This is a genomic window from Leifsonia sp. GW821-FHT13C09, assembly GCF_058806435.1.
This window is the reverse complement of the sequence record NZ_JBXAPS010000011.1, coordinates 1-45,000: the sequence shown is the minus strand read 5'-3', so window position 1 is coordinate 45,000 and position 45,000 is coordinate 1. Positions and strand designations below refer to the sequence as shown.

Annotated in this window: 35 protein-coding genes and 7 pseudogenes; 21 read left to right on the top strand and 21 right to left on the bottom strand. The window is 67.5% G+C overall.

What is annotated here, in order from left to right:
* The first annotated feature begins 236 nt into the window (after positions 1 to 236).
* The gene (locus AC1ROW_RS20560; protein WP_431348515.1) at positions 237 to 638 is read left to right on the top strand and encodes a hypothetical protein; all 402 of its coding nucleotides are present in this window, start codon (positions 237 to 239) and stop codon (positions 636 to 638) included.
* 13 nt (positions 639 to 651) lie between these two features.
* On the opposite strand, the gene AC1ROW_RS20555 is transcribed toward AC1ROW_RS20560, so the two are convergent.
* On the bottom strand, positions 652 to 3,336 hold the full coding sequence (locus tag AC1ROW_RS20555; RefSeq protein ID WP_493021343.1) for an AAA family ATPase: 2,685 nt from the start codon (positions 3,334 to 3,336) through the stop codon (positions 652 to 654).
* A gap of 212 nt (positions 3,337 to 3,548) precedes the next feature.
* Here AC1ROW_RS20555 and AC1ROW_RS20550 point away from each other — a divergent pair, with 212 nt between their 5' ends.
* The 4 genes and pseudogenes from AC1ROW_RS20550 to AC1ROW_RS20535 all read left to right on the top strand — a co-directional run bounded on the left by AC1ROW_RS20550 (position 3,549) and on the right by AC1ROW_RS20535 (position 6,491).
* The gene (locus tag AC1ROW_RS20550; RefSeq protein ID WP_369961272.1) at positions 3,549 to 3,869 is read left to right on the top strand and encodes a transposase; all 321 of its coding nucleotides are present in this window, start codon (positions 3,549 to 3,551) and stop codon (positions 3,867 to 3,869) included.
* Positions 3,866 to 4,444 (top strand): annotated as a pseudogene (locus AC1ROW_RS20545) (IS3 family transposase); the annotation flags it as partial. The gene AC1ROW_RS20550 and the pseudogene AC1ROW_RS20545, both read left to right, overlap by 4 nt.
* 59 nt (positions 4,445 to 4,503) lie before the next feature.
* Positions 4,504 to 5,902, top strand: a pseudogene (locus tag AC1ROW_RS20540) (IS30 family transposase).
* On the top strand, positions 5,886 to 6,491 hold the full coding sequence (locus AC1ROW_RS20535; RefSeq protein WP_493021341.1) for a helix-turn-helix domain-containing protein: 606 nt from the start codon (positions 5,886 to 5,888) through the stop codon (positions 6,489 to 6,491). Before AC1ROW_RS20540 ends, AC1ROW_RS20535 begins: the two are co-directional and overlap by 17 nt.
* A 687-nt stretch (positions 6,492 to 7,178) precedes the next feature.
* Here AC1ROW_RS20535 and AC1ROW_RS20530 read toward each other — a convergent pair.
* Positions 7,179 to 8,066 (bottom strand): LysR family transcriptional regulator, encoded by an 888-nt coding sequence (locus AC1ROW_RS20530; protein ID WP_493021339.1) that lies wholly within the window; start codon positions 8,064 to 8,066, stop codon positions 7,179 to 7,181.
* Positions 8,067 to 8,145: 79 nt separating this feature from the next.
* Between AC1ROW_RS20530 and AC1ROW_RS20525 the strand changes: the two genes are divergently transcribed.
* A complete protein-coding gene (locus tag AC1ROW_RS20525; RefSeq protein ID WP_493021337.1) occupies positions 8,146 to 9,612 on the top strand; it encodes an aminotransferase class I/II-fold pyridoxal phosphate-dependent enzyme in 1,467 nt (488 codons plus the stop codon).
* A gap of 32 nt (positions 9,613 to 9,644) precedes the next feature.
* Here the strand turns inward: AC1ROW_RS20525 and AC1ROW_RS20520 are convergent, their stop codons facing one another.
* Both AC1ROW_RS20520 and AC1ROW_RS20515 read right to left on the bottom strand, forming a co-directional pair.
* Positions 9,645 to 10,505, bottom strand: a complete 861-nt coding sequence (locus tag AC1ROW_RS20520) for a MurR/RpiR family transcriptional regulator (protein WP_493021335.1) — start codon at positions 10,503 to 10,505, stop codon at positions 9,645 to 9,647.
* Positions 10,506 to 10,538: 33 nt separating this feature from the next.
* Positions 10,539 to 11,378 carry a class II glutamine amidotransferase gene (locus AC1ROW_RS20515; RefSeq protein ID WP_493021333.1) on the bottom strand — a complete coding sequence of 280 codons (840 nt, stop codon included), beginning with the start codon at positions 11,376 to 11,378 and terminating at the stop codon, positions 10,539 to 10,541.
* A 43-nt stretch (positions 11,379 to 11,421) separates the two neighbouring features.
* Here AC1ROW_RS20515 and AC1ROW_RS20510 point away from each other — a divergent pair, with 43 nt between their 5' ends.
* The 5 genes from AC1ROW_RS20510 (at position 11,422) to AC1ROW_RS20490 (ending at position 17,878) form a co-directional block, all read left to right on the top strand.
* Positions 11,422 to 12,852, top strand: coding sequence for a type I glutamate--ammonia ligase (locus AC1ROW_RS20510; protein ID WP_493021331.1), 1,431 nt, complete (start codon positions 11,422 to 11,424; stop codon positions 12,850 to 12,852).
* Positions 12,853 to 12,947: 95 nt separating this feature from the next.
* The gene (locus tag AC1ROW_RS20505; RefSeq protein ID WP_493021329.1) at positions 12,948 to 14,477 is read left to right on the top strand and encodes an APC family permease; all 1,530 of its coding nucleotides are present in this window, start codon (positions 12,948 to 12,950) and stop codon (positions 14,475 to 14,477) included.
* On the top strand, positions 14,474 to 15,802 hold the full coding sequence (locus AC1ROW_RS20500) for an aspartate aminotransferase family protein (protein WP_493021327.1): 1,329 nt from the start codon (positions 14,474 to 14,476) through the stop codon (positions 15,800 to 15,802). The genes AC1ROW_RS20505 and AC1ROW_RS20500 overlap by 4 nt, the downstream gene beginning before the upstream one ends.
* Positions 15,789 to 16,961 (top strand): amidohydrolase family protein, encoded by a 1,173-nt coding sequence (locus tag AC1ROW_RS20495; RefSeq protein WP_493021325.1) that lies wholly within the window; start codon positions 15,789 to 15,791, stop codon positions 16,959 to 16,961. The genes AC1ROW_RS20500 and AC1ROW_RS20495 overlap by 14 nt, the downstream gene beginning before the upstream one ends.
* A 224-nt stretch (positions 16,962 to 17,185) precedes the next feature.
* Positions 17,186 to 17,878: a GntR family transcriptional regulator gene (locus tag AC1ROW_RS20490; RefSeq protein WP_493021323.1), complete on the top strand. Its 693-nt coding sequence runs from the start codon at positions 17,186 to 17,188 to the stop codon at positions 17,876 to 17,878.
* Positions 17,879 to 17,891: 13 nt separating this feature from the next.
* Here AC1ROW_RS20490 and AC1ROW_RS20485 read toward each other — a convergent pair.
* A pseudogene (locus tag AC1ROW_RS20485) lies at positions 17,892 to 18,726 on the bottom strand (PfkB family carbohydrate kinase).
* Positions 18,727 to 18,759: 33 nt separating this feature from the next.
* Positions 18,760 to 19,545 (bottom strand): GntR family transcriptional regulator, encoded by a 786-nt coding sequence (locus AC1ROW_RS20480; RefSeq protein WP_493021321.1) that lies wholly within the window; start codon positions 19,543 to 19,545, stop codon positions 18,760 to 18,762.
* Positions 19,546 to 19,691: 146 nt separating this feature from the next.
* On the opposite strand from AC1ROW_RS20480, the pseudogene AC1ROW_RS20475 reads away from it, so the two are divergent.
* From AC1ROW_RS20475 to AC1ROW_RS20465, 3 genes and pseudogenes are all read left to right on the top strand, one after another.
* Positions 19,692 to 21,091: pseudogene (locus AC1ROW_RS20475) on the top strand (MFS transporter).
* A gap of 37 nt (positions 21,092 to 21,128) precedes the next feature.
* Positions 21,129 to 22,091: a nucleoside hydrolase gene (locus AC1ROW_RS20470; RefSeq protein WP_493021319.1), complete on the top strand. Its 963-nt coding sequence runs from the start codon at positions 21,129 to 21,131 to the stop codon at positions 22,089 to 22,091.
* 338 nt (positions 22,092 to 22,429) lie between these two features.
* A complete protein-coding gene (locus tag AC1ROW_RS20465) occupies positions 22,430 to 22,942 on the top strand; it encodes a MarR family winged helix-turn-helix transcriptional regulator (RefSeq protein ID WP_493021317.1) in 513 nt (170 codons plus the stop codon).
* Positions 22,943 to 23,255: 313 nt separating this feature from the next.
* Here AC1ROW_RS20465 and AC1ROW_RS20460 read toward each other — a convergent pair whose 3' ends face one another.
* The 8 genes from AC1ROW_RS20460 to AC1ROW_RS20425 form a co-directional block, all read right to left on the bottom strand.
* Positions 23,256 to 23,621: a hypothetical protein gene (locus tag AC1ROW_RS20460; protein WP_493021315.1), complete on the bottom strand. Its 366-nt coding sequence runs from the start codon at positions 23,619 to 23,621 to the stop codon at positions 23,256 to 23,258.
* A 219-nt stretch (positions 23,622 to 23,840) separates the two neighbouring features.
* Positions 23,841 to 25,355, bottom strand: coding sequence for a PucR family transcriptional regulator (locus tag AC1ROW_RS20455; RefSeq protein ID WP_493021313.1), 1,515 nt, complete (start codon positions 25,353 to 25,355; stop codon positions 23,841 to 23,843).
* Entirely contained in the window at positions 25,352 to 26,380 is a 1,029-nt protein-coding gene (locus AC1ROW_RS20450) for an S-methyl thiohydantoin desulfurase domain-containing protein (protein WP_493021311.1), read from the bottom strand. The genes AC1ROW_RS20455 and AC1ROW_RS20450 overlap by 4 nt, the downstream gene beginning before the upstream one ends.
* A 30-nt stretch (positions 26,381 to 26,410) precedes the next feature.
* A complete protein-coding gene (locus AC1ROW_RS20445; protein WP_493021309.1) occupies positions 26,411 to 27,529 on the bottom strand; it encodes an S-methyl thiohydantoin desulfurase family protein in 1,119 nt (372 codons plus the stop codon).
* Entirely contained in the window at positions 27,526 to 28,626 is a 1,101-nt protein-coding gene (locus AC1ROW_RS20440; RefSeq protein WP_493021307.1) for an S-methyl thiohydantoin desulfurase family protein, read from the bottom strand. Before AC1ROW_RS20440 ends, AC1ROW_RS20445 begins: the two co-directional genes overlap by 4 nt.
* Positions 28,623 to 30,176 (bottom strand): hydantoinase/oxoprolinase N-terminal domain-containing protein, encoded by a 1,554-nt coding sequence (locus tag AC1ROW_RS20435; RefSeq protein WP_493021305.1) that lies wholly within the window; start codon positions 30,174 to 30,176, stop codon positions 28,623 to 28,625. Before AC1ROW_RS20435 ends, AC1ROW_RS20440 begins: the two co-directional genes overlap by 4 nt.
* An 83-nt stretch (positions 30,177 to 30,259) precedes the next feature.
* Complete coding sequence (locus tag AC1ROW_RS20430; RefSeq protein WP_493021303.1) at positions 30,260 to 31,627, bottom strand: purine-cytosine permease family protein; 1,368 nt, start codon at positions 31,625 to 31,627, stop codon at positions 30,260 to 30,262.
* Between the two features lie 526 nt (positions 31,628 to 32,153).
* Entirely contained in the window at positions 32,154 to 33,356 is a 1,203-nt protein-coding gene (locus AC1ROW_RS20425) for an IS110 family RNA-guided transposase (protein ID WP_493021301.1), read from the bottom strand.
* Between the two features lie 234 nt (positions 33,357 to 33,590).
* On the opposite strand from AC1ROW_RS20425, the pseudogene AC1ROW_RS20420 reads away from it, so the two are divergent.
* Positions 33,591 to 34,038 (top strand): annotated as a pseudogene (locus AC1ROW_RS20420) (IS30 family transposase); the annotation flags it as partial.
* Between the two features lie 63 nt (positions 34,039 to 34,101).
* On the opposite strand, the gene AC1ROW_RS20415 reads toward AC1ROW_RS20420, so the two are convergent.
* A complete protein-coding gene (locus AC1ROW_RS20415; RefSeq protein ID WP_493021345.1) occupies positions 34,102 to 34,968 on the bottom strand; it encodes an ArdC family protein in 867 nt (288 codons plus the stop codon).
* 398 nt (positions 34,969 to 35,366) lie between these two features.
* Between AC1ROW_RS20415 and AC1ROW_RS20410 the strand changes: the two genes are divergently transcribed.
* Positions 35,367 to 35,603: a hypothetical protein gene (locus AC1ROW_RS20410; protein WP_493021299.1), complete on the top strand. Its 237-nt coding sequence runs from the start codon at positions 35,367 to 35,369 to the stop codon at positions 35,601 to 35,603.
* A 321-nt stretch (positions 35,604 to 35,924) separates the two neighbouring features.
* The gene (locus tag AC1ROW_RS20405; protein WP_493021297.1) at positions 35,925 to 36,263 is read left to right on the top strand and encodes a carboxymuconolactone decarboxylase family protein; all 339 of its coding nucleotides are present in this window, start codon (positions 35,925 to 35,927) and stop codon (positions 36,261 to 36,263) included.
* Positions 36,264 to 36,440: 177 nt separating this feature from the next.
* Here the strand turns inward: AC1ROW_RS20405 and AC1ROW_RS20400 are convergent, their stop codons facing one another.
* From AC1ROW_RS20400 to folE, 4 genes and pseudogenes are all read right to left on the bottom strand, one after another.
* On the bottom strand, positions 36,441 to 36,749 hold the full coding sequence (locus AC1ROW_RS20400; protein ID WP_493021295.1) for a thioredoxin family protein: 309 nt from the start codon (positions 36,747 to 36,749) through the stop codon (positions 36,441 to 36,443).
* Positions 36,750 to 36,997: 248 nt separating this feature from the next.
* Positions 36,998 to 38,089: pseudogene (gene tal, locus AC1ROW_RS20395) on the bottom strand (transaldolase).
* The gene (locus AC1ROW_RS20390) at positions 38,083 to 39,369 is read right to left on the bottom strand and encodes an NAD(P)/FAD-dependent oxidoreductase (protein WP_493021293.1); all 1,287 of its coding nucleotides are present in this window, start codon (positions 39,367 to 39,369) and stop codon (positions 38,083 to 38,085) included. The pseudogene tal and the gene AC1ROW_RS20390 overlap by 7 nt, the downstream one beginning before the upstream one ends.
* Positions 39,366 to 40,028, bottom strand: coding sequence for a GTP cyclohydrolase I (gene folE / locus AC1ROW_RS20385; RefSeq protein ID WP_493021291.1), 663 nt, complete (start codon positions 40,026 to 40,028; stop codon positions 39,366 to 39,368). The genes AC1ROW_RS20390 and folE overlap by 4 nt, the downstream gene beginning before the upstream one ends.
* Before the next feature lie 88 nt (positions 40,029 to 40,116).
* Between folE and AC1ROW_RS20380 the strand changes: the two genes are divergently transcribed.
* Both AC1ROW_RS20380 and AC1ROW_RS20375 read left to right on the top strand, forming a co-directional pair.
* A complete protein-coding gene (locus tag AC1ROW_RS20380) occupies positions 40,117 to 40,797 on the top strand; it encodes a helix-turn-helix transcriptional regulator (RefSeq protein WP_493021289.1) in 681 nt (226 codons plus the stop codon).
* Between the two features lie 595 nt (positions 40,798 to 41,392).
* Positions 41,393 to 41,734, top strand: coding sequence for a DUF7882 family protein (locus AC1ROW_RS20375; protein WP_493021287.1), 342 nt, complete (start codon positions 41,393 to 41,395; stop codon positions 41,732 to 41,734).
* A 583-nt stretch (positions 41,735 to 42,317) separates the two neighbouring features.
* On the opposite strand, the gene AC1ROW_RS20370 is transcribed toward AC1ROW_RS20375, so the two are convergent.
* A complete protein-coding gene (locus AC1ROW_RS20370; protein ID WP_493021285.1) occupies positions 42,318 to 42,749 on the bottom strand; it encodes an SRPBCC family protein in 432 nt (143 codons plus the stop codon).
* Positions 42,750 to 43,166: 417 nt separating this feature from the next.
* On the opposite strand from AC1ROW_RS20370, the gene AC1ROW_RS20365 reads away from it, so the two are divergent.
* The gene (locus AC1ROW_RS20365; RefSeq protein WP_493021283.1) at positions 43,167 to 43,553 is read left to right on the top strand and encodes a hypothetical protein; all 387 of its coding nucleotides are present in this window, start codon (positions 43,167 to 43,169) and stop codon (positions 43,551 to 43,553) included.
* A gap of 36 nt (positions 43,554 to 43,589) precedes the next feature.
* Here AC1ROW_RS20365 and AC1ROW_RS20360 read toward each other — a convergent pair whose 3' ends face one another.
* On the bottom strand, positions 43,590 to 44,342 hold the full coding sequence (locus AC1ROW_RS20360) for an alpha/beta fold hydrolase (RefSeq protein ID WP_493021281.1): 753 nt from the start codon (positions 44,340 to 44,342) through the stop codon (positions 43,590 to 43,592).
* A 300-nt stretch (positions 44,343 to 44,642) separates the two neighbouring features.
* On the opposite strand from AC1ROW_RS20360, the pseudogene AC1ROW_RS20355 reads away from it, so the two are divergent.
* Positions 44,643 to 45,000: pseudogene (locus AC1ROW_RS20355) on the top strand (haloacid dehalogenase type II); the annotation flags it as partial.

Here is a 45,000-nt window from a genome sequence, read left to right as displayed (position 1 = left end):
CAACCTAGACAGAGCCCACCTCGGCATCGCAGGCCACGCCCCCATCGACCGAATCAACAACGGTCGAGGTCAGTACAGCTAGCGGGGTCTGCCGGCTCCCGAGCGCCATCCATTTCCTTGCGTTTCGACCCGCTTCAGGTGGTGTATTGCGCCAGCCTTCAGCGAAGGCTTCGATGTATTGACACGGCGGCTGTTGCCTCAGTCCGGGTGACCGTGGCGTCGGGCAGACTGGTGGGGTGGAACGTGAGCCTCCGGCGCCAAGGCCGTTTGGTGTCTCTGCTGATGAAGCGGTCGAGTTGTGCCGCGAATGGATGATCTATCTGGGCGCAGTGGACACTGTCGCCGCGCAAGATCCTGCCCGGCAGCTCTGCGACCTCTACAGTTCCCGGTACCTCGCCTGGGTCGATAACGGACGGGGGAACCTGGATATCGATGCGGTGGAGAATGCTGCGAGGCTAGCGACCTCCGATGGCCGGCAGGCGTTGATCTTCGTGCGAGGGGGAGTTCGACCGGTGGCGCAGCAACAGGCCGACGCCCTGGGCGTGGCGATCCTCTGGTACCACGCTGTCGACGCAACCTTGGCGGGCGCGAGTCGACCCGGTCTTGCGGTCGTGGCCTCAGGGCTGAGGACGGCCTAATCCACCGTCCAAGTCAGAGGCGCAGGGAAGGCGACGGAGCTTCGCTCGCGGTCGACGCTCGTGTCGGGTCGGTGCGGGATGCTCGTGCGAGCTCGCGACGGGAGGCGATCCGAGACTTCTCGAGCGTCTCTTCTCGCGGATGGCGCTGCATGGTGTCGCCTAGTTCGGCGATCGCGGCCCGTGCGGTTCCCGCGATGACGACGGCTTCGTTTCTTCCTCTGCCGCGGGTGAGACCGACGTAGAGGCCGGCTGCGTCGACGCCGGGGCCGACGATGGATCGTTCGGTGGTTTCCCCTTGGACTCCGTAGACGGTGCCGGCGTATCCGAGGTGCAGGTGGGATCCGGCGTACTCGTGGGTGATCTTCCTGAGGTGGGACGAGTCGGTGAGACTTGTTAGAAGCACGTGGTCTTTGGTGATGGCCTTGATAATCCAGGTCTGGCGGTTCTCCACCCCGGACGTGTTGTCGTTGCGTCGAGTCTGAACGACGTCGCCCACAAAGCACGGCTGATCGGCCTGACCGAGTACCTGACGGTCGGTGGTGAGGTCGCCGGACGCGATGCGCTGAGTTTGGATGCTTTCGTTGATCTGTTGCGCTTCGGCATGGGTGGCGGTCACCAGGGCGATCGTCTGCCCGTGTCCGCTCGCGTCGAACCATCCGTCGACCATCGTCTGCCGGGCGTCGACCTCCGTGGTGACGGACGTGACATGCCCTTTTTCTATTAGCTCCCCTGCGATCCGCTGTCCTTCTTCGGCGCCGTCGGCGTCGCGGAGTCGCAGCGTGAGGTCGGCCCAATCGGGATCACGGAACCGATGGATATTTGTGAGTTCGATCCGGCCGAAGGCTGCGGATCGGAACAGGGCCATGGCACCGGAATGTCCGACAGGGAGGGCTTGGTAGTCGTCGCCGACCACCGCGATAGTTGCTCGTGTGCGTTCGATGACGTCCAGAAGCGCGTTTGCGGCTTCGAGGTCGAGCATGCCGGCCTCATCGACCACGATCCGGTCACCTGGTCGGATCGCGATTCGAGGGCCGCGATACTCCGCTCCGGTCGTGGGGTCGATAGCTCCGGGGAGCAGTCGCGTCCACTCCGTGTTGCCAGAGGCGCTCGTTGTCCAACGCCATCCGTAGTCGTGGAGGAGCTGGTGGAGGGAGGAGGCGGCGCTGTTGGTTTCTCGGCCGGCGACGGTAGAGGCCTTCTTGGTCGGAGCGACGATGATCATGTTGTGTCCGTGCCGGCGAAGCGCGGCTCCGGCGACCTTGAGCATGGTGGTCTTACCCGTTCCCGCGGCCCCGGTGATGGAGACGATCGAGGCTGTTCCGGCGAGGGCGGCAGCACCATCTGCCTGGTCGCCATCGAGGACGCGCTCGGGGTCGAGCGCGTGAGCGATCGCCGTGATCTCGCGGGTCGAGACGGCATCTCCGGGTGCTGCCATCGCGTCGATCCGGTTCGCAAGAGTGGTCTTCAGAACAACGGTTGCGGTGGCCATCCGATGCTTGACGTGCTTCGGCGTGTCAGGATCGTTCAGCAACGTCACCGTGTAAGTGCGAGCAGCAGCCTCTGAGACCGCGTCAACAGTTGCGGCAAGTTCAGTGCGCTCGGCCAGAACCCCCGAGGCCGCGATCGCGCGGATGGCGCCGGCCCGGATGTCCAGGTCGCTGAATCGGCCGCCCGTGCCTGTTGAACGTGCATCCGCGTCAACGATTGCTCTGGCCGCGAGAAGCTCCAGGTCCAGGTCGTCGATCGAGACCGCAGCAAGGCGAACGGGGGAGGGGGTTTGTCTGATCGTCGGGTCCACCGAACTCAGCTCTTGCCGAATTAGCTCGGCCCAGTTGTCTTCGTCGAGGTGCCCGGGCTTGTTCGGCCGGTTGGCTGCCCACGCCCACCGGTCGATCTGATTCAGCACGTCGTGGGAAGGCTCCTGTCCGGGGTGCTGTTGCTTCCACCATGCGGTGCGGGCAATCTTGTTGGCTTCGATCTGCGCGGACCGCTTCGACAGGGGACGTACCAGGTGCTGCAGCTGGGTGATTTCACCGTCCTCATTGAGACTGAACCCTTTCGCTGCCAGAGCGGTGATCCATGCGGGGTCGGTGCGGGCGGCGAGGTCGCCTTCGGCGTTGATGACGTTTTGGAACCGCAACGCAACCCGGGTGTCCACGTTGGACCATTTCCCGTCGATGCCTTGGACTTTCACGTTCAACCACAGGTGCCGGTGCTTGTGCGGGTCCAGCGAGCGGGAGCGTTCATGCTTGAGCTCGACCACCTCGACTCGAGCGAGGTCTTCTCGGATGCAGCCGCCCTTCCCGCGCCGCGCGTTGAGTTCTTCCTGCCAGAGGTGGATGATCCGGTCCCGCAGTCGGTCCTGGAGGTCCTCGTAAGCCGCGTTCAACTCCGGGTCCAGCATCGCCGCGATGCTGAACGACTTCGGCGCGTTGATTGTCGCGTCCAACACCAGATCCGCGTTCGGGGAGGACATCTCGAACCCGCGATGCATACCGGTGAGTGGGTCGCCGCCATCGACCCAGGTGCGCAACTGCTTCCGGGTGAGCAGATCATCACGGATGGACCCGTTCTCCACGATGTACCGGGTCATCACCGCACCCGCGTAATCCGACGCAGCGAGCACCCCTTGCGCGGTCGTCGCAGTCAGGTGGGAATCGCAGACACCGCCGAACGCGTACGCGATCGCTTGCCTCACCCCATGTGAGGCAACCCCTCGTTTCCACCGCGCCACACCCCCGCGCATGGCGCCCAGGATACTCCCATTCCACAGAAAGTGCCTGCGTGCATTCGCTCTTCTATTCGCTCTTCTCTCTTTCCTTTCTCTTTCTCCTCCCTTCGTCTTTTTGGTGTTCCCCCGTTTCTTCGGTCACTTAGCATCGGCCTTATTGGTTCGGGAGGTTGGTCTTTATGGCTAGACGTTTCCCTCGGGAGTTCCGTGTTCGTGCGATCGAGTTAGTCCGGATCAGCGACCGCCCGTTGTCGCAGGTCGCCCGTGAGCTCGGGATCTCGAACTCGGCGTTGTATCGGTGGGTGGCGGAGGACGACTTCGCCAAAGCCGAGGCGGAGAAAGCCGCCGGCGTGGTCCCGGTCCTGGACGCGGACGAGCAGGCGGAGCTGGTCCGGTTGCGCAGAGAGGTGCGTCGGCTGGAGACGGAGAACGAGATCCTGAAGCGTGCGGCGGCGTATTTCGCGAAGGAGAACGTGCTCCCAAAACATCTTTCCGACTGATCGAGCAGCTGACGGCTGAGGACCCTCACCGGTTCAAAGTCGCGACGGTCAGCCGGTTATTGGGGGTCTCCCGCTCCGGCTACTACAGCTGGGCGAAGCACCGCATCAGCGCCCGCAAAGCGCGGGATGAGGAGATCGCTGCCGTGATCGCCCGGCTCCGGTCGGAGAAGGGAGCGTTCTTCCACACCTACGGGTCGCCGCGGATGCACGCCGAGCTGCGGATGGGCCACGGCTTTGCGATCGGCCGGAAGCGGGTGGAGCGGATCATGCGGGAGCGCGGCTGGGCCGGCGCCGTCAAACGCAAGTTCCGGTTCCGCACCAACCCGGCCACCAGCGAAGACAAGGTCAACCGCAACTTCCATGTTCCGGGCCCGAACCGGCTCTGGCTAGGCGATATCACCGAGCACCACACGGCTGAGGGAAAGGTCTACTGCGCCGTCGTCCTGGACGCCTATTCACGGTTGGCGATCGGGTGGTCGATCGGCTCCCGGATGACCGCGGACCTCGTCGTCGACGCTCTGCAGATGGCTCGGTGGAGGCGGTTCGGGGTCCGTGGGGCGATCATGCATTCCGACCACGGTTCCCAAGGCGGATTCAATTGGTCGTCGCAACACCTCGATCGGGAGGTGTTCGGGTGGTTCGACGGCAGCAGCAGGCAGATCGAGCAGTGCGGCCGAGGCTGCGGTCTCCGGGGACGCCGCCGATCCCGCGAGAGGTGCAGCATCGGTTCTGGGTTGAGATCGCGAAGGGGTTGTTGCCGGAAGAGGCGGCTGCTCGGGTTGGGGTGTCGCAGCCGGTCGGCGGCCGTTGGTTCCACAACGCTGGCGGCATGCCGCCGTTCGATCTGAGCAAGCCACCTTCCGGCAGGTATCTGTCATTCGCGGAGCGTGAGGAGATCGCGATCCTCAACGCGCAAGACTGGGGTGTTCGTGAGATCGCTCGCCGTCTCGGGCGTGATCCGGGGACGATCTCTCGCGAGTTGCGGCGCAACGCGGCGACTCGGGGCAGCAAACGGGACTACCGGGCGTCGGTCGCGCAGTGGAAGTCGGACATTGCCGCGAAACGGCCGAAAGTTGCCAAGCTCGTCGCGTATCCCCGATTGCGGGCCTATGTCGAGGATCGCTTGTCCGGGCGGATCGTGATGCCCGACGGTGTCGTCGTGGCTGGTCCTCAGGCGCCGAAGTTCACGGGCCGGAACAAGCCGCATCGGAAGGATCGGCCGTGGTCGTGGGCGTGGAGTCCGGAGCAGATCGCGAACCGGATTCGCGTGGATTTCCCGGATGATGAGTCCATGCGCATCAGCCATGAGGCGATCTACCAGTCGCTCTATATCGAGGATCGCGGCGCTCTGAAGCGCGAGCTGGTGTGGTGTCTGCGCACCGGGCGAGCCCTGCGGGCTCCGCGGGAGCGTTCGCGACGCAAATCGTGGGCGCACGTCACTCCGGAGACGCTGATCAGCGAGCGGCCTGCCGAGGTTGAGGATCGCGCCGTTCCCGGGCATTGGGAAGGCGACTTGCTGATCGGGCTGGAACGCTCCGCGGTCGGCACCGTCGTCGAGCGCACGACTCGTTACACGCTGCTGGTCCATCTGCCACGCGAGGACGGTTACCGGCACAAGCAGACCCCGAAGAACGGGCCCGCGCTGGCCGGCTATGGCGCGACCACGATGAAGAACGCCCTCGCGAATACCATGTCGACGCTGCCGGAGCAGCTGGCCCGCTCGGTGACCTGGGATCGGGGCAAGGAGATGTCCGCTCACGCGCAGTTCCGTGTCGAGACCGGGATCCCGGTGTTCTTCGCGGACCCGCAATCGCCCTGGCAGCGCGGCACGAACGAGAACACCAACGGGCTGCTGCGACAGTATTTCCCGAAGGGCACCGACCTCGCTCGCTGGTCCGCCGAGGAGCTCGAGGCCGTCGCGTTCGCTCTGAACACCCGACCCCGGAAGACACTCGGGGTGGAAGACTCCCGCCGAGGCCTTCAACGAGCAGCTACTGTTGCTCCAACAAGCCGGTGTTGCAACGACCGGTTGAATCCGGTCAATACACCTCCTGGGCGTTCACCTCCCGCGTCCACGAAGCCGGCCTGATCGCCTCCAGACTGGTGGACTCCGGTGTGTTGGCGCCCGAGTTCCGCCACCGCGGAGACAAGCGTGGGCCGGGGTCGGGCCGCCCGGCGAAGTTCTACAGACTCGCGCACGACGAGTTCACTGCCGCCGTGCCTCCGCGCCGCTACGACCTTGCCGGCGAGCTCCTCGCGAGCGCCGTCGAGATCTCCGACCGCACAGGACGGCCCGTGCGGGAGTGTCTGCTGTGGGTGGCAGGCGAGCGCGGCGCGGGCCGTAGCGACGCGACCCGGCCGCTCGCGGACACGCTCGGCGACCTCGGCTACGAGCCGGTCGACGACGATGCGGGCGGGTTCGTGCTCGCCAATTGCCCGTTCCATCGGCTGTCGAGCCGCCACACCGACGTGATCTGTTCGGCCAACGCGGCGTACGTGGCAGCGCTCAGTGCTGGCGCGAGCGATCCGCGCGAAACCTGGCTGGAGCCGCTGGATGGCGGCTGCTGTGTGCGCGTCGGACCCGCGGCGGCAGACGCTCCCGCGACCGAACCCGCCGGCTGATCGGACACTTGGCCGCGAGGTACGCCGCGAAGTCCGTCTGGAGGCGTAGGCCTATCCCGGTTGAGATCCGCCCTCGAGGACGGCCTTCAGTTGGGTGAGCTGAGCGACTTCGGCGTTCATCGTCTTCTGAATTGGGCCGCTCATCAGCCTCATGAGACCAGTCGGTGTGCGGACACGAGTACCGTCGCCATCGGGAGACAGGACGTAGGCACTCGGTCATCCGGTGCGGGCGCTGTCGGGCGGGGAGGCGCAGCGACTGGCCCTGCCGGGCGCGCTCGTGTTCGGCGCGAGCGTCGTGTGCGCGATCAGTCGCTCCCGTGTGCCCGGGCGACCAGGTTCCGCCTGGTATGTGGGGCAGGAGGCCGGATGCTGGCGTTCACGCTCCAGGGCGGCGAAGTTGCTGTTATCAATACTGGAGTGCCGGTGTCGCTTCGTGGGACTGGTTAGGACATACGCGACCGACTCGGACTCGACCTCCGCCTGGCCTTTCTTGCCGGCAGGTGTCGACGTCGACGTGGCGCGACTTGATACGTGCGGTTTGGTCGATGAGTGGTTCGGCTGCCTCTTCCGAGAGAGCCCTGCGGCGAGCAGGAGGCGTCGCGTGGTCTGAAAATCGGGTTCCAAATGGGGTCTGGTCGAGACCGGTCGCCAAATTTGGGCGACGCGCATATCTGACGAAGCGCAGGTTCATTCGAGCGAAGTTAGGGCTCCGAGGATGGCCGCCCGGGCGCGCGCGTCGAGGGTTGTGGAGGTGAGCAGGGCGATCTCTCTCACGAGGTCGGTGTCTGTCAGGCCGACGAACTTCACTGTGTCGGCGTGCAACGGAAGGGCTAGCTCGGGGACGAGGGCGACGCCGAAGCCGGCGGCGACGTACCCTGCGACGACGGCGTAGTCGTCGCTGCGAACAGCGGCCCGGGGGGTGAATCCTTTTGCTTCGGCGGCGGCGAGCAGGGCCGCCTCGACCGGGTCATGGATGCTCATTCCGAGGATCCAGTCATCGTCCCGGAAGGCGTCGAGGCCGACAGCGGCGCTGCCCGCGAGCGGGTGGTCGTTGGCAACGATGAGCGAAAGCCGTTCGGTGAAGAGGCGGTGGCGTCGCATCCCAGGACGGGTGTGAGGCATGTGTTTCGGGTGCGAGTAGATGATTGCCGCGTCCAGACGCATCGCCTCGGCGTCGCTCAGGAGGGATTCGACTTCAGCCTCGCGCACCGTCACGTCGAAACCGGCTCGCCTCACCTCGCGCACCACGTCCGGGAGAAGTCGCGCGCCCGCGGAGGGGAAGACGCCGAGCGTGATGGTGGTGCGCTGGCTTTCGAGGAACTCCTGGGCCTGCGCGACAGCGCGGTCGGCGCGTTCCAGGATGGCCTCGGCGTGCGAAAGGAGGTTGGCGCCGAGTGGCGTGATTCGGGTGCCGCTGGCCGTGCTGACCACGGCCGGTGCGCCGAGCAGTTTCTCGAGCCGTCGCAGGTGATGGGCCACCGTCGGCTGGCTCCAGCCGAGCGTCACGGCGGCGCGGGCGATCGATCCATCGACGGACACGGCGCGCAGCGCGGCGAGTTGGCGCAGGTCGAGCATCGGGCCCCCATATTCTGTATTGAGGAGTGCAGGTTTCTCAATATTCCCATAGTAGGTTCAGCGCTCTGAGAATGGGGGCATGACCGTTACTACGCCCTACGCCGACGCCGTGCGCCGGTACGCCGCTCGAGATCTGCAGCGCTTGAATGTGCCCGGACACGGGGCGGATCCGGGGGCGGTGCCTCTTCTGGCCGACTTCTACGGTGAGGAGCTGCTGCGGCGAGACATCCCGCCGCTGCTGGATGGTGTGGACAAGGGCCGGCACAACCCGCTGCAGCTCGCTCATGATGAGGCGGCTCGGGCGTGGGGTGCGCGACGCACGTGGTTCCTCACCAACGGGGCGTCCCAAGCTAATCGGATCGCCGCGCTCGCCCTGGCGACCTTCCGGGAGCCCAGCGATGCTGTGGTGGCCCAGCGCAGTGCACACTCGAGCTTTGTCGACGGGATCGTGCTCGGCGGCTTGCGAGCTCGTTTCCTGGCGCCCGCGATCGACGAACGATTCGGCATCGCGCACGGTGTCTCCCGCGCGTCCCTTGCGACGATGCTCCATTCGGGCGGCCCGGTGAAAGCGGTCTACGTCATCACGCCGAGTTACTTCGGCGCGGTGGCCGACGTCGCCGCCCTTGCCGAGGAAGCCCACTCGGCCGGAATCCCACTGGTGGTGGATGCGGCATGGGGGGCGCATTTCGGGTTCCACCCCGGACTACCGGCAAACCCTCTCGCGCTCGGTGCGGATCTGGTGATTTCGAGCACGCACAAAATGGGCGGCAGCCTGACGCAGTCTGCGATGCTGCACCTCGCAGAAGGCCCGTTCGCCGATGCTCTCGAACCCTTGGTCGAGCGCGCGTTCGGGCTCACCCAGTCGACGAGCGCGAGTTCAGTGCTGCTGGCCTCCCTCGACCTCGCGCGTGCTTCGCTGGAGTCGGGGCACGATCGGATCGCGAACTCGATCGCACGGGCACACGACTTGCGCAGCACGCTTCGAGCGGGTGGACGATTCCGGATCGTGAGCGATTACTTCGACCGCTTCGACGACATCGTCTCCGACGATCCTCTGCGCGTCTCGATCGACGTTCGCAGCAACGGACTTCATGGTCATGCCGTTCGTGAAGAGCTCATGCGCACAGCAGGCATTTATACCGAGATCTCGACGGACGCGTGCATCGTTGCCTTCGTAGGACCCGGGCAGGAGCCGGATGTCGCCAGATTCGTGGCGGCACTGGACTCGCTGCGTCCCGATGGAGAGCTGGCGAGCCGTGGGGAGGCGTTGCGCATTGCGCTTCCCCAGCCCGGACTGTCGAGAATGCGGCCACGGGACGCCTTCCTCGGTCCGACGGAGGTCGTCCCTGCCGCACAGGCAGTGGGGCGCGTGTCCGCCGACTCGCTCGCGGCATACCCGCCGGGCATCCCGAACGCGTTGCCGGGCGAGGTCGTCAGCGCCGAGCTGATCGCTTTCCTGCAGCAGATCGCCGCGACCCCGGGCGGCTATGTGCGCGGTGCGGCCGACCCGCTGGTCGCGACCTTCCGGGTCGTCAGCGAAGACTGACCGACCCGCAGTGTGGGACTGTGCGGCAGGCGCTACTGCAGCATTTCCTGATCGCGCAGGCGGTCCCAGAGCGCGACGCGCGTGAAGGCGGGCTCGCCCAGGCGTTCGAGGACCACGTTCAGAAGCTGCTCGCTCAGCATGAAGGCCGCAATGTCGCTCTGGAACGCGTGGTCGGTCGCGCTGGTCACGTCGAGCACGACGTCAGCGCGGGGTGCCACGGGGCAGTCCAAGCTGTCAGTGACAAGAAGGATGGTCGCTCCGCGGCGCTTTGCCATGACAGCCAGCTCAAGGGCGCTGCGCTGGTAGCGGTGGAAGTCGAACAGCACGAGCACATCGCGGTGGGAGAGGTCGATCACCGTGCCGAGATCGCGACCGCTCGGGTCGGCCAGCATCCGGACGCCGGCGCGCATGTGCTCGAGGTGCAGGCCGAGGTGAGAGGCAACAAGGTTGGAGAACCGACCGCCCACCAGGAGGATCCGTTTCGACGTGTTGGTTAGCAGGTCGATGGCCGCCTCGTATGAGGCCTCCGGGATTCGTGCCAGCGATTCGAGTGCACGCTCGGCCTGCGCCTTGCCGTCGCGCACGATCACCTCACGGGCGCTTCCCTCGTGCGCAACCGCCGGGAGGCGGATTAGGGGGCCGGAGGACTGGCGCGTGAGCTCTTCTCGAAGAGCGCGCTGGAACTCGGGGAAACCGGAGTAGCCGAGGCTCTGAGCGAAACGCAGAACTGTGGGCGGGCTCACACTCGCCTGGTGGGCCAGCTCCGCTGTCGTCGACAGGCCTGCACTCGGGTAGTCGGCAAGCAGCACCCTGCCGACCTGCCGCTCAGCCCGGCTTAATGAGCTCAGCGCCGCAGCAACTCGCTCCGAAACCGTCTGCGGATTTTCCACCATGCGGCAAGTCTGCCAGCAGACACCCCTCCACGGTCAGTCAACAAGGAGAAGCTCGGCGCCCGCGCGGTCGTCCGCGAAAAGCCGCGTCGAGGTGGCAACGCCGTCCGCGAGGCGCACCGTTGTGACCGATTCCGCCGGCAACGCGTCCCAGTCGCTTCCGGCAACCCCGGTGGATCCGACCAGCAGGGTGCCGTCGGCTTTACGGGTCCAGCGCAGCGCGAAGTAGTCCTCGGTGTGCTCGTTGGGCAGGTCGAACTGGTGGATCTCGTCGAGATCGTCTTCGTCGAGCCGGCTGCGGGCGCTGGCGTGGACTACGACGAGCTGTTCAGCGTCGAGGAGGAGGGCGTTCAGGCTGCAGGTCGGGTACGCGCTGCGCAGCCTCCTGGCCGCATCGAGGGTGGCTTGGCCGACAGTGGCGCCGGTCGCGAGCCGCTCCCGGATGAGCGCGAAATACATCTCGCTGTCAGTGTCGCCGGTGAGCCCGGCCAACGTCTCCGGCGCCAGCATTCCTCGCACGACGTCGAGGGGCTTCAGGGATCCGTTGTGTTCGAACGAGACACCGTCGGCGCTGAACGGATGAGTATTTCGTGTGTCAATGGCGAGGCCGATTGTCGCCCAGCGCAGGTGCACCATACCGGCGCGCCCGTCGAGGGCGAGGGCGTCACGGAACCCTGGATCAGTGGCGGCCGAGCGCATCGACTTGCGCACGGTGGGGGTCGCTCCCGGATGGTCCACTCCGGCCCAGCCCCAACCGTCGCCGTGCAACCGGGCGAGAGAGAGGAACCCCTCCATTCCGGCGTCTCCCAGTTCGCGATCGACGGCCGACGAATCGGGGGCGACGTAGGCGAAGAGTCGACACATTTTTTCCTCCATGAGTATCGTCCGCAGGATCGAAGTTTGAAACAACCGTATCAGAATGAAGAAAGTAGGTGATTTTGAAAGATTTATGTCGCATGATGGTCCAACAACGATGTGGCGCACGCAACCGAAAGGGCACCGAGCAGTGAATGATGTACCCCTCGAACGGCTGGATCTTGAAACGCTTGCGGGCGACCTGACGAACGAAGGCGTCGAACTCCTGGTAGGCACAGCACTCGACTTCGCCGGGGTCACGCGCAGCAAGGGTGTTCCCTTGCGCCGGCTCCGCAGCTTCAGCGAGGTCGGGATGGGCGCGTCGCCGTCGTGGAACGTCTTCTGCGCCGACAATGGCATCGCATTCACCACGGCAATCGGGGTTACCGGCGACCTGCGCTTGCGGCTCGATCCGCGTCAGACGCGGTCGATCGGCGACGGCTTGGCATGGGGGCCGACCAACTATCACAATCAGGACGGCACCCTCTCGAGCTTCTGCGCCCGTGGGGCGCTCGAGACCGTCGAGCGCCGCGCCGCTCAGCTCGGCCTGCTCCCGCGGATGGGTGCCGAACTGGAGTTCACGCTCGTCCATCCGGACGGTTCGCTGCTCGCCTCCCCGGGATGGGCGGCTTACGGGATGCGCTCTGTGATCAGTAGGCGCGGATTCATGGTCGATCTGACCAAGACGCTGGAGGCCGCCGGAGTCGGGGCGGAGCAGGTGCACGCCGAGTACGGCGCGGACCAGTTCGAGGTCTCGCTTGCGCCGTTGCCGCCGGTGGCGATGGCCGACACGAGCATCCTGACACGGGTCCTGATCGGACTCGTCGCCGCCCGCCACGGCTTCGGCGTCTCCTTCTCTCCCCTGCCCGCGGTCGGCGGGTCGGGCAACGGCGCGCACCTGCACCTGTCCTTCACGAGGGACGGAGCCAATCTCTTCTCCGCCGGTCCGGGCGACCACGGCCTGACCGCAGATGGCGGCGCAGCTATCGCCGGAGTTCTCAGCACCCTTCCCGAACTCCTCGGCGTATACGCCGGATCAATCGCTTCCGCGCTGCGACTCACGCCGGGAACATGGTCGGGCGCGGCGGTGTGCTGGGGTTTGGAGAACAGGGAAGCTGCGCTGCGTCTGCTCGCCGGAACGCCGGGAAACCCACAGGGCGCCAACATCGAACTCAAGGTCGTCGACCCGAGCGCCAACGTCTATCTCGCAGCCGCGGCCTTCCTGGGCTCCGCCCTGCACGGCGTCGAGCGGGCGCTACCCCTGCCGGCGGAAGTCGCCGACAACCCGGCCGACTCGCCCGGCTTCGAATCGATGCGCCTCGACACCGACCACGGAAGAATGCTCGACCGCCTTGCCGCCTCCTGGTTCGCCCGCGACCTCTTCGGCGTGGACATCGTCGAGGGCATCGTCGCTGTGAGGCGTCACGAATCCGCCGTCTTTGCCGGGCAGGCGCCCGACCGAATCACCGAAGCCCTCCGCCTGGCGTGGAGCTGATCCGGTCCAGCGACGGCATACGCAGCACCAGGACCGACCAACACCCGCACCACGCGTCACCCGCACGTCACCGAACCCGCACAAGGAGGAAACAAATGGCAATCGAAGACCCCACTCCCACCGGCCAGCGCGTTCGGAAGCGCCGACTGCCGCTCTGGGCGGCGCTCGCCCTTTCTCTGGCCACTGTCGGCCCCACCCTGGCGATGTCCGGCAACGGTCAAGGAATGGTCGGCATCGTCGGCAAGTCCATCCCGCTGGTATTCGTCATCGGCCTGATCGGAGTCGCCCTCGTCGGTTACGGTTTCGTGCGCCTCACCCGGCACCTCAACCATGCCGGTTCGGCATACGCGCTCGTCGGCGGCACCATCGGCCCGCGCGCCGGGTTCTTCTCCGGATTCGCGATGCTCGGGGCCTATGTCGGCTTCTCGACCGGTACTCTGGCGCTCACCGCGGCCTTCGTCAACGCTTTCCTCGCCGGGTTTCAGCCCGGGGTGGCGCACCCGTTCCAGATCCCATGGCCGATCATCATCATCATCGGCGCCGTCGTATCCTTTCTGCTCGCCGGGCGCGACGTGGCCATGATCGCCAGGGTGCTCCTGGTCATCGAGGGCGTCGGCATCGTAGCGATGATCGTGCTCGTGATCGTGATCTTCGCCAAGGGAGGCGCGCCGACCACGGGTTTCGACCTCTCTGTCTTCAGCTTCGCCGGCGTGAACGTGGAGCAGGTGCTCTCGGGCGTGGTGGCGGCTTTCCTTTCCTGGGCTGGCTTCGAGGCGTGCGCCTCGCTCGGTGAGGAGACGTCCAACCCGAAACGGAACATCCCGCGTGCTCTCGGCGGTACGCTCGTGCTCACCGGCGTGCTCTTCATCGTCGTGATGTTCGCACAGACCATCGGCTTCGGAACCGACAAGGCGGGGCTCAACGCGCTCGCCACCTCGGGGAACACGCTCGGCGATCTCGGTCACGGCTACATCGGCTCGTGGTTCTCGCTCATCATCATCTTCACCTCCATCTGCGCTGCGTTCGGCTGCCACCTGGCCACCGCGGCGACCGCGGGCCGGATGATCTATGCCTTCACGCGGGACGGATTCGGGCCGTCGTTCCTGTCGGTACTGCATCCGAAGACCGACGGGCCGCGTCGGGCCACCTGGTTGGTGACCGCGTTCACGATCGTGACATTGCTCATCTGCTCGGCGACGGGCTGGCCTGTGATGGGCACAGGCTCACCGGCCATCGATGCGTACTTCCTGTTCGCGGTCGCCGGCGCCGTGTGCCTGATGATCGCCTACCTCATGGTGGAGGTCGCCGCCGTGGTGTTCCTGACCCGCAAGAAGTTCATGGCAGTTCATGGCGGGTCCGGGCGTGTGCTTGGCGTCGTGCTTCCGACCGTCGGCGCGATCGTCATCGTCGTCGTGCTCTGGTTCAACGTGAAGGACTCGGCCGACCCCGCCTCAGCGGGACTGCTCGGCCTGTACTGGTGCGCACTCGGACTCGCACTGTCGATCGCAGCGTCGAAGATCGCCTCCCGAGTCGGTGCCGCGCTGACACACGAGTTGGAGCTGCCCTCCCTGGGGAAGGAACTCGACCCATTCGAGGAGCCGGCCCTGGAACCGGACGCCCGATGACGGGGCTCATCGATCGGGATGCGAGCGTGATCGCCGGAGTCGAGAAGCTCAGGTTCTTCCCGCTCGAAGTGGTCGAAGGCTCCGCTGCCATCCTTCGTACGCCATCTGGGCGCGAACTGATCGACCTCTCGGCGACCTGGACGGCGTCGGGGCTCGGGCACGGGCATCCGGCGATCGTCGAGGCTGTCTCGGCCGCGGTCCGCATCGCGCCCGGTTCCGGCGGGCTCTCGGCCGTTCATCCTGACTCCGTGGGCTTCGCTGAGGATCTGCTTGCCCTGGTTCCCGGGGCGGGCGAACGGCGGGTCTATCTCGGCCACGCCGGATCCGACGCCAACGATGTGGCACTTCGCGCCTGCCGCCACGTCTCCGGCCGCCGAACAGTTCTGGCGTTCGAACGCAGTTACCACGGTGGCATCGGCCTGGCGATGGGGGTGTCGGGCCAGCAGATCGAGGCCGGCCACGACCGGGATCCGGATGCGGTCTTCTTGCCCTATCCTAACCCGTTCCGTCCGACCGAGAACGGCATCGACGCTGACACCGAAGCCTCCTTGGCGGCGGCGCGCTCGTGGCTCGAGGGCGGCACCGTCGCCTGCCTCATCGTCGAACCGATCCTCTCCGACGGCGGCCTCGTCGTTCCTCCCGACGGCTTTCTGCGCCGTTTGCAGGAGCTCTGCCGAGCGAATGGTGTTCCGCTGATCTGCGACGAAGTGAAGGTGGGGCTCGCCCGACCCGGCACCCTCCACGCCTACCAGCATGACGACATCCAGCCTGACATCGTCACCTTCGGCAAAGCGATCGGCGGCGGGTTGCCCTTGTCGGCCGCAGTCGGTCCGGCGCGAATCTTGGATCACCCTGCGGCCTCCGCGCTGCTGACGACCGCCGGCAACCCGATCAGCACTGCCGCTGGGCGTGCCGTCTTGCGCACGATCGTCGCCGACGATCTCGCGGCACGCGCGGCCGTGGCCGGCGAACGATTCCGCGCCGGCCTGACGCGGATCGCGGCAGGCGAGGGCCGAAACAACGGCCGCGCGGCCGAACGCATCGGCGATGTCCGGGGTCGAGGCCTGGCCATCGGCGTCGAGCTGGTCGCCGATCGCGCGAAAAACCGACCCGATCCGGCTCTGGCGCAGAAGGTGGTCTACCGTGCCTGGCAGCTGGGCGCCGTCGTCTACTACGTCGGCGGCAACGTGCTCGAGATAACGCCCCCACTCGTCATCTCCGACGACGAGATCGACCGGGCGACCGATATCCTCGACCGGGCTATCGCCGACGCGATCGCCGGCCGGGTGACAGACGAGGAGGTGCGGCCCTATGCCGGCTGGTGAGTTCGACATTCTCGAGGGGCTCGGCGATATTCCGGCCGGTCTCGCGGACGAGGCCCGAACGCTGGGCCTCGTCGACCATCACGTGCACGGCTGCTTCGTCGATCCGCTCGATCGCGGCGTCTTCGAGGAGTCCTTCAACGAGGCTTCGGCCGACCCCATCCCGCCGTTCATGACGCAATTCGACTCCCAGCCGGGATTCGCGTTCCGACGCTGGTGCGGACCGTTGCTCGGAGTCGAGCGCCACGCCTCCGCCGAGCGGTACTGGCACGCGCGGAGCGAACTCAGCCCGGCCGAACTCGACCGACGCCTGCTCCGCACCGCGGGCGTCGACCACTGGGTGATGGACACGGGATTCAGTTCGCGCCCGATCACGACCCCCACTCAGATGATGGAGGAGTCGCTGGGCGAGACGAGCGAGATCGTGCGCCTGGAGCTGCTGGCCGAGAGCCTGCTGGACCGCGATATCACCGCCGCCGACTTTCCGGATGCCTTCCGCGCCGCCCTGCAGGAGGCGAGCATCGAGGCAAAGGGTTTCAAGACGATCGTCGCTTACCGCACGGGCTTCGACATCGACTGGGAGCGCCCGGACGACTCGAGTGTGATCCGAGCCGTCGATAGGTGGAAACACGGCGAACGTCATTCACCGCGACTCGCCGACCCCGTGCTCGAGGCGTTCGTGGTGCACACTGGCGTCGAGCTGGGTCTGCCCATTCAGGTGCACGTCGGCTTCGGCGACCGGGACCTCGACCTGCACCGCACGAACCCGATGCTTCTGCTCGGCTTGCTGCGGCAGCGGAGCGTCATGGCCACGCCGATCATGCTGCTGCACTGCTACCCCTACCACCGCGAGGCCGGTTATCTGGCGCAGGCGTTCGACAACGTCTATTTCGACGTCGGTCTCGGTGTGAACTACGTTGGAACACAGAGCCGCCAGCTGATCGCCGAGTCGCTCGAACTCGCGCCGTTCGCCAAACAGCTCTACTCGTCCGACGCGTTCGGCCTCCCCGAGTTGCACCTCATCGGCTCCATCCTCTGGCGCCGCTCGATGGCCGAGACCATCGGCCACTGGGTGTCGGCCGACGAATGGTCGGAAGCCGACGGTATCCGGGTCCTTCGCATGATCGGCTCCGAGAACGCGCGACGGGTTTACGAACTGTGACGCCCGCCGGACGGTCGGCGCGTGCCAGCCGCCGACGCATAAGAAACCGGCGCGATCCCGGCTCACGGTAGCATGGGCCATCTCCCCGCACGGCACCGTTGTGGACGACCGCGCCGCGGCGTGGACACGCGACTGCAACTCTTTCATCTACTACGGCGCGATCACCACGGGCCCAGATCACGGGAGGAGTCTTCAAGGACTCTCAGGCGCGCTGCGACGGTCTGGTGTCAATCCTTGTGCTCGTCGTAGTGGTCGCCGTGCAGCGCGTGCCGGTGACCATCGTGCAGGTAGTCCACGTGATCGCCATGCTGAACCGTGTCGTGTCCGCAACCAGGGCCGTGTTCGCCCTCCAAACGCTGATCCACGAAGGCCTCCTGCGACAGGTGCGCGGAAAGGGGACCTTCGTGACCTCGGCGATGATCGAACCGGCCATCGCCCAGAAGCTCACCACGCTCAGCGAGGACTACGCAGCCCAGGGGATTGTCACCGTCACCGAAGTGCTCGAGAGCGACCTAGTCGAACCGCCCGCACCGGTCGCGGCGCTGCTGGACGTCTCTCCCGGCGGCGTGGTGTTTCGGCTGTTCCGCCGGCACGTGACCCAGGAAGGCCCGATTGCCCTCCTGCATAACTATGTCCACGCGACCGGCGCACACGGGATCGAGAAGATCGACTTCACGCGCGAGCGCCTGTTCGCGACCTTGGAGGGTGCCTACCATCTGCAGATCCAGTCGGCGCGCCGAACATTCAGCGCCCAGCGAGCCGACGCCGCGGTCGCAGCCGCCCTCGACCTCCACGAGGGCGACCCGGTGCAGTACCTCGAGCAGGTCACCTACCTGGCCGACGGACGGCCGATCGAATACTCGGACGTCTGGATCCGTCCGGATCGCCTCCGTGTAACGTCCCTCCTGTCCCGCTGAGCCGGCGCCCGGTCTAGTCGGTGTAGGCCGCAAGCCCATCGAACTTCGGCTGTGACGCCGGGTCGGCGACCGCCGCGGCGCCCACCGCGCACGCCGTGGCGAGAGACTGCTCTGGCTGCTGACCGGAGCGCAGTGCGAGCACGAGAGCCGCGCAGAACGCGTCGCCGGCGCCGACCGTATTGACCGGTGCGGTCACAACGGCGGGCGCAAAAGCGATCCGCACGCCGCGCTCGAATAGAGCGGCCCCTTGCGCCCCGTACGTGACGGCGACAAGGCGGGCGTCGGCGAGCTGGGGAAGCAGGGCGTACTCCGATTCGTTCACGATAATGAGATCGGCGCGATCGACCACCGCGCGCGGCAGTGTTCGGGCGGGAGCAGCGTTGAGGGCAAAATAGCCTTGGACACGCGCAGCGAGCCGCTCGATTGCGGCGAGGGGGATCTCCAGTTGGGCAAGCACAGCGTCCGTCGAGGTGAACTCCACGCCGTCCGCGCTCACGAACGCATTTGCTCCTTCGCAGACCGCGATTTGGTTCTCTCCGTCGGCGTCCACCACGATGAGCGCCGTACCGGTGGGCTCTTCCACGGTGGCCACGGCGGAGACATCGACGCCGGCGTCGCGCAGCGCAACAAGCATGGCGGCGCCGTCCGCGTCAGCGCCGACGGCGCCCACCATCCGCACGCGCGCCCAGGCGCGCCGCGGCGGCGGCCTGGTTCGCACCCTTGCCGCCCGCGTCGCGCCGCAGTCGGCCGCCGCCAACGGTCTCGCCTGGTGCGGGCAGGCGCTCGGTTACAGCGGTGAGGTCGGCGTTCACGCTGCCGACGACGACGAGGTCAAGATCTAAGGGCATTTGCTTTCCTAACGGGATCGGCCGACGGCGCGGTCAGCTCACGGAGGTCTGCACAACGGAGAGCTGTCCCGCGCGCGGGGAGACGATGCACTTGGCGAGATAGGCCGGCGACCCGTCGACGGAGGCGACCTGGGTGAGGATGAGCACCGGATCACCGGGCGCGAGTCCAAGCATTTTTCCGCGTATGGCGCCAACGACCCCAGTCGTGATGTGACAGACGCCCGACCCGAAGATCGGCCCGCACCGCTCGATGAGCGAGGCGAGCAGTGTCGCCGGGTCGGCTGCGGCATCCTGCAGCGTGGCCGACAGTGCTGGGCTAACATCCGAGAGGTATCGTCCGGCGGGCAAGTGCTCCTGCACGATCGCGACAGGCGTGCCCGCGCGTTCCAGGATGCTCTCCCGGAACCACGTGTTCGCCTCGCCGTCCAGGGCCAGGTGGGTGGAAGTGAACTCCGTCGTCGGCTGCAGGACGAATTCGATGGGCCGAACGACGACCGGTCCGTCCTGGTCGCCGACCGCTCGCTCGAACGGCCGCAGTTCTTCAAGCCCGACCCGGGGGATGTCTTCGGCAACGAACCGGCCGACGCCGCGCTTGGTGACGATGAGGCCGTCTTCCTCGAGGAGCATCAGCGCCTCGCGCACCACCGTACGACTCACCCCGAGCGCCGCTCCGAGTTCGGTCTCGCGCGGAAGTGCCGATCCGAGCGGGAACACCTGATCGCGGATGCCTTGCGCGATGCGCGAGTAGACGGCGACACGCAACGGCTGGCCGACGGAACTCGTGAGCGCCTTCGTGAGGAAGTCGTCCGCGACGGTCATCGTTCCCCTCCTTCTCTCCACGGCAGCCGCGCTGCGGCCGATCTATTCAACCACGAATAATTCGGAAAAGCACATGTCGTACCAGAGAGGTATAACATCAGACTGCGTGAATCGACGCGTCATCCGGACGAAGGAGTCTCCCCGTCATGAATCCCCCCGTCGTTGCCAGTCCTCAGCCGGCCACGTCGCCTGCCCTGCACGGCGCCCGCGCCGTCGGACTGGTTGCAACCCTTATCCTCGGCGTGCTCTCATATCAGCTGAACGCGAGCATGATTACGCCCGCTCTGCCGGACATCGCACGCTCGCTGCACGCCGATGTCGGAGCCGTCTCCCAGGTCTCCTCGCTGTTCTTCCTCGCCGGCGCCGTCGGCGGCGTCGTACTCGCGCGATGGAGCGACTTCATCGGCGCAAGCGCGCACTGCTGCTCGTGCTCGGCGTCCTCTCACTCGGGACCCTGATCTGCCTGTTCGCCCCCTCCCTCACAGTGCTGCTCATCGGCCGAGTGCTGCAGGGAGCCTCCAGCGCGGCGTTCCAGCTGGCCTACGTCATCCTCAGCGAGTCCATGACCGCCAAGGTCTTCGGCACGACGCTCGGCATCATCACCGCTGTGAACGGCGGCGTCGGCGGTGTCGATGGCTACATCGGCGGCGTACTCGCTGACTCGTTCGGCTTCCGCGCGATCTTCGTCGTCATTTTCCTCGTCGGGCTCGTCGCGCTGGTGTGCGTGCAGCTGGTGGTGCCGCGCGCCGAACGCCCCGTGTCCGCGGGTCGGATGGACTGGTGGGGAGCGGCCGCGCTCTCCCTCGCGCTCATCTGCATCACCTACTTCGTCTCGAATGGCTCCTCCGCTGGTTGGCTCGCGCCTGTCACGCTCGTCTACCTCGTCGCGAGCGTTATCTTCGTGCTCGTGTTCTGGTTCGTGGAGAAGCGCCGCGCGACTCCGCTGATCGCGGTGGAGCACCTGCGCTCCCGCCGGGTGTGGCCCGTGCTGGCGACGACCGTGCTGACCCTTGCCGGGATTTTCGCCGTCATCAACTTCACGGTCGTGCTGCTGAGCCAGGACAAGGCGCACGGGTACGGACTCGATGCCGCGACCTCCGCGCTCCTCTTCCTTGCACCGGCCGCGCTCGTCGGCGTGGTCGCCGCGCCGCTGTCGGGCTGGCTGGCCGGCCGTCGCGGGTGGATCCCCGTGCTGCGCGTCGGGATGGTGCTGAGCATCATCGCGCTGATCGTGATCGCGCTGCTCCCGCATAACCAGTGGACGGTCTTCGCGATGATCGCCCTGCTTGGCGTGACGTACAACGGGCTCACCCTCACGACGATCAACGGCCTGGGTGTCGTGCAGTCACCGGCGGAGGCCCCGGCAGCCCTGCCGGGGCTCAACGGTGCCGCGTTCGGGATTGGCGCGAGCCTCGGCATCGGGACCGTGGCCCCGTTCGCGGCCGCAGGCCCGGCCGCTGGATACTCAACCGCCCTGTGGATATCTGTCGCCATCACCGTGCTCGCCCTGGTCGCCAGCCTTCTCATCGTCCCGCGACGCGACTGAACCGCTCGCCGACATCACTCCACTGAAAGGAATCACTATGCCCCGACCCCTCTATTTCGACTGCGACACCGGTATCGACGACTCGGTCGCGCTCGCCTACCTCCTGGCCTCCCCTGAGATCGAAATCGTCGGCATTGGGACGGTCAGCGGCAACGTCAGCGCGGCTTCCGCGGCCGACAACACACTCCGTCTGCTCGCCCTCGCCGACCGAAACGACGTCCCTGTCGCGATCGGCGCGCACGACCCCCTCGGCGGCACGTTCGACGGCGGCGCACCGCACGTCCACGGCGCCAACGGCATCGGCGGGATCGCGATCCCCGCAGCCACCTTGCGGCCGGTCGACGAAGATGCCGCCGACCTGCTCATTCGGTTGTCACGCCAGTACGAAGGCGAGCTCGAGGTGCTTACGGTGGGACCTTTGACGAACATCGGGCTCGCGCTGCAGCGTGACCCCGAGCTGCCCGGCAGGGTGGCCCGCGTCACGGCGATGGGAGGCGCCGCCCTCGTCCCCGGAAACATCACCGCCGTGGCTGAGGCGAACATCGGCAACGACCCCGAAGCGGCGGCGCTGCTGGTCGAGGCCGGATGGCCGGTCACCCTCGTGCCGCTGGATGCCACGATGGCGAACACGCTGGAAGAGGAGGACCGGCTTCAGCTGCTCGGTTCGGAGGTGCCGCTCGCGCGCGCCCTCGGCGAAATGCTGGACTTCTACTTCGACTTCTACCTCGATGAGTATGGGCGCCGGTGCTCCGCCCTGCACGACCCGCTGGCGGCCGCTCTCGCGGTCGGCGGGATGGAGGCAGCGGTTGCACCGGCCGTCCCCGTCGCAGTCGACACGACCGAAGGCCCAGGGCGCGGTCAGACCGTGTGCGACCTCCGCGGTCAGCGCCAGGGCACGGTCGACCGTAAGGGTGCGAACGTGCGGGTCGTACTCAGCACGACCAAGCCGTTCGCGCCGCACCTGCTCGAGAGGCTCAGCGGAGTTCCGCAGGCGGGATAGCCGCACCACCCAGCAGCGTGGATCCACTCGAACACCGCTGACGGATGCTGGCTCGTCGAAAGACGGGCCAGCACCCGTTTCGTATGACGTCAAGCGCCGATCACGCTCGCCGAGGTCACCCACGCGTCCTCGCAGTCACCTGATCGCCCTTCGTCGCGGGACGGATACCGGTCGCCGGTCGAGCGTGAATAGTCAGAGACCTTGGGCGACGACGATGGTGGCCTTCACGTCCTCGAAGCAGCCCGGACGCGGCCGATAACGAGACGCTGTGCACGGAACGCGACGAAGGTGTGCACCGGATCTTACACCTGACTTTGTCTTCCGTCCGACAGCTCTCCATGGGCGACGAGATCGAGGTGAATGTGGGCGTGCGGGAAGCATGGCTACGCCTGATCGCGCTCACCCAGTTGCTTCCGCCTCTGCTGGACACGGAAGCGTCGCGCGAGTCCGCCTCCAACCACTACGAGTACTTCGTGCTCTCGCGATTGGCCGAGGAGCCGTTGCACCGGATGTGTCTCAGCGCATTGGCGGCGGCCACGAACGCGTCGATGTCCTGCCTCAGCCACGTGATGAACAGGCTGGAGGCCCGCGGCCTCGTCGCTCGCATGCCCTGTGAGGAGGACGGCCGAGCGACGAACGCCGTGCTCACCCGGCGCGGTGAGGAGCTGGTGGCCACTGCGGCTCCGGGGCACCTGGACGCCGTGCGCGATCGCCTGCTCTCTGCGCTGACCGAGGGTCAGATCGCGCAATTGGGCGAAATCTCGGCCGCTCTGCTCGGTGCTATCGACCCCGCCCGGCGACCGAGCGACGTGTGTGCGCCGATCGTCGAAGCAGCCTCAGCTGGCTTCTGAGGTTGGCGCACCTGGTTAGTAGGCACGCCGTGCTCGCCAGTCCCGTCTTCTACGCCCTCGGCGCATCGGAGAAATCCACCGAGCCCTCCGTTCATTCCGGACCGCTCCTCGCCGCGCACACGGGAAAACGTCCCCGGGGGCGCCGAAAAGGCGCGGCCCTCGTGGTCGCGCGTCAGTCAACCTGAGCGGTGCGGGTCGGATGAATACTCATCGACGGGAGATGGAGGACCGACCGGTTAGCCGACGGCGGTAGACTGTCGCTGGATGAGCCGACACGGCACTCGTTCGCCGCCGAAGATCAGTTCTCCGTCGATCACCCGGAGGAGCCGGGTCGCGGCGACATGGCACCGCGGGCGGCGTCGGCGATCGCGGGGGCGAACGCAGCCACGACGCCGACTGGGGACGGGGCGGCGGCGAGTTTGGCCGCAAAGCTGCCGGTCGGCCCGTACTGTCGTTCGAGCGCGATCAGAAGGGCGGCGGATCCGCCGGATCGGCCGTCGAAGGAACTCAAGTCGGCGATGATCCCGCGACGGCCGATCCACCAGCCCGAGGCGTCGTCCCCGACCATCGAGCCGACCCTGGCGGCCCCGGCCGGGCCGATGCCGAGACCGACGATGCCCGTCCCCGCCGTGACGTTGGTTCCGGGCTCATCGCCGAGCCCGCCGAGCTGGGACGTCACTGCCTCATCCGCGACTAGAACGCTGGGTACGCCGAGAGATCCGGCAAGGGATGAGAGGAGGCCCTCAAGGTCGGTGAGACTCCGTAGAGTCCCTGGCGATGGTGTCGACCGATCAGATCCCGAACGTGCCAGGCGGCCCTTCGAGCGGTTGAGGATCGTCTCCACGACGTCGCCCCCGTAGCGGAAGCTGTCGAGGATGACGTCTGCGCGCACGCTCTCTCATCGTCGGACGGTGCGGCAGGCGAGCTGCACCGCGAGCCGCGTCTCCGGATCGCCGAGGTCGAGTCCCAGTAGCTCCTGGGCTCGGATGATCCGGGTGGAGACGGTGTTCCGGTGCAGGCCGAGGGCGTCGGCCGTCGCCGCGATCCCGGACTCGTGGTCGAGGTAGGACGCGAGTGTCTCCAGCAGTTCCGGGCCGCGGGCGAGCAGGGGCGCGAGAAGGGACTCGGCCGCAGGGACGAAGGTGTCGCTCCCCGTCCAGGACAGCAGCAGTTGCTCCAGACCCAGCGCGTCGATACGCAGGAAGTATCCCGTGGCCGACCGATCGGCCGCGAGCCTGGCCGCGTCGGCGGCGCCCTCCAGGGTCGCGACCAGGCCAGAGGGGCCTGTCTCCAAGGTTCCGACGCCGGTGGCCACGTTGAACACCCGGCGGGCGGAGGTGTGCAGCACGTGCAGGGCGCGCACGCTGTCCTCTACCCGGCTCGGCCCGGGCGGTGCGGCGAAGCTCAGCCAGCCGGTGATGCCGCGTCCGCTCGTGGCGGCGTGCGAGTCGGCGGGCAGCGCCGTCAGCTCGCTGGTGACGAAGCGCAGCAGCTGGAGGGTGTCGACCCGGCTGCGTCCGACCAGCCGGAAGCCGAGGTGGTAGCCGCTGGAGCGCCAGCCGCGCTCCAGCATCCTCTGGTCGAGCTCCGGGTCGCGGTCGTCGCCGCGCTCGAGGAACTCGCGCAGCAGCCCAGAGGCGACGGCGGCGTCGTTGACGTCGGCGACCTCGTCGATCAGGATGCGCGCGGCGACGACCGGCATCGCCACCTCGGCGGCCACGCCGATCGCGCTCAGCTGCAGGGTGCTGAGCCCGGTTCCGAACACGGCGAGCCGGAGTCCGGCCCGGCTCGGGCTGTCCACCCGGACGGAGGCCGCTGCGTCCTCGGCGACGGACACCAGGTCCAGCCAAGGTGCGAAGTCGATGGCGGCGTGCACGGCGGAGGGGAGTTCGCCGCCTGCCTGAAGGAGGACGCCCTCGCCGTCGATCAGGGCGACACCGTGCCCGACGCTCGCCGAGAGGTGGCGGAGCAGGTCGGCGAGGTTGTCCGCGTGGTACTCGATCGACTGCGCGACCCGGCGCACGTACCCGAGCGTGAGAGCGTCCCGGCCCTCGACCAGTTCCCACGCGGCCCGCGCGAGCGCCATCGGCTCGTCGACGTCGAGCAGGGCGAGGCCGAACCGCTCCGCCAGGGTGCGCGTGCCCGGGCCGAACGCCTCGGCTCCCGGCGCGGCTATGGCGCGGTAGCCGCGATCGCGGACCCGGCGCACGAGCGCGTCCTGCTGCCACGGCGTGGCCGGGGGCGGCGACGTGAGCAGAGCGAGGAGGTCGGCGCCCTGCGGCGGGAGGTCCGACTCGGTCGCCCCGACGACGAGGTCGCGCCAGGGCGTGGCGGGATCGGCCCCGGCGAGGATGCGGGCGCCGCCCCCGGCGGGGTGTGCGAGCAGCGCGGCGAGGTCGAGGCTGTCGCTCATGCCGCCTCCAGCCCGGCGAGGCCGAAGGCAGCGGGTGTGACCCGGGCCAGCCGGTCCGCTTGGTCGGTCCACCACGCGGGCGCGGGCAGGGCGAGCACCGTCACGTGGCGGGCGATGGTCACCCCGTCCACCTGCAGGATGTCGCGTGAGCGGGTGTCCAGCGCGACGATGATCTCCGGCGCGGCAGCGACCGTCGCCCCGTCCCGCACCACCGCCAGCAGCTCCGACCGGGCCACCAGCCGCAGCAGCGAGCCGTCGTCGCCCTCGACCTGAGCGGCGCTGACGAAGGGATCCTCGGGCGAGGGCTCGACCAGCGACACCCGGCCGGAGCCCAGCAGCCGGCCGCCCAGAGCCTCGGCCAGGGCGGCGGCGTCCGCGTCGGCGGCCGCCGCCATCCGCTCGCCGAGCTCAAGCGCCCGCAGAGAGGTGCCCACGATGCCGTGATCGCGCAGGTCGCCGACGGTGAAGCCGGCCATCAGGACGGTGCCGGTGCCGCCCGCTTGCACGACCGCCGCCCGCACCTGCGATTCGACGTCGGCGGCGCGCGTGGTCTCCACGACGGCGACGCCCCTCCCGGTGTCGCACACGGTCACGATGCTGGGGAGCCCGTCGACCAGGAGGGACACCTGGTCGAGGCGCGGCAGAGCGCGACCCATGCAGTCCGCGTCCACGACGTCGAGATGGTCGGCCAGCAGCAGCGGCGCCAGCCCGTTCATCCCGCCGCCCTCCAGGGCGCACACCGCGGCGGCCCGCACTCCCGTCCAGCGCTCCGCGGCGGCCAGGAGCGGGTCGAAGGCGGTGGCCGGCGGGATCCGCTCGCTGAGCAGATACGTGGAGCCGGCGAAGGCGACGGTCACGCACGGGGTCGACGGGTCGAGGTCGTCCACCGCCTGTATGTGGAGGGGCCAGATCGGCGCACGCTCCGCCATCAGCCGGAGCAGGGTGGCGCCACCGCCGCCGCCCGATCCGAGCAGCGAGAATCCCCGGCTCAGTGCGTCGAGACGCTCCAGGCCGAGAGTTTCCATGCTGTCAAGGTTAGGGGCTGCGGCGGCGATTCAGGCCGAACCGGCCCGCGCGAGCGAGCGGCTCTCGACCGGGACGAACTCCTCGGTCAGCCCGAACGCGCGAGGCCCGAAAGCGGCCAGCGCCTCCGGCGTCCGCATCTTCTCCGGGGTCGAGATGCCGAGCACGCGCACCCGCTGGCCGTAGCGCAGCCCTTCCGTCGTGATCGGCTCGCCCGACTCGATGTCGGTCACGCAGATCAGGTCGGGCACGATGGCCACCAGCTCGCCGTCGCGCAGGGCGATCAGGTTCTCGTTCTGGAACCGGATCTCCAGCTGCGAGTCGTCGCCGGCCGCCAGGGCGGAGATGGTCGCCCTGCCCTTGGCGAAGCCCTCGGTGGTGCGCCGCTCGACGTCGGTCACCTTTCCGCTGAACAACTCCCGCACCTCCGAGTAGAGGGTCGTGGACAGGGTCTGCGCGATCGCCTCGAACGGTGAGCGGTGCGCCTCCCGCGCCTCGCGGATCGCCCGGCCGAGCGCGAGCGCCATCGAAAGGGTGCGCGGAACGGCGGTGCGGCGCACGTCGGCGCCGGACATCGCGTACTCCGCGATGTGGCCGACGCCGCCCAGGCGGATGGTGACGCCGCGGGCCAGCCACTCCATCTGCCGGTCGTCGTCACCGGTGTCGATGACGACGGTCTCGCCGCGCTCGCCGGCGAGGGCGAGCGGGGAGCCGTGGACGCCATAGACGGCGAAGGTCTCCATCGACAGTTCGGGGAACGCGCGCCCCATGCCGTCCGCGTCCACGACCGGCAGCCCGGTCTCGGCGGCGACGATCAGCGGGATCATCGAGTTGATGCCGCCGCACTCGATCGGCATGGTGGCGTCCGCGGTGCGGCCGAGGTGCGCCTCCAGGGTCCGGAGTGCGAGCGTCGGCTCCGTGCCCGCCGGGATCTTCTCGATCATCACGGTCGGCGCGCCCATCTGCGCGGTCGGGATGACGAACAGGTCGTCGGCCAGGTCATCCGGGTCGAGGACGGTGATGGCCCGGTCGCCGAGCACGCGCTCGACCAGCATCTGGCCGATGTACGGGTCGCCTCCTCCTCCCGTCCCGAGCAGGGTGGCGCCGCGGGCGAGGTCGGGCAGGTCGGCCGCGGTGAGCGTCCAGCTCATGCTCCGGCCTCCACCAGCTGCCGCTCCGGCGTGCCGTCGAATCGGTGCGAGGGGAGGTCGTAGCCGAAGTACGCGGGACCCACCATCGCGAGCGCCTCCGCCGTGTGCCAGCGCGGATCGCTCGGCGCGGCGACCACCCGGACGCGCTGGCCGTAGCGCAGGCCTTCGGTGGTAATCGGCTCGCCGCTCTCCGCGTCGAGCACGATGATCAGGTCGGGCGTCGTCGCGAAGGTGACCTCGCCCGACTGCGCGATCAGGTGCTCGTTCTGGAACGACAGCTCCAACGCAGCCACATCCCCGGCGGCCTCGATCCGCGCGCGCCCGCGGGCGAACCCGGTCGTCGTCGCGCGCTCCACGTCGACCACCTTGCCGGAGAAGAACTCCCGGGCGGCGAGCCGTTCGACGGTCGCTGCGACCGGGTCGGTCTTCGCGAGCCGCGCCTCGGCGATCCCGGAGCCGATCGCGAGGCTGTGCGAGAGTGAGCCGCCGACGAGCGCGTCCCGCGCGACCGCACCGCTCATCGGGAAGCCGGAGATCATGACCGAGCAGCCCATCTCGACGCAGGCCACGCGGGCGATCCGCTCCGTCCAGTGGTTGTCGACGGTCTGGAGCACGCCGACATTGCCCTTCTCGTCGCTGAAGGCGAGCGGGGACGCCGTCACGCCGTACAGCGTCGGCAGCACCATCTGCAGCTCCGGGAATGCGCGTCCCATGCCGTCGGCGTCCAGCAGCGGGAGTCCGAGCGCGGCCGCCGCGGCGACCGGGATGGTGGAGTTCACGCCGCCGATCTCGGCGCAGGCCACGTGGGTCACCGGCCGCCCGAGATACGTTCCGAGGGCATGGACGGGCGCCACCACCTCGTCGAGGGAGGGGAGCTTCTCCACCATGACGGTCGGCGCGCCCATCATCGCGACGGTGAGCACGAGCGCGTCGTCCGGCACCTCGTCCAGACCCACGACGGTGACCGGCCCGTGCTCGGCGAGCGCCTGCCGGGCCAGCAGCGAGCCGATGTAGGGGTCGCCGCCGCCGCCGGTGCCGAGCACCGCCGCGCCGCGCGCGAGATCGCTGATGGCGTCCGCGGTCAGAGTCCAGCTCATACCCGCACCCCCATCGCTAGGTCGCCGACCGCCTTGACGCGGATGCGCGTGGCGTTGCCTGGCAGGTACGGGATGGGCACCTCGTCGAAGTCGACGATCGCCACCGACGCGGGGGAGGCGCCGGCGGCGATAGCCTTGTCCACCGCCTCCGCCCGAACGGCGGCGATGGCTTCCTGGCGCCGGCCGGGCTCGACCGCGTACACCTTGTCGATCTCGCCCCCGACCTGCGCGATGGATGCGCCGATCGCGTTGGCGACGGCGTAGTTCTCCGGCCGGTGCACGGCGCCGAAGATCGGCAGCTCGTCCGGCAGCAGGATGGAGCCGCCGCCGACGGCGACCACCGGGATGGGGTCGGGCGAGGTGCGCATCCGGTCGACGGCCTCCGCGACGCGCTCGGCGATGCGGGCGAGGACGCGCTGCACGAAGGCGGGGTCGAGGTGCGCGACCTTCGAGGGGTCGCCGACCGTGGCGCGGCCGGCGGCGACGGCGATGTCCGTCGCCGTGAGCGTCGAGCCGCCGAAGACGAGCGCCTCGGTGGTGAGCCGGTAGCCGACGGACTCAGGACCGACCTCTGCGGTCCCGGTGTCGACGATGGAGCCGCCGCCGATGCCGATGGAGAGCACGTCCGGCATGCGGAAGTTGGTGCGGACTCCGGCGACCTTTACCTCGTTGGCCGTCTCGCGCGGGAAGCCGTTGATGAGCATTCCGATATCGGCCGTCGTCCCTCCGATGTCGACCACCGCGCAGGTCTCCAGACCGCTGGTGAGGGCAGCGCCCCGCATCGAGTTGGTGGGGCCGGAGGCGAACGTCGCGACCGGGTAGAGGCGTACGTAGTCCTCGTCCATCAGGGTCCCGTCGTTCTGGCTGAGGAAGATCGGCGCCTCGATGCCCTGGGCGCGGACGGCGGCCGTCAGGCCGTCGACGATCTCGGAGGCCAGCTCCCGCAGCGCCGCGTTGATGATGGTCGCGTTCTCGCGCTCGAGCAGGCCGATCCGGCCGATCTCGTGCGACAGCGAGATGGCGACATCGTCCCCGAGCTCCGCGGCGAGGACCGCGGCGGCCTGCGTCTCCACATCGTGGTTCACCGGCGAGAACACGGACGAGATGGCGACCGACCGCACGCCGTGCGCGGCCATGTCGGCCGCGATGCCCTTCAGCTCGGCGACGTCGAGCGCCGAGATGGGCCGGCCGTCGAACTCGTAGCCGCCGTGCGCGAGGTAGCCACTGCCGCCGATCGCCTCGATCAGCGTCTCCGGCCAGTCCACCAGCGGCGGGAGGGCCTTGGTCGCGGGGAGGCCCAGCCGCAGCGCGGCGGTGGGCGCGAGCCGTTTGGCCTGCACGAGCGCGTTGATGAAGTGTGTCGTGCCGATCATCACCGCGTCGATGTCCGCGCCGTCGAAGCTGCGCGCCTCGCGCAGCGCCTCGATGGCGCTGACGATGCCGCTCGTCACGTCCGGGCTGGTCGAGTTCTTGACGCCGGCGAGGGTGGTCCGGCCGTCCATGAGCACTGCGTCGGTGTTGGTCCCTCCGACGTCGATGCCGATGTGCATAGGTTCCGCTTTCTGCTGTGCTGCGTGCGCCGCCCGTGGACGGCGCACGCAGCTGGTGGATCGATGGTGCGCGGGCGCGCCGCTCAGTTGGTGGCGACCGCCTCCGGTCCGGCCGGCGCCGCCGGCTCGGAGTCGGCCGGACCGGCCTGCTTCGTGGTGGCGCGACCGACGCCCCGCACCCAGCCAAGCTTCCCGGCGACCGTGTAGAGCACGATCGAGAGGAGCAGCGACCAGATCGCGGGGATGCCCCAGGTGACGAAATAGCCGACGAGGGAGGAGACGAGCCAGCTGACGAGAGTCGCCGGGACGATCCGCGGCGCGAACTCGGGCAGCCGGCCGGAACTCCTTGTCGCATCGAGGTCCCCGCGCCACTTCCGGACGAAGAAGTACTCGGCGACCATGATGCCCGCGATCGGCGGGAAGGCGACGCCGAGGACGATGAGGAAGCTGGTGAACGCCCCCAGGATGCCGGCTGCCGCGAGGATCGTGCCGACCACGCCGAGCACGATGGTGGTGGTCACCCGGTGCAGGTTCTTCGAGAACGCCGTCGAGATGAAGTTCACCAGGCCCAGCGTGGAGGAGTACAAGTTCCAGTCGTTGATCTTCAGCGTTCCGGTGATGACGATGATGAGCCCGACGAAGCCGATCGAGGAGGTCACGATCGCCACGATGTCGCCGGTCCCCGCGGCGTGGGCGAGCAGCACGCCGGCCAGCCCGATCACGAACTCGCCGAGGCTCACTCCGACCACGGTCTGCTTCACGACGTCCGCGCGGCTCCGGTTGAACCGGGTCATGTCGGCGGTGATGATCGCGCCGACGATGAGGCCGCCCGCCACGATGCCGGTGCCCTGCCAGACGGTCATGGTCGGGCCTGGAGCCGGTGAGGTGAGCAGGTCGGCGATGGAGTGCTTGCTGAGTTCGCTGATCACCGACCAGCCGACCAGGATGAGGAAGAGCGGCACGGTGATGTTCGCCAGCCACTGCATCCCGACGAAGCCGTAGGCGACCACGGCCGTGACGGCGAGGCCGAAGATCACGCTCCACGCCCAGATCGGCAGAACCCCGGGCATGAGGGCGTCGAGCGACTGGGCCGAGATGGCCGACTGGATGCCGAACCAGCCGATGAGGCTGATGCCGATTGCCAGGCCGACGAGGGACGCTCCGATCTCGCCGAAGCCCGTCCAGCGGGCGAGCAGGGCGGTGTTGAGGCCCTCCTTCTGCCCGATGATCCCGACAATGCACATGATGACCTCGAGGATGATGGAGCCGAGCAGCAGCGCGAGCGCGGCCTGTCCGAAGGTCATGCTGTAGCCCAGGGTTGCCCCGAGCAGGAATTGCGAAAGGGCCGAGACCTGGCCGAAGCGCTGCACCGCGATCCCGAACCACGGCTTGCGGGCGTCGGGGGTAACGCGGGAGAGGGCGAAGTCGTCGGCATGTGCTGTACGTGCCATGAGGGTTTCCTTCTGGTGTGGAGGAACGGGGTTGCGACGATCCTAGAGATCCGTGGAAGGAGACTGAATGTGCGTTTTGCCCGAATTGGCGGATATTCTGTGCGAAACGCACAGTCCGGGGATCGCCGTTCATCGGCCGCAGGCCACCGAACTAGCGCTTGCGGTGACGGGATTATTCTCGTCGAGCGCGTGAATAGCGCCTCCGCCGACCCCGCCGAGCGGATCTAGCAGATGCCGCTCGGGTGCGGTAATCCTCTCGGGCCCGAAGTTATACTGATGCCGCAGCCCGAGGATCCTCTCGATCACTTCCGCGTCCGTCGCGGTCGGTAAATGTTGCAGGGCGCCGGATCGGTCCTTTGGCCCCTTGAACCCTTGGCGCCTCGTAGCGTGTTAGCCAGTGGTAGTAGCTGCCGGGCCACGCAGTAGTTGGGTCGGCGCATGTCACACCCGGGACGTCGGTCAGTGAGCGGCGGCCCGCGGCCGACGACCGCGCTGTTCCCAGGCATTGGGAATCTCAATGAAGATGTCAAGCCGCCAGTGCAGTGGTTCGGAGGGGCTCCAGGTATTGGGTGCGGTCGTGGAGCATGGCCCAGAGAACGTTGATGCGGCGTCGTGCGAGCGCGATGAGGGCTTGTTTGTGTGACTTGCCCTCGACGCGTTTGCGGTCGTAGAAGGCGCGGGACGAAGGGCTGTTCTTCAGACTGGAGAGCGCGGCGAGATAGCAGGTCCGTAAGAGCCGACGATTGAAACGCCGGGGCCGATGATGGTTGCCGCTGATGCGGCCCGAGTCCCGTGGCGCGGGTGCGACTCCCTCGACGCTAGCGAGTCTGTCTGCGCTCTCGAACGAGCGCAGGTCACCGCCGACGTTGGCAAGGAATGTCGCTGCCAGGATCGGGCCGAAGCCGGGCATGCTGGTGAGTATCTCCGCGTTCGGGTGATCGTTGAACCGTGCAGTGATGGTGGCGTCGAGTTCGGTCAGCTCGTTATCGATCGACGCGATCACAGCCGCGAGCCTGGCGACGAGAGTAGCGCCGACTGTCTCGGTCGAGAGCGTGGTGTTCTGCGCGTTCGCGGCGTCCAGGGCCTTGGCCGCGACCCCAGCGCTGTTGCGGCAGCCCCGCTTCTTCAGCCAGGCAGTCAGCCGTTTCGCACCTATGCGGCGCAACGCTGCAGGCGTCTGATAACCCGAGAGCAGCATCAGTGCCGCCTTGTTCTTCTTGTAGTCGAACGCCCGCTCCAACCCAGGAAAGTACTCCAACATCGTTACCCGCAACCGATTGATCGCCCGCACCCGATCATGAACCAAATCCAGCCGGCGGGCAGTCAGAAGGCGCAAGTCGATGCTGATCTGATCACCGTCGCGCACCGGCTGCAGGTCGGTGCGCATCCGAGCTTGGTCGGCGATGATCCTGGCGTCCTTTGCGTCCGTCTTCCCATCCCCGCGATAAGTCGCGGCCGCATGGTGGACGATCCTTCCAGGGATATAGAGTAGTTGCTGGCCATGATCGACCAACAGCGAGATCACCAAGGCGGCGCCCCCAAAGTTCAGATCCGTCGCCCAAACAATCGCGGCACCGTCAGCGATCTCGGCGACATCTCCGATGAGCTCCAGGAGCGGCTCTTCGTCGTTCTCGACCCGCCGAGACAGCAGCACGGTGCCGTCTGCGTCGATCACGACGCAGTGGTGCGCTCGTTTGCCTGAATCTATCCCCGCCCATATTTCGGGCATGCGCGTGTCCTTCCGTCAGCAATCAATGAGAGCCCTATCGATAACCGCGCCGGCACGTCCTTACCCAACGATCAATGTCGCAAGTCTCAATAAGCGGTCGAGTCATCGGCGGGCAGCGGGCGGCCATTCCCAGTGAGCCGTCAAAACGGCAGGGCGACACTGAGCCATACCCGCTGCCCGTGGGTGATCGAAACACTACGACAGTCCCGAAATCACCCACCCCAACAACGTAAGGAAGGCGACCTCATCATCGGTGCTGACCATGCCAGCGCGATCGGCACGCTCGTCGAGCGCACCAGCCGATTCGTGATGCTCGTCCATCTCCCGAACGATCACGGCGCCGAGACCGTTCGTGACGGCCTCAGCGACAATGAGCACCCTGCCGGTCGCGTTGAAGAAGTCGCTGACCCGGGACCAGGGAGCCGAGATGGCCGCGCACAAGTCGTTCACGATCGCGACCGACATGAACGTCTACTTCTGCGACCCAGCCTCACCCTGGCAACGAGGATCGAACGAGAACACGAATGGGTTGCTGCGGCAGTACTTCCCGAAAGGCACCAATCTCTCTGCCCACACCCAAGCCGCCCTCGCCCGCGTCGCACACGAGCTCAACACCCGCCCACGCAAAACGCTCGACTGGGAAACCCCAGCCGAGCGCCTCGCTAAGCTACTCGCCAACTAACCGCCGTGTTGCAACGACCACTGGAATCCGCCATGTGGGTCGGGGTCTGGCGTTGCCGAGTTGTTAGTCCTGGTGCTCGATGATCTCCGCGATGGCGTGAGCCGTTTTCAGCACGCGTGCCGCGGTGTCTCGAATGACCGTGACATCGTCGTCGGCCCATCCGGTGATGTAACCGATGCTGTAGGCGCTGGTGTCGAACCCGATTACGCCCGCGACGATGAACGCGGCCGATTCGGCTTCGACTTCCATCCGGCCGCGGTGTGCGCGGTACGCGTCAAGGTCGTCGACGTGACCCAACTCGATGTGCGCCGATTCGTGAATGAGCGTCTTCGCGGCTTGCTCGATGGCGAGGTTCTCCGCCAGGGTCACCCGGTGCGACTCCGGGTCGGTGTACCCGCTGGCATTGCCGATCGCTGCGCGGTGGACACTCCATCCGTGCGTCTCTAGATGGGCAGTGAGGGGAGAGATGATGCCGTGGTCGTCGTCGCCGACCAGGCGCCGAGTTGGATCCTGGGGCAGCGGCTCGGCCCCTTCGATCGGGTCCGTCTGGGAAACGTCGAAGACAGACAACGTTGGGAAGTACCGAACCACATGCTGTCGGGTCTCAGCTGCTTCACTCGCGTCGTCGTCACGGTCGGTCTTCTTCTCGCGGTACCCGAAGATCTTGATTGATTTCTCACCTCTGCGTACCTGTCGTCCCTTGGCCTGCCATTGCCGGAACCCGGCGACCATGGTCGCGTCTGGGTTCTGGGCGAGGATAAGCAGAAGGTTGTTCAGGCTGTAGTTGTGGAAGGAGCGGGCGAACTCCAGGAATGCCCGCCACTGTCCGCTGTCGGCGAGCTGCTGGACCTGTTCCACGATCGATGCGTGCAATGCCTCCGCTTCCGCTTGTCGGTCATCCGCACTCCGAGTGATCGCCCGTCCGCTCATGATCTCCACCTCTCTCATCGTCCTTGTTGCCGTTCCGGCACAAAGATCGAGAGCGTGCGGAGGCAGCGCAGTGCCCGAAGGGAGCGGTTGCTAAGCGCAGGGAGCGCAGCGAGTGGAGTCTGCAAAAAGCGAGTGGAGGGAACGGAGCTGGTGGAGCTCGCTATGATCGGATGCCGGATCGGAAAGAAGGCGTAACAACGCAGCACGCCGAAGGCGTTCGAACTCAGACGGCGAGAGTTGGCCGGACGTGCGGTTGCGGCTTCGATGCCGTTGCGGTCCGTGGGTGAGTTCGGCACGTGTTCGCCGACTCCATGAGTTCTCAAAATTGCTTCGCGCCAGTAGAGCCGTGCCCCGGTAACGTCTGGTTCGATGCGAGACGATCAGGGTAGAGTCGCGGCATGGCGCGGGAAGTTCGTTCGCATCACGATCTCGCCGCCGGGCTCCGCGCGCGGGTGCTCGAGCGCGGCAGCTTGCGGCGGGAGTTGCGTGCGTTCGCGCTGGATGGCGATGGGGCGAATGCTCCGGAGCCGCATTCGGCGTTGATCGTGCAGGTGCGCGAGGAGTCCTCTCGCGTCACGGACGCTCAGGTCGACGCGGGCCGTCTTGCTCTGGGGTCCGAGAAGGAGGCGTTTTGAGCTCGTCCTCGCGGCGGCGATCGGCGCGGGATTGGAGCGCTGGGAGGTTGCGGTCAACGTGATCCGAGAGGCCGGCGATGCGGCTTCCTGAGATCGACCGGGGTGACACGCTGCGTCACCGGGCTCTGATCGGGATGATCTCCCGCCTGTCGGGCATGCGTTTGCCGGACGCAGCCCGGGTCGCATTCTATGACAAAGACTTCGCCGGCCCAGCTCTGGGCGAGTGGACCCAACGCACCATGCGAGTGCCCAGTGGCTGGAGCGTGAGCGAACGCGAACTCGAGGCGGCTACTATCGCGTCGTGGAACCAGTGCCCTTTCTGTGTCGGGGCGCACGGAGCGATCGCTGTGCAACGGAATCGACCGCAGCACTGTCGACGCCGTCATCGATGGCTACCGGACGGCTCCGATATCGTCACGGCTCGCTGCAGCGCTCGCCTTCATCGAGAAACTGACCCGCGACCACACAGGCATGACTTCCGAGGACGCACGCGCTGCATTCGCGGCCGGAGCCACCACCGCAGACCTAACGGATGCTGCCGCCGTGGCGTCGCTGTTCAACATCATCGCCCGATACGCCAACGCCCTCGACTTCGAGATCCCCTCGGAGGAAGACTTCGCCAGGTCCGCCAAGATGCTCCTGCGACGCGGATACTCCTGAGCAAGGGCCGCGAATCGAGGACCGACCTGTCGCCGCTACTTCGTCCTTCGATCGCCGCGCCACCAGAGCGCTACCCAGAGGCCGCATCGTCTACAGATCAGCGCCTTGCCGCCTTCGAGCGCATGAACCTTCCTCCTCGGCAGGTCGCGACCGCAACAGGAACACACAACCAATGTGTCATCCATGTGCGGAGATCGCTTCCACGAGCTGATCGACGGTCGGGAGCCCGGCGACACCGCCCGGCGTGAAGTAGATCCGACAAGCGAGTTCGGTGGTCAGCGCTCCGTTCGGAAAGAGATCTTCACCATCTACAGTGATGGTCGGCGAGCCCGCGAACGCGACCGACGCCGCGTCCTCCGCAGTCTGAAGCCGTCGGAAACCGACGGGCGTGGATCTATCGCCGAGTCGGTTGAGCGCCTCGCGAACGCGAGCGCCGGCGAGTTCCCAGTTCTCACACTCGTCGACATGAAGCACTTCGATCCTCATGGTGCAATTCTCCGCCCTCCGAGCACAGCATCGCCGTGTGTGCCGTTTGACAGCCCTCGACGGCGTCGATCAGTTGGAGGCGATCGGCGCCAGGAAGGGTGCGGTCCGTTCCAGCTTCTGCTTCTTCGCTTTGGAGCCATCGTCCTGATCCTGCCCTATCGCTTCGGACGGTCCGGCTTCACCCGCAGCGGGGAGGAGTGGCGTCGTGCTTCGCGGGACCGCACGGTCTTAGTACGTGGCGGCGGGGATCAGCCTCGGACCGCCGCGACCAGACGCTGCCAGGATTCCCCGAACGTGTCGATCCCGGCGCGTTCGAGCTCTGACGTGACCTCATCGAGCGGCACACCGATCCGTGCAAGCTCGTCGAGCGTCTCGCGCGACTGCGCGTAGGTACCCCGGATGGTGTCGGGGCGGATGCGGCCGTGGTCGTGCAGGGCCTCCAGCGTCGCGGCCGGCACCGTGTCGACGACGTCGGGTGCGACGAGCTCCTCCAGATAGCGCGTGTCGCGCATCGCCGGGTCCTTCACGCCCGTGGAGGCCCAGAGCGGCCGCTGCGGGTGGGCGCCGAGCGCGTCCAGTCACTGCCACTCGGGCAGCGCCAGCGACTCCTCGTACGCGGTATACGCCAGCCGTGCGTTGGCGACCGCGGCGAGGCTTCGGAGGCCGGCCGCGGCGGGTCCGCCGATCGTGTCGAGCCGCCGATCGACCGCGACGTCGACCCGCGAGAGGAAGAACGACGCGACTGACCGGATGCCGGAGGGGTCGATCCCCGCGGTGACGGCGCGGGCGAGTCCGGCCCGGTAGGCCTCCCGAACCTGCCGGTACCGGTCGAGCCCGAACAGCAGCGTCATGTTGATGGAGGCGCCTTCCGCCGTGGCGTCCTCCAGTGCGCGGACGCCCGCGTTCGTCGACGGGATCTTCACCAGCAGGTTCGGGCGGTCGACGAGTTCGCGCAGCCGGCGCACCTCGGCGAGGGTCGCCGCGGCGTCGTGGGCGGCCTCGGGGGTCACCTCGATCGAGACGAACCCGTCGGCGCCGCCCGAACGCTCGTGGACCGGGAGCAGGACGTCACAGGCCGCGCGCACGTCCGCCGTGACGATCGCGAGCGCCGCCTCGCGAGGGGCGGTGCCGGCCCGTGCGAGGTCGGCGAGCTGTGCCGCGTAGGCGGCGGGATCCTTCTCGACGGCGGTCGCGAAGATGGTCGGGTTGGTCGTGATGCCGGTCACGTCGCGTTCGGCGATCAGCGTGTCGAGGCGCCCAGAGAGGATGTCGGCGCGGGAGAGGTCGTCCAGCCAGATGCTGACTCCGGCGTCGCGGAGGTCGGAGGTGGCGGTCACGATGCGGCCCTCCTGACGCCGGCGTCGCCCTCTGCAGTTCGCGAGTCCGCACGCAGAACAGACGGAAGGGGCAGGTCGGCATCGCGCAGACGCGCGCGCGAGACCGGAGCGCGCGAGGCGACCAGCGCCTTGATGTCGTCGTTGACGTCCCAGACGTTCACATTCATCCCCGCGACCACGTGGTCGTCGCGCAGCCAGAATGCGATGAACGAGCCGGATGACGGCTCGCCGCGGTACACGATCTCGGCACCCGAGGTGAGCGGTGCGAACCCGGCGTACTCCATCCCGATGTCGAACTGGTCGGTGAAGAAGTACGGCACGGCGTCGTGCTCGACGCGTTCGCCGAGGATCGCCCGGGCGGCGGTCGTGCCGCCATCGATCGCATTGGCCCAGTGCTCGCTGCGCAGCCGCGCCTCGATCAGCGGGTGGACGGCGAACGCGATGTCGCCGGCGGCCCACACGTTCGGGGCGCTCGTCCGCAGCGACGAATCCGTGAGCACGCCGTTTCCGACCGCGAGACCCGCGTGCTCGGCCAGGTCGATGACGGGCACCGCGCCGACGCCGATGATCACCACGTCCGCCGGCACAACCTCGTCGTCCGCCAGCCGCACGCCCGTGGCGTGTCCGCCCTCGCCGGCGATGGAGTCGACCTCGACGCGGGTCCGGATCCGCACGCCGTGGGCCGCGTGGACGTCGGCGAAGTACCCGCCCAGTTCGTCGCCGAGCGCGGCGGCCAGCGGCACCGGGTCGCGTTCGAGAATGGTGACCGCATTGCCGAGCGCCCGTGCGCTGGCCGCCACCTCCATCCCGATCCAGCCGGAGCCGATCAGCACGACCTCCCGCCCGCCTCCCGCGATGATCTCGCGCAACCGATCACTGTCGTCGACGGTGCGCAGCGAGAGCACGCCGTCGAGGTCTGCTCCACGGATGGGCAGCCGCCGCGGGGTCGATCCTGTCGCCAGCAGGGTGCGGTCGAAGCGGTAGGCCGCGCCGTCGGAGTCGGTTTCCGTGCCGGCGGTCGGGTCGAGGCGGGCGATGCGCGTGCCCAGGTGGAGGTCGATGTCGTTGTCGCGATACCAGGCCTCGTCGTGCACATCGAGGGAAGCGCGCTCGTCGGTCCCGGCCAGATAGCCCTTGGAGAGCGGCGGCCGGATGTAGGGCAGGTGGCTCTCGGCGCCGAAGAGCCGGATGGTCCCGTCGTACCCGACCTCCCGCAGCGAGGTCGCGGCTGTCGCCCCGGCCAGCGAGGCGCCCACGATCGCGACCTCCTTCGGCGCGCTCATCGTTCGGCCCTCCATTCGTCGAAGGGCGAGGCCGCGTCGACCGAGGAGGCTTCGGCGAAGCGCCGCGCGCCGGTCCTCGCGAGTTCGCCCGTGAACCGGGAGGTGCGGGTCAGGGCTCCGGGTGCGCGCACGCCGCGGATCGCCATGCAGAGGTGCTCGGCCTCCAGCACGACGCCCACGCCTCGCGGCTCCAGCTCGGTGTCGAGCCAGTCGGCGACCTGAGCGGTCAGGCGCTCCTGCAGCTGGAGGTCGCGCGAGAAGTGCTCGACTGCGCGGGCGAGCTTCGACAGGCCGAGCAGCCGGTCGCCCGGCAGGTAGCCGACGTGAGCAACACCACGGAACGGCAGCAGGTGGTGAGCGCACAGCGAGGTGAACGGGATGCCGCGCACGAGCACAAGGTCGTCGTAGTCCTCGTCGTTCGGGAAGGTGGTGGGTCGCAGCGGCGGAGCGTCGAGCAACTCGGCGAACGCGGCCGCCACCCGCCGGGGCGTGTCGGCCAACTGCGGGTCCCCGGTGTCGCGCCCGAGAGCGCTCAGGAGGTCGGCGATCGCCGCCTCGGCGCGCGGCCGGTCGACGGCCGCTATCCAGGGGCCGGGCAGCGGATCGGCGACCGGGTGGAGCGGTGGATGGTCCTCGTGGGACTCTGTCGTCAGTGACATCGTGTCCTCCTCGTGCGCCTCTTAGGCCAAGAGTCACCCCCGGCGCTTCTTTTGTCAAGAAATACTTTTTTAGAGTTAGGATGGGTGCATGACCGATGACGATCTGACCGCGGTCGCGGCGCTCGCGGAGCCGGTGCGGCGCGAACTGGTGCGTCTCCTTGCGGCCGCGGCCGAGCCGATGGGACGTGACGAGCTCGCCAAGCGGGTGGGGCTGCCGCGGGCCACCGTGGCCTTCCATCTGGAGAGACTGGTGGACTCCGGTGTGCTGGTCGCGGAGTTCCGCCACCGCGGAGACAAGCGTGGACCGGGGTCGGGGCGCCCGGCGAAGTTCTACGCCCTCACACGCGACGAGTTCGCCGCGACCGTGCCGCCGCGCCACTATGACCTGGCCGGCGAGCTCCTTGCAAGCGCAGTCGAGATCTCCGACAGCACCGGACGGCCCGTGCGGGAGTGTCTGCTGTGGGTGGCAGGCGAGCGCGGCGCGAGCCGCAGCGACGCGACCCGGCCGCTCGCCGACACTCTCGGCGACCTCGGCTATGAGCCGGTCGACGACGATGAAGGCGGGTTCGTGCTCGCCAACTGCCCGTTCCATCGGCTGTCGAGCCGCCACACTGACGTGATCTGTTCGGCCAACGTGGCGTACGTGGCGGCACTCAGCGCCGGCGCGAGTGACCCGCGCGACACCTGGCTGGAGCCACTGGCCGGCGGCTGCTGCGTGCGCGTCGGACCTACGGCGGCAGACCGTCCTTCGACCGAACCCGCAGGCTGATCGGACAGTCGGCCGCGAGGTACGGCGCGTCGTCCGTCTGGAGGCGCAAACTCGTTCGGGTCGAGCGGCCGCCGCGCCGTCTCGTCCCACTGGACGATGCGCGGTGCGCCAGCGCTCAGGTGGCGAATCGCCCTTGGGCCGATCTCTCTTGGCCTTGGTGGTCCTTGGTCTCTTTGGTATTGGTTCTCTTCATCGGGTACTTCTCGTTTCAATAGCTGCGGTTTCGAAAGCCAGGGCCGACCGGGGCCGAGACCCCCGCATCGTTGCCGGCAGACGTGTCATTGCCCGAACCGCGGGCGTAGCGTCGCCGCTGGCGACGGGGGTCTAGCCATTGCTGCGAATGCACGGGTTCCTGACCTGACCCGTCCTCCGCCTGCCGATTCGCATTTCGGTAGCTCCAAGCACCCGATTTCACCTGTGACTCGTTCCTTCTGCTCAATGCTTCCTCTGCCGTTGAAGTATTGAGCAAGCACGACATCGGACAGATTTCTGATCTCGGCTAGTCTGACCATTTATCTAACCAGACTAGTGAAACTCGTGCGCAAGGTGGACGATCGTCAGAAGAGTCTCCCCACACACCGCGAAGGAGTACGGGATGGGCCGAATGATTTACGAGACCGCTCCAGCCCTGGAGATCAACGATCGGGCGTTGCGACATCTTCACGCGGCCAGTACCGAAAAGCTGCGCCTCCATGACGCTTTCTCGTTCATGTGGGACGACGAGCCAGACATCGGTGGAGATCGCAGCGCGGAAGCCGTCCGGCACGGCGAGTACGGGGCCATCTGGATCTCACAGAAATCGTCCCTGTACTTCAGCTTCGATGGCCCGCTCAAAACGCCCCTCAACCGCGACTGGGTTCGACTCCTGCTCGCGACGAGCTCCGGGGGCGGCACGCTTCGGCTGCTGCCGGAACCAATTGATGAGGGTGTGCACTGAGCGGACCAGACCTAGGTTGGGGACGCTGTTATCTCGGCATCCCCACACGGCCGCCGGGTTGCCCGGCGTCAGCCATCGGCGCAAAGGACCGCCCGACTGGACGCGGACCGCGCCGCCCTACTGGGAACGCGGCCCGCTCGACGATCCCGAACTCGCCGTTCCGCAAGACTCCAAGCCTCCGCACTGCCGGTCAATCCCGTTGCGACTGGCAGTGGTTGAATGTAGTGAAGGCGGCCGCCCTACCGACGGCCGGTTCAAGCCTCTATCGCCCTGAGGGTCTCACGTCGATCAGGTGGGCTCTTCGGCGGACTGATCCCCTGGCCTCGTTTCAGTGATGCGAGCCCTGCGCGTGGTGGACACTTTGATGCTGTCCACTCTTCTGGTCAGCTCACCTGCTCGGCAACGTGACACCGGGTAGCGACCATATTCACCAGCTCCTTTTCGCTGGGCTCCCGCTGGCGGGACTGCTCCTGTCGACCCGCGACTTCCCACCCGGAGTAAGCACTAGCGGGTCTCCCACGCGGTTGAGCCACCGTTCACTCGCCCCTTCGAGCGTGACCTGGCAGCCGGCTCGTCTGGGGGCTCAGGATTCGAGGATGCGCTTGAGCTCGGTCAGCTGGGCGACTTCGTCGGCCATGGTCTTGGCGATCATGCCGTTCATCAGTCTCATGAGACCCGTCGGGGTGTAGTCGAGCGCGAACGTCAGGCGGTTGCCGGTGGCTTCGGGGGAGAGCGTGTAGCGTCCCGTGGGCCGGGCGGGTCCCGCGATGACCGCGAATTCGAGTTCGCGTCCGGGGTCAGCTCGCGTGATGCGGTAGTCGCCGTCGATCGCGCGTCCGCCCGGACCGGTGAGGGTCTGGGTGTAGACGGCGCCGAGCTGCCCGGCCGTCCCCTCCCGCAGGCGGATCGACTTCACGCCCTTTCGCCAGAGCGGATTGTTCCCGCCGTCTGCGAGGAACGCATAGACGTCGTGCGGGCTTCGTTCTATGACGATGTCGTTCTCAGCGTGAGCCACATTCACCTTCTGTTTCGTGGGTTGTTGATGACTCGGACCCGTGCCCGGGGCCGGGATGCTCTTCCGGCCCCGCGGGGTTCGGCTCCGCGAACGGGTGGCGGTAGGCGTCCCTGGCAAGCGATTCGACGTACTCCTCGGGTGTCATCCCGCGGGCGGCGGCGCGGGACGACAGCGCGCAGAACGCGGCGCGCGTGATGGTCACGGTGAGTGCACCCGGGCCGGGCGTCCGCTGCAGGTACATCGCTTCCTCCCTCGGGCCGTGGGATTGGCACTTCAATCAGAACTTTAGGGCCCTCATCGCGATGAGTGCGACCCGTGGGGAGATTGCTTCGTGCACTAACTTGACCCAAAACGGTTTCTGAATAAAGTCAAATGTGGGGGCGATGCTGGGGCTCTGTCGGGAAGGAGTTGTGGGGCATGTCGGATGAGCTGAACCGAAGATTCGGCCACTCCGTGCGCCGACCAGTGTCCGGCGACTCCTTTCTGCACGCTGAGGCGTGGATGGCCGAGGTGGGACGTGCGCTTCGCGGTCCTGACGGCGCCCGCCTGCTCGCGTTTCACGGCCTTCCGATTGACCTGGTCCTTGCCGTCGCCCAATGCGACGCGTGTTCTGCCGATTCAAGCGGCATCACGCGAGCCCACCTGGCAGAGCTGGCCGAGCGAACCGGTGTGAGTCGCCGCCAGGCGGCCAAAGCGAGGCTCGTCCTCGTCGAAGCGAAGTTGGAGAGCTTGGACCCGCACCCTTCCAAGCACGGAGCGACCCATCGCGTTCTGAACCGATCGCCCCACGACGACGCCGACTGAGACAGGACGTCTGTGGAGCGCGCAGGAATTGCTGTCCTAGTCGGTTTGCCAGTGCTCGCGCAGGATCGCAGCGAGCTGCTCGGGCTCGATGCGGTGTGGCGGGTCGAAATGGTGGCGATCGTCGAAGACCACCAGCCGGTAGTGCGGGAAGACGTGCGAGAGGCGGTCCGCGATCTCACCGTAGTCGTCCGGGTTGCTCTTGCCGCCGAGGACGAACAGAACCGGCCGCTGGAACGCCGTGAGCGCGGCACGGTCCAGATCGTAGCTACCGAACTCGTGTAGGAACGCGGTGATGCCGGCCGGTCGCTTCGCCATCCACGGTGGGGGCTCGCCCGGCGGCGGAGGCGCCAGTTCGACACCGGGTCGGACGCCCAGTCGCATGAACTCGGCCATGAAGCGATCCGGCGGTAGCGACTCGAGCGCCTCGTACTGCTTCCACAGCTTCGCGTGCGCGTCGCTCCACCCCCAATTGCCTGCCCAGGCGGCCTCGAGAAGGGTGAGGCTCGCGAGGCGCTCCGGCTGCTTCGCCGCGAAGGCGAGCGCTGCCGCCCCGCCGCCGGAGTATCCGACCAGGTGGAACGTCTCCCAGTCGTGCGCGTCGGCCTCCTGAAGCACTCCGTCGATCTCGGTGTCCAGACCCCAACTCGGAGGTGGCGAATCGTCCCGGTATAGCTCGAGTTCCTTCGCGACCGCGTCGACCTCCGGGCCCAACGCGGCGATTAGGGCGCCGTAGGCGAGGGAGGCGGGCAGGACGCTTCCCGGCAGCAGCACGACCCTCTGGGGTTCCATGGGCAAACTGTACGCCGCGAGAGGACCTCCGGGGATGCGCGTCATTTTCGCGCCCTCGGTCGCTTGAGAGCCGCGAGGTCCCAGCCCACGGCCCCCACGAGTCGCCTCGTAACGCCGGCGTGAGCGCCATGACAATGGCGCGTGCGGGCGGTGCAATGCTGGTGCCCACAGACTGTGATCGGCCCGGTCGTCTTTTCGCGCCTTGTGCCACCTGCCATTCGGCGGGGCTCGCATCCTCGCAGTCGTCCTATCCGCGTACACTCCACGATGCGTCGGGGGAGACGACGGAAGGACAGCATTGTGGATGATCCGCCGGTGATCGTATTCGATGTGAACGAGACGCTCTCGGACTTGTCGCCTCTGGGACGACGATTCTCGGAGATCGGTTTGTCCGCAGACGAGGCGCAGTTGTGGTTCGCGGCTCTGCTGCGGGACGGGTTCGCCTTGGCTGCGTCGGGCGATAACGGATCTTTCTCGGCCATTGGCGAGGACCTTTTGCGGGTGAGGCTGGCCCGAGGGGACGCGGAGATGGGTACCGATGCCGCGGTCGCGCATGTGATGTCTCAGGACATCGGAAGCGAAAGTGTCTCAGGACATCGGTGCCGGTTGGTGTCTCAGGACATCGGTGACGGTTCGTCTGGTCGCGGGTTGGGGCGGC

Bases quoted from the DNA above. Each gene is read 5' to 3' on its own strand.
- AC1ROW_RS20550 (WP_369961272.1), top strand. From the start codon at position 3,549: ATGGCTAGACGTTTCCCTCGGGAGTTCCGTGTTCGTGCGATCGAGTTA.
- AC1ROW_RS20530 (WP_493021339.1), bottom strand. From the start codon at position 8,066: ATGCTCGACCTGCGCCAACTCGCCGCGCTGCGCGCCGTGTCCGTCGAT.
- AC1ROW_RS20525 (WP_493021337.1), top strand. From the start codon at position 8,146: ATGACCGTTACTACGCCCTACGCCGACGCCGTGCGCCGGTACGCCGCT.
- AC1ROW_RS20520 (WP_493021335.1), bottom strand. From the start codon at position 10,505: ATGGTGGAAAATCCGCAGACGGTTTCGGAGCGAGTTGCTGCGGCGCTG.
- AC1ROW_RS20515 (WP_493021333.1), bottom strand. From the start codon at position 11,378: ATGGAGGAAAAAATGTGTCGACTCTTCGCCTACGTCGCCCCCGATTCG.
- AC1ROW_RS20510 (WP_493021331.1), top strand. From the start codon at position 11,422: ATGAAGAAAGTAGGTGATTTTGAAAGATTTATGTCGCATGATGGTCCA.
- AC1ROW_RS20505 (WP_493021329.1), top strand. From the start codon at position 12,948: ATGGCAATCGAAGACCCCACTCCCACCGGCCAGCGCGTTCGGAAGCGC.
- AC1ROW_RS20500 (WP_493021327.1), top strand. From the start codon at position 14,474: ATGACGGGGCTCATCGATCGGGATGCGAGCGTGATCGCCGGAGTCGAG.
- AC1ROW_RS20495 (WP_493021325.1), top strand. From the start codon at position 15,789: ATGCCGGCTGGTGAGTTCGACATTCTCGAGGGGCTCGGCGATATTCCG.
- AC1ROW_RS20480 (WP_493021321.1), bottom strand. From the start codon at position 19,545: ATGACCGTCGCGGACGACTTCCTCACGAAGGCGCTCACGAGTTCCGTC.
- AC1ROW_RS20470 (WP_493021319.1), top strand. From the start codon at position 21,129: ATGCCCCGACCCCTCTATTTCGACTGCGACACCGGTATCGACGACTCG.
- AC1ROW_RS20465 (WP_493021317.1), top strand. From the start codon at position 22,430: ATGGGCGACGAGATCGAGGTGAATGTGGGCGTGCGGGAAGCATGGCTA.
- AC1ROW_RS20455 (WP_493021313.1), bottom strand. From the start codon at position 25,355: ATGAGCGACAGCCTCGACCTCGCCGCGCTGCTCGCACACCCCGCCGGG.
- AC1ROW_RS20450 (WP_493021311.1), bottom strand. From the start codon at position 26,380: ATGGAAACTCTCGGCCTGGAGCGTCTCGACGCACTGAGCCGGGGATTC.
- AC1ROW_RS20445 (WP_493021309.1), bottom strand. From the start codon at position 27,529: ATGAGCTGGACGCTCACCGCGGCCGACCTGCCCGACCTCGCCCGCGGC.
- AC1ROW_RS20440 (WP_493021307.1), bottom strand. From the start codon at position 28,626: ATGAGCTGGACTCTGACCGCGGACGCCATCAGCGATCTCGCGCGCGGC.
- AC1ROW_RS20435 (WP_493021305.1), bottom strand. From the start codon at position 30,176: ATGCACATCGGCATCGACGTCGGAGGGACCAACACCGACGCAGTGCTC.
- AC1ROW_RS20430 (WP_493021303.1), bottom strand. From the start codon at position 31,627: ATGGCACGTACAGCACATGCCGACGACTTCGCCCTCTCCCGCGTTACC.
- AC1ROW_RS20425 (WP_493021301.1), bottom strand. From the start codon at position 33,356: ATGCCCGAAATATGGGCGGGGATAGATTCAGGCAAACGAGCGCACCAC.
- AC1ROW_RS20415 (WP_493021345.1), bottom strand. From the start codon at position 34,968: ATGAGCGGACGGGCGATCACTCGGAGTGCGGATGACCGACAAGCGGAA.
- AC1ROW_RS20410 (WP_493021299.1), top strand. From the start codon at position 35,367: ATGGCGCGGGAAGTTCGTTCGCATCACGATCTCGCCGCCGGGCTCCGC.
- AC1ROW_RS20400 (WP_493021295.1), bottom strand. From the start codon at position 36,749: ATGAGGATCGAAGTGCTTCATGTCGACGAGTGTGAGAACTGGGAACTC.
- AC1ROW_RS20390 (WP_493021293.1), bottom strand. From the start codon at position 39,369: ATGAGCGCGCCGAAGGAGGTCGCGATCGTGGGCGCCTCGCTGGCCGGG.
- folE (WP_493021291.1), bottom strand. From the start codon at position 40,028: ATGTCACTGACGACAGAGTCCCACGAGGACCATCCACCGCTCCACCCG.
- AC1ROW_RS20380 (WP_493021289.1), top strand. From the start codon at position 40,117: ATGACCGATGACGATCTGACCGCGGTCGCGGCGCTCGCGGAGCCGGTG.
- AC1ROW_RS20375 (WP_493021287.1), top strand. From the start codon at position 41,393: ATGGGCCGAATGATTTACGAGACCGCTCCAGCCCTGGAGATCAACGAT.
- AC1ROW_RS20365 (WP_493021283.1), top strand. From the start codon at position 43,167: ATGTCGGATGAGCTGAACCGAAGATTCGGCCACTCCGTGCGCCGACCA.
- AC1ROW_RS20360 (WP_493021281.1), bottom strand. From the start codon at position 44,342: ATGGAACCCCAGAGGGTCGTGCTGCTGCCGGGAAGCGTCCTGCCCGCC.